Origin of the sequence: Streptomyces sp. NPDC060366, from assembly GCF_042725135.1 — a bacterium.
GTDB lineage: Bacteria > Actinomycetota > Actinomycetes > Streptomycetales > Streptomycetaceae > Streptomyces.
In genome coordinates this window covers 55,753-113,423 of the sequence record NZ_JBHXDC010000006.1, presented here as the reverse complement: position 1 = coordinate 113,423, position 57,671 = coordinate 55,753, and the positions used below count along the sequence as shown (strand labels likewise).

45 protein-coding genes, 1 tRNA gene and 1 pseudogene (2 of these 47 only partly in view) are annotated in these 57,671 nt (G+C 70.6%); 30 read left to right on the top strand and 17 right to left on the bottom strand.

The window, feature by feature from the left end; all coding sequences use genetic code 11:
- Positions 1–389 carry the 3' portion of an Rv3654c family TadE-like protein gene (locus ACFWHU_RS17330; RefSeq protein WP_385798441.1) on the top strand. Its footprint begins 79 nt before the window's first position, so the window shows 389 of its 468 coding nt (coding positions 80–468); its start codon lies off the left edge, out of view; its stop codon occupies positions 387–389.
- Here ACFWHU_RS17330 and ACFWHU_RS17325 read toward each other — a convergent pair.
- Positions 379–2,907, bottom strand: coding sequence for a DEAD/DEAH box helicase (locus tag ACFWHU_RS17325; protein WP_387225451.1), 2,529 nt, complete (start codon positions 2,905–2,907; stop codon positions 379–381). The two genes, ACFWHU_RS17330 and ACFWHU_RS17325, sit on opposite strands and share 11 nt — an antisense overlap.
- An 80-nt stretch (positions 2,908–2,987) precedes the next feature.
- Here ACFWHU_RS17325 and bldG point away from each other — a divergent pair, with 80 nt between their 5' ends.
- The 11 genes from bldG to ACFWHU_RS17270 all read left to right on the top strand — a co-directional run bounded on the left by bldG (position 2,988) and on the right by ACFWHU_RS17270 (position 19,718).
- Positions 2,988–3,341, top strand: a complete 354-nt coding sequence (bldG, locus tag ACFWHU_RS17320; RefSeq protein ID WP_078075833.1) for an anti-sigma factor antagonist BldG — start codon at positions 2,988–2,990, stop codon at positions 3,339–3,341.
- 104 nt (positions 3,342–3,445) lie between these two features.
- Positions 3,446–3,910, top strand: coding sequence for an ATP-binding protein (locus ACFWHU_RS17315; protein ID WP_385798437.1), 465 nt, complete (start codon positions 3,446–3,448; stop codon positions 3,908–3,910).
- Positions 3,911–4,215: 305 nt separating this feature from the next.
- Positions 4,216–6,633, top strand: coding sequence for a sodium-translocating pyrophosphatase (locus ACFWHU_RS17310; RefSeq protein WP_385798435.1), 2,418 nt, complete (start codon positions 4,216–4,218; stop codon positions 6,631–6,633).
- A 246-nt stretch (positions 6,634–6,879) separates the two neighbouring features.
- Positions 6,880–7,491: a small secreted protein gene (locus ACFWHU_RS17305; protein WP_385798433.1), complete on the top strand. Its 612-nt coding sequence runs from the start codon at positions 6,880–6,882 to the stop codon at positions 7,489–7,491.
- A 223-nt stretch (positions 7,492–7,714) separates the two neighbouring features.
- The gene (locus tag ACFWHU_RS17300; RefSeq protein ID WP_387225450.1) at positions 7,715–9,226 is read left to right on the top strand and encodes a methyltransferase; all 1,512 of its coding nucleotides are present in this window, start codon (positions 7,715–7,717) and stop codon (positions 9,224–9,226) included.
- A 375-nt stretch (positions 9,227–9,601) separates the two neighbouring features.
- Positions 9,602–9,799 carry a hypothetical protein gene (locus ACFWHU_RS17295; protein WP_385798430.1) on the top strand — a complete coding sequence of 66 codons (198 nt, stop codon included), beginning with the start codon at positions 9,602–9,604 and terminating at the stop codon, positions 9,797–9,799.
- 419 nt (positions 9,800–10,218) lie between these two features.
- Positions 10,219–13,068 carry a type I DNA topoisomerase gene (topA, locus tag ACFWHU_RS17290; protein WP_387225449.1) on the top strand — a complete coding sequence of 950 codons (2,850 nt, stop codon included), beginning with the start codon at positions 10,219–10,221 and terminating at the stop codon, positions 13,066–13,068.
- Between the two features lie 153 nt (positions 13,069–13,221).
- The gene (tmk, locus tag ACFWHU_RS17285) at positions 13,222–16,572 is read left to right on the top strand and encodes a dTMP kinase (RefSeq protein WP_387225448.1); all 3,351 of its coding nucleotides are present in this window, start codon (positions 13,222–13,224) and stop codon (positions 16,570–16,572) included.
- Positions 16,573–16,735: 163 nt separating this feature from the next.
- Positions 16,736–17,941: a DNA polymerase III subunit delta' gene (locus tag ACFWHU_RS17280; protein ID WP_385798424.1), complete on the top strand. Its 1,206-nt coding sequence runs from the start codon at positions 16,736–16,738 to the stop codon at positions 17,939–17,941.
- A gap of 62 nt (positions 17,942–18,003) precedes the next feature.
- Positions 18,004–19,530 (top strand): alpha/beta hydrolase, encoded by a 1,527-nt coding sequence (locus tag ACFWHU_RS17275; protein WP_387225447.1) that lies wholly within the window; start codon positions 18,004–18,006, stop codon positions 19,528–19,530.
- A gap of 114 nt (positions 19,531–19,644) precedes the next feature.
- Positions 19,645–19,718 (top strand) — tRNA-Thr (locus ACFWHU_RS17270).
- Positions 19,719–19,858: 140 nt separating this feature from the next.
- Here the strand turns inward: ACFWHU_RS17270 and ACFWHU_RS17265 are convergent.
- Genes ACFWHU_RS17265 through ACFWHU_RS17250 form a run of 4 tightly spaced genes read right to left on the bottom strand, consistent with a single transcriptional unit; the run spans position 19,859 to position 23,296 of the window.
- Entirely contained in the window at positions 19,859–20,254 is a 396-nt protein-coding gene (locus tag ACFWHU_RS17265) for a universal stress protein (RefSeq protein ID WP_385798420.1), read from the bottom strand.
- 11 nt (positions 20,255–20,265) lie between these two features.
- On the bottom strand, positions 20,266–21,765 hold the full coding sequence (locus ACFWHU_RS17260) for a tripartite tricarboxylate transporter permease (RefSeq protein ID WP_387225446.1): 1,500 nt from the start codon (positions 21,763–21,765) through the stop codon (positions 20,266–20,268).
- On the bottom strand, positions 21,765–22,298 hold the full coding sequence (locus ACFWHU_RS17255; protein ID WP_381795421.1) for a tripartite tricarboxylate transporter TctB family protein: 534 nt from the start codon (positions 22,296–22,298) through the stop codon (positions 21,765–21,767). Before ACFWHU_RS17255 ends, ACFWHU_RS17260 begins: the two co-directional genes overlap by 1 nt.
- Complete coding sequence (locus tag ACFWHU_RS17250) at positions 22,295–23,296, bottom strand: Bug family tripartite tricarboxylate transporter substrate binding protein (RefSeq protein ID WP_385798414.1); 1,002 nt, start codon at positions 23,294–23,296, stop codon at positions 22,295–22,297. The genes ACFWHU_RS17255 and ACFWHU_RS17250 overlap by 4 nt, the downstream gene beginning before the upstream one ends.
- A gap of 97 nt (positions 23,297–23,393) precedes the next feature.
- On the opposite strand from ACFWHU_RS17250, the gene ACFWHU_RS17245 reads away from it, so the two are divergent.
- The 6 genes from ACFWHU_RS17245 to ACFWHU_RS17220 all read left to right on the top strand — a co-directional run bounded on the left by ACFWHU_RS17245 (position 23,394) and on the right by ACFWHU_RS17220 (position 29,376).
- Positions 23,394–25,040, top strand: a complete 1,647-nt coding sequence (locus ACFWHU_RS17245) for an ATP-binding protein (protein WP_387225445.1) — start codon at positions 23,394–23,396, stop codon at positions 25,038–25,040.
- Positions 25,037–25,711 (top strand): response regulator, encoded by a 675-nt coding sequence (locus ACFWHU_RS17240; protein ID WP_385798410.1) that lies wholly within the window; start codon positions 25,037–25,039, stop codon positions 25,709–25,711. The genes ACFWHU_RS17245 and ACFWHU_RS17240 overlap by 4 nt, the downstream gene beginning before the upstream one ends.
- 245 nt (positions 25,712–25,956) lie before the next feature.
- Entirely contained in the window at positions 25,957–26,925 is a 969-nt protein-coding gene (locus tag ACFWHU_RS17235) for a LysR family transcriptional regulator (RefSeq protein WP_387225444.1), read from the top strand.
- Positions 26,926–26,945: 20 nt separating this feature from the next.
- Positions 26,946–27,488 (top strand): sugar O-acetyltransferase, encoded by a 543-nt coding sequence (locus tag ACFWHU_RS17230; protein WP_385798406.1) that lies wholly within the window; start codon positions 26,946–26,948, stop codon positions 27,486–27,488.
- Between the two features lie 80 nt (positions 27,489–27,568).
- Positions 27,569–28,588, top strand: coding sequence for an ATP-binding cassette domain-containing protein (locus ACFWHU_RS17225; RefSeq protein WP_387225443.1), 1,020 nt, complete (start codon positions 27,569–27,571; stop codon positions 28,586–28,588).
- The gene (locus ACFWHU_RS17220; RefSeq protein ID WP_387225442.1) at positions 28,585–29,376 is read left to right on the top strand and encodes an ABC transporter permease; all 792 of its coding nucleotides are present in this window, start codon (positions 28,585–28,587) and stop codon (positions 29,374–29,376) included. The genes ACFWHU_RS17225 and ACFWHU_RS17220 overlap by 4 nt, the downstream gene beginning before the upstream one ends.
- Here ACFWHU_RS17220 and ACFWHU_RS17215 read toward each other — a convergent pair.
- From ACFWHU_RS17215 to ACFWHU_RS17200, 4 genes are all read right to left on the bottom strand, one after another.
- Positions 29,357–32,545, bottom strand: coding sequence for an ATP-binding protein (locus tag ACFWHU_RS17215; RefSeq protein WP_387225441.1), 3,189 nt, complete (start codon positions 32,543–32,545; stop codon positions 29,357–29,359). The two genes, ACFWHU_RS17220 and ACFWHU_RS17215, sit on opposite strands and share 20 nt — an antisense overlap.
- A gap of 143 nt (positions 32,546–32,688) precedes the next feature.
- The gene (locus ACFWHU_RS17210; protein WP_387225440.1) at positions 32,689–33,096 is read right to left on the bottom strand and encodes a hypothetical protein; all 408 of its coding nucleotides are present in this window, start codon (positions 33,094–33,096) and stop codon (positions 32,689–32,691) included.
- Positions 33,093–33,533, bottom strand: coding sequence for a hypothetical protein (locus tag ACFWHU_RS17205; protein WP_387225439.1), 441 nt, complete (start codon positions 33,531–33,533; stop codon positions 33,093–33,095). Before ACFWHU_RS17205 ends, ACFWHU_RS17210 begins: the two co-directional genes overlap by 4 nt.
- Before the next feature lie 83 nt (positions 33,534–33,616).
- Positions 33,617–34,339: a TetR/AcrR family transcriptional regulator gene (locus tag ACFWHU_RS17200; RefSeq protein WP_387225438.1), complete on the bottom strand. Its 723-nt coding sequence runs from the start codon at positions 34,337–34,339 to the stop codon at positions 33,617–33,619.
- Between the two features lie 97 nt (positions 34,340–34,436).
- Between ACFWHU_RS17200 and ACFWHU_RS17195 the strand changes: the two genes are divergently transcribed.
- Complete coding sequence (locus ACFWHU_RS17195; RefSeq protein ID WP_387225437.1) at positions 34,437–35,369, top strand: zinc-binding dehydrogenase; 933 nt, start codon at positions 34,437–34,439, stop codon at positions 35,367–35,369.
- A 110-nt stretch (positions 35,370–35,479) separates the two neighbouring features.
- Here the strand turns inward: ACFWHU_RS17195 and ACFWHU_RS17190 are convergent, their stop codons facing one another.
- Both ACFWHU_RS17190 and ACFWHU_RS17185 read right to left on the bottom strand, forming a co-directional pair.
- Entirely contained in the window at positions 35,480–37,225 is a 1,746-nt protein-coding gene (locus tag ACFWHU_RS17190) for a lysyl oxidase family protein (protein ID WP_385798394.1), read from the bottom strand.
- 216 nt (positions 37,226–37,441) lie between these two features.
- Positions 37,442–40,138: a polysaccharide lyase family 8 super-sandwich domain-containing protein gene (locus ACFWHU_RS17185; RefSeq protein WP_387225436.1), complete on the bottom strand. Its 2,697-nt coding sequence runs from the start codon at positions 40,136–40,138 to the stop codon at positions 37,442–37,444.
- Positions 40,139–40,344: 206 nt separating this feature from the next.
- Here ACFWHU_RS17185 and ACFWHU_RS17180 point away from each other — a divergent pair, with 206 nt between their 5' ends.
- The 5 genes and pseudogenes from ACFWHU_RS17180 to ACFWHU_RS17160 all read left to right on the top strand — a co-directional run bounded on the left by ACFWHU_RS17180 (position 40,345) and on the right by ACFWHU_RS17160 (position 46,667).
- Positions 40,345–40,869: a PadR family transcriptional regulator gene (locus ACFWHU_RS17180; protein WP_385798390.1), complete on the top strand. Its 525-nt coding sequence runs from the start codon at positions 40,345–40,347 to the stop codon at positions 40,867–40,869.
- Positions 40,866–41,606, top strand: a pseudogene (locus ACFWHU_RS17175) (ABC transporter ATP-binding protein); the annotation flags it as partial. The gene ACFWHU_RS17180 and the pseudogene ACFWHU_RS17175, both read left to right, overlap by 4 nt.
- Positions 41,607–41,734: 128 nt before the next feature.
- Entirely contained in the window at positions 41,735–44,182 is a 2,448-nt protein-coding gene (locus ACFWHU_RS17170) for an FtsX-like permease family protein (RefSeq protein ID WP_387225435.1), read from the top strand.
- A gap of 41 nt (positions 44,183–44,223) precedes the next feature.
- On the top strand, positions 44,224–44,865 hold the full coding sequence (locus ACFWHU_RS17165) for a GNAT family N-acetyltransferase (protein WP_387225434.1): 642 nt from the start codon (positions 44,224–44,226) through the stop codon (positions 44,863–44,865).
- A 254-nt stretch (positions 44,866–45,119) separates the two neighbouring features.
- A complete protein-coding gene (locus ACFWHU_RS17160; RefSeq protein WP_387225433.1) occupies positions 45,120–46,667 on the top strand; it encodes a glycoside hydrolase family 3 protein in 1,548 nt (515 codons plus the stop codon).
- Positions 46,668–46,800: 133 nt separating this feature from the next.
- Here the strand turns inward: ACFWHU_RS17160 and ACFWHU_RS17155 are convergent, their stop codons facing one another.
- Together ACFWHU_RS17155 and ACFWHU_RS17150 are read right to left on the bottom strand one after the other, a co-directional pair.
- Positions 46,801–47,190: a VOC family protein gene (locus ACFWHU_RS17155; protein WP_387225432.1), complete on the bottom strand. Its 390-nt coding sequence runs from the start codon at positions 47,188–47,190 to the stop codon at positions 46,801–46,803.
- Between the two features lie 193 nt (positions 47,191–47,383).
- Complete coding sequence (locus tag ACFWHU_RS17150) at positions 47,384–49,078, bottom strand: bifunctional 3'-5' exonuclease/DNA polymerase (protein WP_385798381.1); 1,695 nt, start codon at positions 49,076–49,078, stop codon at positions 47,384–47,386.
- Positions 49,079–49,248: 170 nt separating this feature from the next.
- Between ACFWHU_RS17150 and ACFWHU_RS17145 the strand changes: the two genes are divergently transcribed.
- The gene (locus tag ACFWHU_RS17145; RefSeq protein ID WP_385798379.1) at positions 49,249–50,163 is read left to right on the top strand and encodes an NADP-dependent oxidoreductase; all 915 of its coding nucleotides are present in this window, start codon (positions 49,249–49,251) and stop codon (positions 50,161–50,163) included.
- Between the two features lie 8 nt (positions 50,164–50,171).
- On the opposite strand, the gene ACFWHU_RS17140 is transcribed toward ACFWHU_RS17145, so the two are convergent.
- Positions 50,172–50,738, bottom strand: a complete 567-nt coding sequence (locus ACFWHU_RS17140) for a sugar O-acetyltransferase (RefSeq protein ID WP_385798377.1) — start codon at positions 50,736–50,738, stop codon at positions 50,172–50,174.
- 220 nt (positions 50,739–50,958) lie between these two features.
- Here ACFWHU_RS17140 and ACFWHU_RS17135 point away from each other — a divergent pair, with 220 nt between their 5' ends.
- Complete coding sequence (locus tag ACFWHU_RS17135; protein ID WP_387225431.1) at positions 50,959–52,230, top strand: DUF2786 domain-containing protein; 1,272 nt, start codon at positions 50,959–50,961, stop codon at positions 52,228–52,230.
- A 91-nt stretch (positions 52,231–52,321) separates the two neighbouring features.
- Here the strand turns inward: ACFWHU_RS17135 and ACFWHU_RS17130 are convergent, their stop codons facing one another.
- Positions 52,322–52,813 carry a hypothetical protein gene (locus tag ACFWHU_RS17130; RefSeq protein ID WP_385798373.1) on the bottom strand — a complete coding sequence of 164 codons (492 nt, stop codon included), beginning with the start codon at positions 52,811–52,813 and terminating at the stop codon, positions 52,322–52,324.
- A 264-nt stretch (positions 52,814–53,077) separates the two neighbouring features.
- Here ACFWHU_RS17130 and ACFWHU_RS17125 point away from each other — a divergent pair, with 264 nt between their 5' ends.
- Positions 53,078–53,314 (top strand): DUF397 domain-containing protein, encoded by a 237-nt coding sequence (locus ACFWHU_RS17125; protein WP_031230206.1) that lies wholly within the window; start codon positions 53,078–53,080, stop codon positions 53,312–53,314.
- Positions 53,315–53,413: 99 nt separating this feature from the next.
- On the opposite strand, the gene ACFWHU_RS17120 is transcribed toward ACFWHU_RS17125, so the two are convergent.
- The gene (locus tag ACFWHU_RS17120; protein ID WP_078075798.1) at positions 53,414–53,908 is read right to left on the bottom strand and encodes an ATP-binding protein; all 495 of its coding nucleotides are present in this window, start codon (positions 53,906–53,908) and stop codon (positions 53,414–53,416) included.
- Positions 53,909–54,245: 337 nt separating this feature from the next.
- Here ACFWHU_RS17120 and ACFWHU_RS17115 point away from each other — a divergent pair, with 337 nt between their 5' ends.
- Together ACFWHU_RS17115 and ACFWHU_RS17110 are read left to right on the top strand one after the other, a co-directional pair.
- Positions 54,246–55,127 (top strand): helix-turn-helix transcriptional regulator, encoded by an 882-nt coding sequence (locus ACFWHU_RS17115; RefSeq protein ID WP_355183349.1) that lies wholly within the window; start codon positions 54,246–54,248, stop codon positions 55,125–55,127.
- A gap of 124 nt (positions 55,128–55,251) precedes the next feature.
- Positions 55,252–56,709, top strand: coding sequence for an aldehyde dehydrogenase family protein (locus tag ACFWHU_RS17110; RefSeq protein WP_385798370.1), 1,458 nt, complete (start codon positions 55,252–55,254; stop codon positions 56,707–56,709).
- Between the two features lie 20 nt (positions 56,710–56,729).
- Here the strand turns inward: ACFWHU_RS17110 and ACFWHU_RS17105 are convergent, their stop codons facing one another.
- Positions 56,730–57,527: a VOC family protein gene (locus ACFWHU_RS17105; RefSeq protein ID WP_387225430.1), complete on the bottom strand. Its 798-nt coding sequence runs from the start codon at positions 57,525–57,527 to the stop codon at positions 56,730–56,732.
- A gap of 40 nt (positions 57,528–57,567) precedes the next feature.
- On the opposite strand from ACFWHU_RS17105, the gene ACFWHU_RS17100 reads away from it, so the two are divergent.
- A protein-coding gene (locus ACFWHU_RS17100; RefSeq protein ID WP_387225429.1) for a PadR family transcriptional regulator crosses the window boundary here: on the top strand, positions 57,568–57,671 show its 5' portion. It continues 538 nt past the right edge of the window; 104 of the gene's 642 nt are visible here — the first part of the coding sequence; its start codon is at positions 57,568–57,570; the stop codon falls past the right edge of the window.

The following is a 57,671-nucleotide window of genomic DNA, read 5'->3' as shown; positions in this document are numbered from 1 at the left end:
TCGCCATGGGCCAGGCGGTGGTGGCCAGGCACCGCGCGGGCTCGGCGGCGGACCTGGCGGCGCTGGCGGCGGCCGGTCACGCGCTGCGCGGGGCGGAGGCCGCCTGCGCGCGGGCGGCCGAGGTGGCCGGGGCGCAGGGAGCCGAGGTGGTGCGGTGCGCGGTGGTCGGCGAGATCGCGGACGTGACCGCGCGGGCGGACTTCGGCCCGTACGCCCCGACGGTCAGGGCCCGCGCGGGCCCGCCGGACGCGCTGCCCGCGCCCATGCCCACGTTGGGGCCCACACCCCCGTCCGCCACGGCACCGTTGCGGATACCGGGGACGCCACCGGCACCTGTACGGCCGGCCCCGGGGCCCGGACCGCCACCGCCCGACACCCTCAGCCCGTGACCTCGGCTCCGGCTCCGGCCTCGGCCGTCCGTGGCCCGGGCAGGTCCGGCGGGTCCGGCGTCCGGGCCGGCGGGGGCGCCGACCTCAGGAGTTCGCCGAGGAGCCGTACGGCCGCGCGCTTGTGCAGGGGTTCGTTGCCGTTGCCGCACTTCGGGGACTGGATGCACGACGGGCAGCCCGCCTCGCACTCGCACGAGGCGATCGCCTCGCGGGTCGCGGTGAGCCATTCGCGCGCGGTGTGGAAGGCGCGTTCGGCGAAGCCCGCGCCGCCGGGGTGGCCGTCGTACACGAAGACCGTCGGCAGCAGGGTGTCCGGGTGGAGCGGTACGGACACGCCGCCGATGTCCCGGCGGTCGCAGGTCGCGAACAGCGGGAGCATCCCGATGGACGCGTGCTCGGCGGCGTGCAGTGCGCCGCCCAACTGCTCGGGATTGACCCGGGCGGCGTCGAGTTGGTCCTCGGTGACCGTCCACCAGACGGCGCGGGTGCGCAGTGTGCGGGGAGGCAGATCGAGTTTGCTCTCGCCCAGGACCTCGCCGGTGATGAGCCGGCGGCGGAGGAAGGAGACGACCTGGTTGGTGACCTCGACGGAGCCGTAACAGAGGCGTCCACCGCCCCACGGAATCTCCGTGTCGGCTTCGAGGACGGAGATGGCGGTGGTGTCGCGCGCGGTGGTGGAGTACGGCGGGGCGGCCTCCTCGACGAGCGCGACCGAGTCCGCCAGATCCAACTGCTTCACGAGATAGGTGCGGCCCTGGTGCAGATGGACGGCGCCGTCGTGCACGGCGGTGTGGGAGGCCGCTTCGTCGACGGTGCCGAGCAGCCTGCCGGTGCCCGCCTCGACGATCTGGACGGGCCGGCCGCCCTCGCCCCGGATGTCGGCGAGATCGGCGGCCCGCTCGCGGCGGGTCCAGTACCAGCCGGTGGTGCGCCGCCGCAGCAGGCCCGCCGTGACGAGCTGCGGCAGCAGCTCGGGCACCGCGGGGCCGAAGAGATCCAGATCGGCCTCGGTGAGCGGTAGTTCGGCGGCGGCCGCGCACAGATGGGGGGCGAGGACGTACGGGTTGTCCGGGTCGAGGACGGTGGACTCGACGGGCTGCTGGAACAGCGCCTCGGGGTGGTGGACGAGGAAGGTGTCCAGCGGGTCGTCCCTGGCGACCAGGATGGCCAGCGCGCCCTGGCCGGCCCGTCCGGCGCGGCCCGCCTGCTGCCACAGGGAGGCGCGGGTGCCCGGATAGCCGGCGATGACGACGGCGTCGAGGCCGGAGACATCGATGCCCAACTCCAGGGCGGTGGTGGCGGCGAGGCCGAGAAGCTCGCCGGAGTGCAGGGCACGCTCCAGGGCGCGGCGCTCCTCGGGGAGATAGCCGCCCCGGTAGGCGGCGACGCGTCTGACGAGGGAGCGGTCGACCTCGGCGAGGCGTTCCTGGGCGATGACCGAGACAAGCTCGGCGCCGCGCCGGGACCGTACGAAAGCCACCGAACGGATGTTCTGGAGGGTCAGGTCGGTGAGGATGTCGGCCGTCTCCGCCGTGGCGGTGCGGCGGACCGGTGCGCCCTTCTCGCCGTGGAGCTCGGTGAGAGGGGGCTCCCAGAGGGCGAAGACGACCTCGCCGCGCGGCGAGGCGTCGTCGGCGACCTCGTGGACGGGCAGACCGGTGAGCCGCCCCGCGGCCGACGCGGGCTCGGCCGCGGTGGCCGAGGCGAGGAGGAAGACGGGGTCGGAGCCGTACCGGGCGCAGACACGTCGCAGACGGCGCAGGACCTGGGCGACATGGGAGCCGAAGACACCGCGGTAGGTGTGGCACTCGTCGATCACGACGTAGCGCAGGGAGCGCAGGAAGGAGGACCAGCGGGGGTGGCCGGGGAGTATCCCGCGGTGCAGCATGTCGGGATTGGTGAGTACGTAGTTGGCGTACTGGCGTACCCATTCGCGCTCTTCGACGGGGGTGTCGCCGTCGTACACGGCCGGGCGCACGCTGTTGCCGAGCGGTGCGGCGAGCGCCTTCACGGCACGGCGCTGGTCGGCGGCGAGCGCCTTCGTCGGGGAGAGGTACAGGGCGGTCGTCCCGCGACCGTTGGGGGCCTCGGAGCCCTCCAGGAGTGTGGTGAGCACCGGCGCGAGGTAGGCGAGGGACTTGCCGGACGCGGTGCCGGTCGCGATCACGACGGATTCGCCGTCCAGGGCGTGCTCGGCGGCGGCGGCCTGGTGGGCCCACGGGTGGTCGACCCCGGCCAGTTGAATGGCGTTGATCACTTCTGGCCGGATGCGATCGGGCCAGACCGCATGACGACCCGCACGTGGGGGCAAGTGCTCCGTATGGGTGATGCGCGCGGCCCGGCCCGCTCCCGCGGTGAGCCGGTCCAGGACCGTACTGGGGGAGGGGCGGGAGTCCCCGCTCTCGGGCGGCCTGCCAGGACCGTGATTCGTGGCCATCGGCACCGAGTCTGTCACTGGCGTGGCGGACAATGGTCCTAAGGCGTCGTGCATGGCTGCCGGTAAGTGATTGAATGCCATCGCGGCTGGCGATACGCCCCCTGGCTCCGTCGGGAGAGACCCGAGGGGCGACCGCTCGATTGCAAGGTGCTGGAGGATCCGTGGACCTGTCCCTGTCGACTCGCAATGTGTCCGGCCCCGGTGGCGACCGTACGGTCGTCGAGGTCGGTGGCGAGATTGATGTGTATACCGCGCCCAAGCTGCGCGAGCAGTTGGTCGAGTTGGTGAACGACGGCAGTTACCACCTGGTCGTCGACATGGAGGGCGTGGACTTCCTGGACTCGACCGGTCTGGGCGTGCTCGTGGGTGGACTCAAGCGTGTGCGTGCCCACGAGGGCTCGCTGCGTCTCGTCTGCAACCAGGAGCGCATTCTCAAGATCTTCCGGATCACTGGCCTGACCAAGGTGTTCCCCATTCACACCACGGTCGAAGAGGCCGTCGCCGCCACCGACTGAGTCGGGCCGGAGGCTTTCGGAAGGAAGGGCGGGGGGCGCCGGGCGTGATGCCCGGGGCACCCGCGCCCCAGTTTTCGCACGCTCGTACGTCTGAGGGGGATCGCATGGCCACCGTTGAACTCCGCTTCAGCGCCCAGCCCGAGCACGTCAGGACGGCCCGTCTGGTGGCGGCTGCCGTGGCGCGCCGGGCCGGTGTCGACGAAGCAGTGTTGGACGAGGTCAGGCTCGCCGTCGGTGAGGCGTGCAGCCGCGCGGTCGGTCTGCACCGCAGCCACGGCATCACCGCGCCCGTGCGGGTCGTGCTGACCGAGGAGGAGAAGGTCTTCTCCATCGAGGTCGGCGACGAGGTGCCCGCCCCGGGCACCACGGCCGCCGCCGAGAACGTGCCGGTCTCCCGCAGGTCCGTCCTCGCGGGCGATCTCTACGAGACGGACTCCGGCGACGGCGAGGACGAGATGGGTCTCGCGGTCATCAGCGGACTCGTCGACGACGTCGAAGTGACGTCCGACGGGACCGGCGGCGTCATCCGGATGAGCTGGCCGACCGCCTCGGCGGTCGCGCTCCCCTGAATACGCGTATGTGTACGGCCCGAGGCGGGCGGCCGGCCCTTCGTGGGCGGTCCGCCTCCGGGGCGGACTCGAGAGCGTGATCCAATTTCTTTGAGGCCCTGCTGAGCAGGGCCTTTTCTATTTCTCCGGGATAATGGATCACCAGTCAATGCGTTGATCCCATTACGCATTCCGGAGCGCTTTTCGGGGCCCGATCATTTGCGGCTCCGCAAGTCAAGGTCAATTACACGCGGCGCACTCTGTTTTGATCAGCTTCCGCTCCCTACAATCCGTCCATCTTGAGCGCTGAGCGTCAAGGAGGACGAATGGCGGGCCACATCGATCCACAACTGTCCGAGCACTCCACTTCTCTCGCTGCCGCGATACTCACGGACGGCAACAGACTGATCGTGATCATCATCGCGGTCATCGCGCTGGCGGCGCTGCTCGTCGCCCAGCGGCTGGTCCGTCAGGTGCTGGCGGCCGACGAGGGCACCGACTCCATGAAGGAGATCGCGGCTGCTGTACAGGAAGGCGCGAATGCCTATCTGGCACGGCAGTTGCGCACCCTCGCTATTTTCGCTGTCGTGGTGTTCTTCCTGTTGTTGTTGCTTCCGGCCGACGGCTGGTCGGAACGCGCGGGACGTTCACTGTTCTTCCTGGTGGGTGCGCTTTTCTCGGCGGCCACCGGATACTTCGGCATGCGCCTTGCCGTACGCAGCAATGTGCGCGTCGCCGCAGCCGCGCGAGAGGCGACCCCGGCGGAGGGCGAACCGGAAAAGGATCTGACAGCCGTCGCGCACAAGGCAATGAAGATCGCTTTCCGTACCGGTGGCGTGGTCGGCATGTTCACGGTGGGCCTCGGCCTGCTGGGCGCCTCCTGCGTGGTCCTCGTCTACGCCGAGGACGCCCCCAAGGTCCTGGAGGGCTTCGGACTCGGTGCCGCGCTGATCGCCATGTTCATGCGTGTCGGCGGCGGCATCTTCACCAAGGCCGCGGACGTCGGCGCCGACCTCGTCGGCAAGGTCGAACAGGGCATCCCCGAGGACGACCCGCGCAACGCGGCGACCATCGCCGACAACGTGGGGGACAACGTCGGCGACTGCGCCGGCATGGCGGCCGACCTCTTCGAGTCGTACGCCGTGACGCTCGTCGCCGCGCTCATCCTCGGCACGGCCGCGTTCGGCAACTTCGGGCTCGGCTTCCCGCTGATCGTCCCCGCGATCGGTGTCATCACGGCGATGATCGGCATCTTCGCCGTCGCGCCGCGGGCCTCCGACCGCAGCGGGATGACCGCGATCAACCGCGGCTTCTTCATCTCCGCGGTGATCTCGCTGGTCCTGGTGGCGGTGGCGGCGTACACGTATCTGCCTTCCACGTACGCGGAGTTGGACGGCGTGACCGCCGACGAGATCACCTCGCACTCCGGTGACCCGAGGACGTTCGCGCTGGTCGCCGTCGCCATCGGCATCGTGCTCGCCGCGCTCATCCAGCAGCTCACGGGTTACTTCACCGAGACCAACCGGCGCCCGGTCCGCGACATCGGCAAATCGGCGCTCACCGGGCCGGCCACCGTCGTCCTGGCCGGTATGGCCATCGGTCTGGAGTCCGCCGTCTACACGGCGCTGCTGATCGGCCTCGGCGTCTACGGGGCGTTCCTCCTCGGCGGCACTTCGATAATGCTCGCGCTCTTCGCGGTGGCGCTGGCCGGCACCGGCCTCCTCACCACCGTCGGCGTCATCGTCGCCATGGACACCTTCGGTCCCGTCTCCGACAACGCCCAGGGCATCGCCGAGATGTCCGGTGACGTCGAGGGCGCGGGCGCGCAGGTGCTCACCGACCTCGACGCCGTGGGCAACACCACGAAGGCCATCACCAAGGGCATCGCCATCGCCACCGCCGTACTGGCGGCGGCGGCGCTCTTCGGCTCGTACCGGGACGCCATCGCCACGGCCGTCTCGGACGTGGGGGCGAGGGCCGACGAGATGGGTCTGAGTCTCGACATCTCCCAGCCCAACAACCTGGTCGGGCTGATCCTCGGCGCCGCGGTCGTGTTCCTCTTCTCGGGGCTCGCGATCAACGCCGTGTCGCGGTCGGCCGGTTCGGTGGTCTACGAGGTGCGGCGGCAGTTCCGCGAGCACCCCGGGATCATGGACTACACGGAGAAGCCCGAGTACGGACGAGTCGTCGACATCTGTACGAAGGACGCGTTGCGCGAGCTGGCCACGCCGGGTCTGCTCGCCGTACTCACCCCGATCGCGGTCGGTTTCTCCCTCGGTGTCGGCGCGCTCGGCTCGTTCCTGGCCGGCGCGATCGGCACCGGCACGCTGATGGCCGTCTTCCTCGCCAACTCCGGCGGGGCGTGGGACAACGCCAAGAAGCTCGTCGAGGACGGCCATCACGGCGGCAAGGGCAGCGACGCCCATGCCGCGACCGTCATCGGCGACACCGTCGGCGACCCCTTCAAGGACACGGCCGGACCGGCGATCAACCCGCTGCTGAAGGTCATGAACCTGGTGGCGCTGCTCATCGCTCCGGCGGTGGTGCAGTTCAGTTACGGCGGCGACGCCAACGCCGGGGTGCGCGCGGTGGTGGCCGTGCTGGCGATCGGCGTGATCGTCGGGGCGGTGTACGTCTCCAAGCGGCGCTCGGTGACCGTCGACGACGGCGGCGAAGGGGGCGACGACGGAGGCGGCTCCGGGGGCGGGACGACCAAGTCACCGGATCCGGCGGTGGCTTCGTAGCCGTCCTGTAGTCGCGTCGTGGCGGAACGTGTCCGCCGCGGTGGCGGCTACGGCAAGTGGCGGGCGGGCGGCGCGCGTTGGCGCGTCGCCCGCCTGCTTTCCGACCTGCGGGCAGTGGCGGAGTGAGGGTTCTCTCCTTAGGTGTAAATGGTTGCATAGGCCTATAGGTCGGACACTCGGCGTGCGGTAGTCGCCCACTTGGCGTGTATGTTCCGGGGCCGAGAGCCTTGGAAGGGACCCAATCCGGTGAACAAGAAGCTCGCTGCCGCACTGTCCGGCGGCTCGGTACTGCTCATGGCGCTGTCGGGGTGCAGCGACGACAGCGACAGCAAGGTGAACGACTGGGCCAAGAAGGTCTGCGACCAGGTCCAGCCGCAGCTGACGAAGATCGCGAACGCCAACACCTCGATCCAGCAGGCGACCTCGGACAGCAGCAAGCCCGCCGACGTCCAGAAGACCGACGCGGCCGCCTTCCAGTCGATCTCGGACGCCTACAAGGCGCTGGGCGCCGCGGTGGACGGAGCGGGTGCCCCGCCCGTCGACGACGGCGAGAAGACCCAGAAGGAGGCCGTCAGCGAGCTCAACGCCACCTCCAAGGCGTACGCCGGACTCAAGGGCGACGTGGACGACCTCGACACCAAGGACCAGGCGAAGTTCGCGGACGGTCTCAAGGGCGTCGCCGACGACCTCGACAAGCTCAGCGCGAGCGGTGACGAGGCGCTGCAGAAGCTCCAGTCCGGTGACGTCGGCGCGGCGATGGCGAAGCAGCCCGGCTGCCAGCGGCCGAAGACCTCGGCGCCCGCCGAGTCCGGATCGGGCGGTTCCTCGGCTGAGTCGTCCGCCGATACCTCCTCCTGAACAGGTCTCTCGAACCGGGCCTCTTGAGGTGGGCTTCTTGAAGTGGGCCTTCTGACCTGACGCGGCCTCTGTTCTGCCGATTCGTCAGAAGAACGCCCCGTCGTACGTAAGCCCAGTCGTACGCATCGCTGCACCGCTCTCGGACGCGTGACCCGCGGCCCGGCACCCCGCCCGGGGAGCCGGGCCGCGGGCGTTTGTCGGTGGCAGCCGCCACAATGGACGGGTGAGTACGACCAGCCTTCCCGCGCCCGACCACTCGCCCCGACTCCGCGACGCCCTGCTCGCCGGCGACTTCACCGTCGACGGCCTGCTGGACCTGCTCGGCGCGCCCGCCTACGCAGCGCTGGCCCGCAGCGAGAGCGTGCCCGCCCTGCGGGCCACCCGCGGCGACACCCGGCTCGAAACGCTCGTCAGACTCTTCCTGCTCCAGCGGCCGGTCCCCGCCGAGCGGGCCCGTGCCGTACTCCCCCTGGGGGAGTGCCTGGCCGACGGCTGGGTCGTGGAGGACGGTCCGGACGGGGCGTACGTCAGCGCCACCGTCGACGTCCGGCCGTACGGCGGCCCGGACGGAGAGGACTGGTTCATCGTCTCCGACCTCGGCTGCGCCGTCGGCGGCGCCTCCGGGGCGAGCGGCCACGGCGAGGGGGTGGTGCTCGGCGTCGGCGGGGCGTCCACGACGCTCGCCGGACTCACGGTCCGTACGCCGGTCGCCAAGGCCCTCGACGTCGGCACCGGATCCGGTATCCAGGCGCTGCACGCGGCGCGGCACGCCACCAGGGTCACGGCCACCGACCTCAACCCGCGTGCGCTGGAGTGCGCCCGGCTGACGCTCGCCCTGTCCGGGGAACCGGCCGCCGAGCTGCGCGAGGGGTCGCTCTTCGAGCCGGTCGACGGCGAGACGTACGACCTGATCGTGTCGAACCCGCCGTTCGTGATCTCTCCCGGCGCCCGGCTCACCTACCGCGACGGCGGTATGGGCGGCGACGACCTCTGCCGCACGCTCGTCCAGGAGACGGGCGACCGTCTCGCCGACGGGGGGTACGCGCACTTCCTCGCCAACTGGCAGCACGTGGACGGCGAGGAGTGGCAGGACCGGCTGCGGTCCTGGGTGCCGCGGGGCTGCGACGCCTGGATCGTGCAGCGCGAGGTGCAGGACGTGACGCGGTACGCGGAGCTGTGGCTTCGCGACAGCGGCGACCACGAGGCGGACCCGGAGACGTACGCCGCGCGGTACGACGCGTGGCTGGACGAGTTCGAGGCACGGAAGACCAGCGCCGTGGGCTTCGGCTGGATCACCCTCAGGAAGTCGGGCTCCGAGCGGCCGTCGGTGCTCGTGGAGGAGTGGCCGCACCCCGTCGAGCAGCCGCTCGGCGAGACCGTACGGGCCCATTTCGAGCGCCAGGACTATCTGCGGGCGCACGACGACGCCGCCCTGCTCACCGCTCATTTCGAGCTGGCCCCCGAGGTCGTCCAGGAACAGGTCGGGCTGCCCGGCGCGGAGGACCCCGAGCATGTGGTGCTCCGTCAGAACCGTGGCATGCGGCGGGCGACGAAGGTGGACACGGTCGCCGCGGGCTTCGCCGGGGTCTGCGACGGCTCGCTGAGCGCCGGACGGATCCTGGACGCGATCGCCCAGCTCATGGGGGAGGATCCGGTGCTGCTGCGCGACCGGACGCCGCAGGCGATCCGGCTGCTGGTGGAGGAGGGCTTCCTGGTGCCGGTGGCAGGTCCTTGACGGGAGCGCCGGCCGGCCCGTGACCGGTCCGTCGGCCGGCCCCTGACCGGATCGGCTGACTGACCGTCCGGCCTGCCGCCGATCCCCGGGCCGATCTTGCCGTGTATGCCCCTGGCGTATTTCGACTCGCCCAGCCGACGGAGACCGTACGGGCGCAGTTGTCGGGCGCCGGGGCGGGAGTCGCACGGCGCGCGCGGGGAGGCGCCTCCCCGCCGATACCCGGCGGACGCCCCACGACCGGCCTCCGGCCTCCGATGGACGCCGCGAGAGTGAACCCCCCGCGCCGTTCACGCGGAATTCGCGCCAATGACGCACCGAGGTGCCAGCCTCTGCCTCCGAAGCCTCTCGGCATCGGGAATCGAACGGGGTACAGGCATGGAGAGCGGGCCGGCGATCTTCGCGGGAGCGGCGTTCGCGCTGTTCGGAGCGGCACTGCTGGTGTGGACAGGAGCGCGCGTTCTGCACCGCGCCCCCGTGGCGCACGGTGTGAGTCCCGCGACATCCATCACGCTGGCGGCCACGGCGGGTGTGTCGTTCCTGGCCCTCGGCGTCTGGTGCTTCGGCCGGATCTGACCCCCGGCCCCTCCGGCACGGCCGGCGCCCCCGTCCGCCCGGCGCGCCCGACGAGTCCCACGCCGCCCGAAGGCCGCCCGATCCCGTCGGGATCCCGCCCGGGGTATGCCCTCCGCCGACCCCCGGGACCTGCGGTGAAGCCGCTCCCACGGGCCTGTGGCCGACCCCGTTCGTACGGCGCCCGGGCACCGTCCCACGCGGCGGGCGACCGGGTCCGGGCGGCAGAAACGTCCTGACTCGGGTTACCGTTCGAGTGGCCGTTGCGGTCTTTCGCCGTTTGACACGGGGGCGGGTTGTACCGTCACACTCCGCAGCGAAGCAGCGTCATAGCGGGGCATGTCCTGCCCCGCGGTGTCGTACTGCCGTACCGCGGTAAGGCGGTACGGGCCATCGAGAGCCGACCGGAGAGAAGAGCGAAGTTGTCCCCGACCAGCGAGACCGGACACGCCGGCCGCCGACTCGTCATCGTCGAGTCGCCTGCCAAGGCGAAGACAATCAAGGGCTATCTCGGCCCGGGATATGTCGTCGAGGCGAGCGTCGGGCACATCCGCGACCTCCCGAGCGGCGCCGCCGAGGTGCCCGAGAAGTACACCGGCGAGGTGCGCCGTCTCGGTGTGGACGTCGAACACGACTTCCAGCCGATCTACGTCGTCAACGCCGACAAGAAGGCCCAGGTCAGAAAGCTCAAGGAGCTGCTGGCCGAGTCCGACGAACTCTTCCTCGCCACCGATGAGGACCGCGAGGGCGAAGCCATCGCGTGGCACCTCCAGGAAGTCCTCAAGCCCAAGGTCCCGGTCCACCGGATGGTCTTCCACGAGATCACCAAGGAAGCGATCAGGGCCGCCGTCGCCAATCCCCGCCAGCTCAACAAGCTGATGGTGGACGCGCAGGAGACCCGCCGGATCCTGGACCGGCTGTACGGCTACGAGGTCTCGCCGGTCCTCTGGAAGAAGGTCATGCGCGGCCTGTCCGCCGGCCGCGTCCAGTCCGTCGCCACCCGGCTCGTCGTCGAGCGCGAACGCGAGCGCATCGCCTTCCGCTCCGCCGAGTACTGGGACCTGACGGGCACCTTCGGCACCGGCCGTACCGGCGACGCCTCCGACCCCTCCGCGCTGAACGCCCGCCTGTCGGCCGTCGACGGCCGCAGAATCGCCCAGGGCCGCGACTTCGGCCCGGACGGTCGGCTCAAGTCCGACCAGGTGCTGCATCTGGACGAGGCCAACGCCCACGCGCTGGCCGCCGCCCTCCAGAACGCGTCGTTCGCCGTCCGCTCGGTCGAGTCGAAGCCGTACCGCCGCTCCCCGTACGCCCCCTTCCGTACGACGACGCTCCAGCAGGAGGCCTCGCGCAAGCTGGGCTTCGGGGCCAAGTCGACGATGCAGGTCGCCCAGAAGCTGTACGAGAACGGCTTCATCACCTACATGCGTACGGACTCCACGACCCTGTCCGCCACCGCCGTCTCGGCGGCGCGGGCGCAGGTCACACAGCTGTACGGGGCGAGCTACCTGCCCGACAAGCCGCGTACGTACGCCGGCAAGGTCAAGAACGCGCAGGAGGCGCACGAGGCGATCCGTCCCTCGGGCGACCGCTTCCGTACGCCCGCCGAGACCGGCCTGACCGGCGACCAGTTCCGGCTCTACGAGCTGATCTGGAAGCGGACCGTCGCTTCCCAGATGAAGGACGCGGTCGGCAACAGCGTCACCGTCAAGATCGCGGGCACGTCCAGCGACGGCCGGGACGCCGAGTTCTCCGCGTCCGGCAAGACGATCACCTTCCACGGCTTCATGAAGGCCTATGTAGAAGGCGCCGACGACCCGAACGCGGAACTCGACGACCGCGAGCGCCGGCTGCCGCAGGTCGCCGAGGGTGACGCGCTCACCGCCGAAGAGATCACCGTCGACGGCCACGCCACCAAGCCGCCGGCCCGCTACACCGAGGCGTCGCTGGTCAAGGAGCTGGAAGAGCGCGAGATCGGCCGTCCTTCGACGTACGCGTCGATCATCGGCACGATCCTCGACCGCGGCTACGTCTTCAAGAAGGGCACGGCGCTCGTCCCGTCGTTCCTGTCCTTCGCCGTGGTGAACCTGCTGGAGACGCACTTCGGCCGGCTCGTGGACTACGACTTCACCGCGCGGATGGAGGACGACCTCGACCGCATCGCGCGGGGCGAGGCCCAGTCCGTGCCGTGGCTCAAGCGGTTCTACTTCGGCACCGGTGACGGCCCCGAGGGCGCGACGGACACCGCGACCGCCGCTGCCGCGGCCGGTAACGGCGACGGCGACCACCTCGGCGGGCTCAAGGAGCTCGTCACGGACCTCGGCGCCATCGACGCCCGCGAGATCTCGTCCTTCCCGATCGGCGACGGCATCATGCTGCGCGTCGGCCGCTACGGCCCCTACGTCGAGCGCGGCGAGAAGGACGCGGAGGGCCACCAGCGCGCCGACGTCCCCGAGGACATGGCGCCCGACGAGCTGACGGTCGAGTACGCGGAGGAGCTGCTTGCCAAGCCCAGCGGCGACTTCGAACTCGGCGTGGACCCGCAGAGCGGGCACCAGATCGTGGCGAGGGACGGCCGCTACGGCCCGTACGTGACCGAGGTCCTGCCCGACGGCACCCCGAAGACCGGGAAGAACGCCGTCAAGCCGCGGACCGCCTCGCTGTTCAAGTCGATGTCGCTCGACACGGTGACGCTGGCTGACGCGCTCAACCTGATGTCGCTGCCGCGCGTCGTCGGTACGGACGCCGAAGGCGTCGAGATCACCGCGCAGAACGGCCGCTACGGCCCGTATCTGAAGAAGGGCACCGACTCGCGGTCGCTGACCGCCGAGGAGCAGCTCTTCGACATCACGCTCGACGAGGCGCTGGCGATCTACGCCCAGCCCAAGCAGCGCGGCCGGGCGGCGGCGAAGCCTCCTTTGAAGGAGCTCGGGACGGACCCGGTGAGCGGGAGCCCGGTGGTCGTGAAGGACGGCCGCTTCGGGGCGTACGTCACGGACGGCGAGACGAACGCGACCCTGCGGACCGACGACAGCGTCGAGGAGATCACGCCGGAGCGCGGCTACGAGCTGCTCGCCGAGAAGCGCGCCAAGGGACCCGCCAAGAAGAAGACGGCGAAGAAGGCCCCGGCGAAGAAGACCACAGCCAAGAAGGCTCCCGCCAAGAAGACGACGGCGGCGAAGAAGACCGCGGCCAAGAAGACGACGACGGCCGCCAAGAAGACCGCCACGAAGAAGTCGAGCGCGTCGTCCGGTACGAAGACGGACGAGTAGGACAGGAGCGGTCCGTACGGCCGCCTTACGGGCCTCCGTACGGAAGCGCGCGCACCGCATGACCGCCGCACAGGAACTCCCCGGAGACCTGTGCGGCGGTCGTATGTTCGGGCGGGCCTCCGAGGACGCGCGGGCTCCGGATAGGCTGGGCGGATGACGCGAGCCGAGCAGCCAACGGTCGTGAGCCCCACCTCCGACTCCGACGCACTTGCCGCAGACTCACGAGAGCGTGCCGTACGAGCCTTGTTGCGCTTCCCCCCGCTTCGGCGGTTGTGGGGCGCACAGCTCGTGGGCAGCATCGGCGATGCACTCGCCCTGCTCGTGCTTCTGCTGCTGTCGTTGCAGGCGGCGGTCGCCGAGGGCTCGTTCGGGACGGGATACCGAGGGGTGGCCTTCGCGGTCGCCGCGGTCTTCGGTGCCCGGATCCTTGCCACAGTGCTCTTCGGAGCCGTACTCCTCGGACCGCTCTCCGCCCTCACCGCACCCGGGACCGGGACGCGGTCGAAGAGCGCGGGGAGTGCCAAGAGCGGCGCTGGGCAGACCACCGAGACGAAGGCCGGTGCGACGGCCGACACCACGACCGGCGCCAAGGGCGGTCCGCTGGACCGCCGCTGGACGATGATCGGGGCCGACGGCGTACGCCTCGTGCTGCTCATCATCGCGCCCCTGTGGCTCGACTGGAGCCCCGACAACGCACTGCCCATCCTTCTCAGTACGGTCTTCGTCGTCGGCGTCGCCGAACGCTTCTGGACAGTGGCCAAGGAGAGCGCGGCGCCCGCCCTGCTCCCCGCCCCGCCGCCGGAAGGCGCCGCCGTACGCCCGCTGCCCGACCACCTCGACGCGCTGCGCCGGCTCTCGCTGCGCACCGGCTTCGTCGCGATCCCGCTGGCCGCCGCCGCCCTGCTCGTCGTCACGCTGATCGGCAACCTGCTGGGCACGGGCATCGAGTGGTTCTCGCTGCACCAGGCGGCCCTCGGCTCGTACGTCGCGGCCGGCCTGTTCGCCGCCTCCGTGTCGACCCTGTTCATGCTGGAGCTGCCCGGCGGCCCCACCCCGCGCCCGCGCTCGCCGCTCGAAGGCCTGCGCCGACCGGAGACCGGCACCGGACCCGACAAGGGCCGTACGGGCGCGGTGCCGCTGCTCGTCGCCGCCTGCGCGGCCGTCGCCGCGGCCATCGCGTCCGCCACCGCCGTCTCCGTACTGCACGCCAAGGACCTGGGCGGCGGGCCGGTCGCCTTCGCCCTCCTGGTGCTCGCTCTGACGGGCGGCACGGGAATCGGCATCCGAGGCGCCGCGAAGGTGCTGCCTGGACTGTCCCGGCGCAGGCTGCTCGCACTGGCGATCGCCGTCACCGGTGTCGCGCTGCTGGCCATGGGACTCGTCCCGGACACGGCGACCGTGCTGTTCGTCGCGGTGCTCGCCGGTGTGTCCGCCGGTGTCGCGGCCAACACCGGCCACGGGCTGATCGACCAGGAGACCGAGGAGTACCGGCGCGGCCGGCAGACCGACCATCTCCAGGCCGTCGTACGTGTCTTCGTGGCGCTCGGCGCCGTGGCGGCGCCCGTCCTGGCCGCCGCGATCGGACCGCACCGGCTGGCCTCCGGAGACTTCGTCTTCGCGCACGGCGGCGCCGCCTTCACACTGATGCTGGTCGGCGCGCTGCTGCTGCCCGTGGCGGCCGTCGTACTCGCCAAGACCGACGACCGGTCGGGCGTACCGCTGCGGCGTGATCTGCGTGACGCGCTGCGCGGCGGCGCCGACCCGGTGCAGACACAGGCGGCGAACGGTTTCTTCCTCGCTGTCGAGGGCGGCGACGGGGCCGGGAAGTCGACCCAGGTCGAGGTGCTGGCGGAGTGGATCCGCGCCAAGGGCCACGAGGTCGTCGTGACCCGCGAGCCCGGCGCGACGCCCGTGGGCAAGCGGCTCCGGTCGATCCTCCTGGACGTGTCGAGCGCCGGTCTGTCCAACCGCGCGGAGGCGCTGCTGTACGCGGCCGACCGTGCGGAGCACGTCGACACGGTCGTGCGCCCCGCCCTGGAGCGCGGCGCGATCGTCATCTCCGACCGCTACATCGACTCCTCCGTGGCCTACCAGGGCGCCGGGCGTGATCTGGCGCCGACCGAGATCGCCCGTATCTCGCGCTGGGCCACGGACGGTCTCGTACCTCATCTGACGGTGCTGCTCGACGTCTCGCCCGAGGCGGCGCGCGAGCGGTTCACGGAGGCACCGGACCGGCTGGAGTCCGAGCCCGTCGAATTCCATCAGCGGGTACGGGACGGCTTCCTCACGCTCGCCGCCTCCGACCCCGGCCGCTACCTGGTCGTGGACGCTGCGCAGGAGCCCGAGGCCGTCACCACCGTCGTACGGCACCGGCTCGACCAGATGCTGCCGCTCTCCGCCGCCGAGGTGAAGGCGCAGGAGGAGGCGCGGAAGGCCGCCGCCGAGGAGGCGCGGCGCCGGGCCGAGGAAGAGGCGGCGCGGAAGGCCGAGGAGGAGCGCCAGGAGCGCGAGCGGCAGGCGCAGCTCGCCAAGCTCCGGGCCGAGGAGGAGGAGCGCAAGCGCCGCGAGCTGGAGGAGGCGCGGCAGCGCGAGGCCGACCGGCAGGCGATGGAGGCGAGGGAGCGGGCCGAGGAGGCGCGCAGGCTCGCCGAGGAGGAGCGCGTACGGCGCGAGGCCGAGGACGCGACGCGGCGCGCGGAGCAGGAGCGGCTGCGGCGGCTCGCCGAGGAGGAGAGCCGGCTCAGGGCCGAGGCGGAGGAGCGTCGGCGCGAGAAGCAGCGCCGGGCCGAGGAGTCGCTGCTGCGGGCCGAGGAGGCGCGCCGGCTGGCGGAGGCCGCCGAGGCGGCCGCGAAGGCCGAACGTGCCGAGTCGGCGAGTGAGTTGACCGTTCCGACACCGGTCGTGAAGCCGTTCGAGGGTACGGCCGGGGAGAAGCGGGTGGTCGCCCCGGACGACGCGACGCAGGAGGTGCCGACGCCGAAGGGTGGCGAACCGGCCGGCGTCGACAACGACGAGACGCGGGTGATCCCGAAGGTTCCGGACCCGGCGGACGGGTCGGGAGCTTCCGAGTCGGGTTCGCAGTCGTCGGGATCGGGATCGGGTTCGGGTTCCGGGTCGGACCGGGCGGTCGACGAGACGGCCGTACTGCCTCCGGTACGGGACGTGCCCGACGTTCGCGAGGGGTCCGAGGCGCGGCCCGAGGCACGTGCGGCGGACGAGACCGCCGTACTGCCGCCCGTACGGGACGCGGATCCGGCCGACCGCGTGCCGCCCGGCTACTTCCGGGAGGGCGCGCAGGAATCGCCGCCCGCGCCGGCCACCTCCGCGGGGGACGACCGGACGCGTGAGATGCCGCAGGTCGACCCGGAGCGGCCGGCACGGCGGCGTTCGGACTGGGCGGAGGAGACCCCGCTGGACGACCTTCCGTCGCTCGCGGACGAACTGCTCGGCCCGCACGACGATGACGACGACAAGGGTGGGGCGCGCGGCGGTCGCGGCCGCTGAGGTGATTCGGGCCCCGGCTGACGGCCGGCGCCCGAATGTCGGTCTCCGCCCAGGTGGGACGGGATTGTCAGACCCTGGCCCCACAATGGATCCCGGAAGTCGGCAGCCGGTCCCGATCCCGGTCCGGATGCCGAAGCACGTAACTCGGAGGCGGTGACGGCGCATGACCGTATGGGACGACCTGGTCGGGCAGGACCGCATCGCCGACACGCTCACCGCGGCCGCCCGTGACGCGGACGCCCGTGTCACGGCCGAGTCCTCGGGCACCGCGCCGCCCGAGGCGACGAAGATGACGCACGCGTGGCTGTTCACCGGCCCGCCGGGCTCCGGCCGCTCCACCGCCGCCAGGGCCTTCGCCGCCGCCCTCCAGTGCACCAGCCCGGACCGCGCGATGGGCGGCACACCGGGCTGCGGGTTCTGCGACGGCTGCCACACGAGCCTGATCGGTACGCACGCGGACGTCGAGGTGGTCCGCACAGACCTGCTCTCCATCGGCGTCAAGGACACGAGGGAGCTGGTCCGCCGGGCCCAGCTCTCCCCGGCGGTCGGACGGTGGCAGGTCATCGTCCTCGAAGACGCCGACCGCCTCACCGAGGGCGCGGGCAACGTCCTGCTCAAGGCCGTCGAGGAGCCCGCGCCCCGCACGGTCTGGCTGCTCTGCGCGCCCTCCCTGGAAGACGTCCTGCCCACGATCCGCTCCCGCTGCCGCCATCTCACGCTCCGTACGCCACCGGTGGACGCCGTCGCGGACGTCCTGATGAGGCGCGACGGCGTCGAGCCGGAGGCCGCCGCCGCGGCGGCGCGCGCCACCCAGGGGCACATCGGCCGCGCCCGCCGTCTCGCCACGGACGAGCGGGCCCGTGCCCGCCGGGCCACCGTCCTCAAGGTCCCGCTGCGCGTCGAGGACATCGGCGGCTGTCTCCGGGCCGCGCAGGAGCTGATCGACGCGGCGGGGGAGGACTCCAAGGAGGTCGCCGAGGGTGTCGACGTCAAGGAGACCGAGGACATGAAGGCCGCCCTCGGTGCCGCGCCGGGCGGCCGGATGCCGCGCGGTACGGCGGGCGTGATGAAGGAGCTGGCGGACCGGCAGAAACGCCGCTCCACACGTACGCAGCGGGACAGCCTCGATCTGGCGCTCACCGATCTGACGGGCTTCTACCGGGACGTGCTGGCGATCCAGTTCCGCTCGCGCACCGGGATCGCCAACGAGGACGTGCGGGACGCGCTCGACCGGATCGCGGGAGCGTCGACGCCGGAGGCCACCCTGCGCCGGATAGAGGCGATCGTGGCCTGCCGCCAGGCGCTCGACCGCAATGTGGCGCCGCTGCTGGCGGTCGAGGCGATGACGGTGTCGCTGCGGGCCGGCTGAGCGCCGTCACCCGTACGAGCGCGGAAAAGAGACACCCGCCGTGCGACGGTTAGGCTCCTCGAATGGACCTCAGGCGCCTCCTTCGTCTCTCCGCCACCGGGCTGGCCGCGGCCGGCCTGCTCGTCTCCGGCTGTACTTCCGGCGATTCGTCGTCGGGCGAGACGTCCCCGGAGTCCGGGGCACCGGCCGCGCTGAAGAAGTACTACGAGCAGAAGCTCGACTGGCGCGGATGCGGCGTGCCCGACTTCCAGTGCGCCACGATGAAGGCGCCGCTCGACTACGACAAGCCGGACGGCACCGAGATCAACCTGGCCGTCGCCCGCAAGAAGGCCACCGGCCCCGGCAAGCGCCTGGGCTCCCTCCAGGTCAATCCGGGCGGCCCCGGAGGCTCGGCCGTCGACTACCTCCAGGGGTACGCGGGCATCGGCTATCCGGCCCCGGTCCGTGCCCGGTACGACATGGTCGCGGTCGACCCGCGCGGAGTCTCCCGCAGCGCACCCGTCGAATGCCTCACCGGCAAGGAGATGGACGCCTTCACCCAGGTCGACCAGACACCCGACGACCAGACCGAGCGGAGCCTCCTGGCGGCCTCCTACAAGAAGCTCGCCCAGGGCTGTGCGAAGCGGTCCGCCGAGATTCTCCCGCACGTCTCCACCGTCGAGGCCGCCCGCGACATGGACATCCTCCGGGCGGTCCTCGGCGACAAGAAGCTGTCGTACGTCGGGGCGTCGTACGGCACCTTCCTCGGCGCCACGTACGCCGAACTCTTCCCCGAACGGGTCGGCCGCCTCGTCCTCGACGGAGCGATGGACCCCTCCCTGCCGGCGGAAGAGATGAACCGCGACCAGACGGCGGGCTTCGAGACCGCCTTCTCGGCGTTCGCGGCGGACTGCGTCAAGCAGGATGACTGCCCGCTGGGCACCGAGTCGGCGGCCGACGCCGCCCAGCGTATGAAGACCTTCTTCAACACCCTCGACACCGAGCCGATCCCGACCGGCGAACCGCGCAAGCTCGGCGAGTCCCTGGCCACCACCGGTGTGATCAACGCCATGTACGACGAGTCCGGCTGGCCCGGTCTCCGCGATTCCCTCACCAGCGCGATGGACGGCGACGGCTCCGGGCTCCTCGCCCTGGCCGACAGCTACTACGAACGCGAGGGCGACGGCTCGTTCACCAACCTCATGTACGCGAACGCGGCCGTGAACTGCCTGGACCTCCCGGCCGCTTTCAAGAGCCCCGCCGACGTCGACGCGGCGGTCCCCTCCTTCCAGCAGGCATCCCCGGTCTTCGGCACGGGCCTCGCCTGGGCCGGCCTGAACTGCGCCTACTGGCCGACCAAGGCGACCGGTACCCCCCACCGCATCGAGGCGAAGGGAGCGCCCCCGATTCTCGTGGTCGGCACCACCCGCGACCCGGCGACCCCGTACAAGTGGGCCCGGTCCCTCGCCGGCCAGCTTTCCTCCGGCGTCCTGCTGACGTACGACGGCGACGGCCACACGGCGTACGGCCGCGGCAGCGACTGCGTCGACACGGCGATCAACACCTACCTCCTCGAAGGCACCCCACCCAAGAACGGCAAGAAGTGCTGACCACCCCCCTCTCCCCACCCACGGGCTGGTGCGGGGCACCCATAAGAACCCTGTAGACTTGGCGCCGCTGCTGATGCGAACCTGACCGTGCGCGGACAGACAACTCTGCAGCTTGCCGCCTTAGCTCAGTTGGCCAGAGCAACGCACTCGTAATGCGTAGGTCTCGGGTTCGAATCCCGAAGGCGGCTCTGTGAAGGCCCCAGAACTCACTCGCCGTGATCTGGGGCTTTTGCTTTTCCGGATACGACGCCGTGCGCGTGCCCTCTGGAACGCGTCTTCCATACGCTGCATCGCGTCCTTCGATGACGCACCTCGAGGCGACGGAATGTCAGGAATCTGCTTTCACCGCGAGGACCGGACACGGCGAATCCAGGAGGATCCGCTGCGCCGAGGACCCCAGGAGGAGCTTGCCGACCGCGCTGCGGTGCCTCAGCCCGATCACCACCAGGGAGATCTCGGACGACCCCGCCAGCTCGACGATCTCCTCGGCGGCATCGCGCCCGCCGACCACCTGGCGTATGTCGAAGTCGACACCCAGCTCGGTCAGATCCCGTCGGACATGGTCGAGGTCTCTCTGCTGTGCGAAACCGCGGTCGACGTACGCGTCGCCTCGCGAGGTATTCATCACCAGCAGGGTCTCGCCCCGGGTGCGCGCCTCGTCGACTCCCGCGCGCAGGGCCGCTTCTCCTTCCGGCGTCGGCACGTATCCCACCAGTACCGTCATGGCTACCCCTTTCAGTTCTGTCGCTCGACGAGCGGACGCACGATGTACCGGCGGACCAGCGGCCAGACCAGTACGAGCACGATCACCGTGTAGATCACATAGGACACCGGTCCGCCCAGCAGACCGGACAGTTCGCCGCCCGACAGCTGAAGAGACCTCCGGCCTTGCAGTTCCGCGCGGGGGCCGAGGATGACGCCGACGATCAGCGGCAGCACCGGCAGTCCGAATCTCCGCATGCCGAAACCGATCAGACCCAGCGTCAGGAGGAGGAACAGGTCCAAGGGCTGGGCATTGACCGCGTAGGCACCCATCGACGCGAAGAACACGATCCCCGCGTACAGATAGGAGCGCGGTATTCGCAGCAGCCTGGCCCAGACCGGCGCGAGCGGCAGATTCAGCAGGAGCAGCAGCAGATTGCCGATGAACAGGCTGGCGATCAGCGCCCAGACGAGCTCCGACTCGCGCTCGAACAGCAGCGGGCCGGGCTGGATGCCGTACGACTGGAATGCCGCGAGCATCACCGCGGCGGTCGCGTTCGTCGGCAGCCCGATGGCGAGCATCGGCACCAGGGTGCCCGCCGCGGACGCGTTGTTCGCCGCCTCCGGGCCGGCAACTCCCTCGATCGCCCCCTTGCCGAACTGCTCGGGGTACTTGGTCAGCTTTCTCTCCGTGGCGTACGACAAGAACGTCGGTATCTCCGCGCCGCCGGCCGGCATGGCCCCGAAGGGAAAGCCGAAGGCGGTGCCGCGCAGCCATGGCTTCCAGGACCGTTTCCAGTCCTCGCGGCCCATCCACGGCACGCCCACGGGGACCACTCCCGCGGATTGACGCCGCAGATGCGCCGCCACCCAGAGGGCCTCGCCGACGGCGAAGATGCCGACGGCGACCACCACCACATCAATGCCGTCGGCGAGCTGGGGAACACCGAAGGTGAGCCGCTGCTGCCCGGAGACCGAGTCGATTCCGACAATGCCGATCACCAGTCCGACGGCCAGCGAGGCGAACCCACGGATGCGCGACGAGCCGAGTACCGCGGTGACCGCGATGAAGGAGAGCAGCATGATCGCGAAGTAGTCCGGTGCGCCGAGGCCGACCGCGAAATCCACCACGAGCGGGGCGACGAGCACCAGCAGCAGAGTGCCGATCGTTCCGGCGACGAAGGATCCGATCGCCGCGGTGGCGAGCGCCTGCGCCGCCCGGCCGGCCTTCGCCATCTTGTTGCCCTCGATGGCTGTGACGACCGAGGACGATTCGCCGGGCGTATTCAGCAGGATCGAGGTGGTCGAACCGCCGTACATGCCTCCGTAGAAGATGCCGGCGAACATGATGAATGCCTGGGTCGGCTCCATTCCGTACGTCACGGGCAGCAGCAGAGCCACCGTCATGGCCGGGCCGATGCCGGGCAGGACCCCGACCGCCGTACCGATGGTGACGCCGATCAGCGCCAGCAGAAGGTTCATCGGGGTGACGACGTGCGCGAACCCCTCGAGCAGATGGTTCAGGTTGTCCATCACAGGATTCCTTGCAGCACGCCGGCCGGGAGATTGACGCCGAGGCCGATCGCGAAGGTGTAGAAGGTGGTCAGCGACAGCGCCACCGCGATCGCCAGATTGCGAACGTAGTGCCGGTTGCCCAGAGCGAAGGCTGTTCCCCAGAACAGGAGGGCCCCGCTGATCACCCAGCCGAGGGGTTCGATCAACACCGCGTTGACGACGAACGCGCCGATCAACAGCAGAACTGTCCGCCAGTCGACCGGATTCGTCAGGTCGACGTCCTCACCGGCCTCCGGTTCGGCGCGACCGCCCCGCGCGACATCGACGGTGTACACCAGGGCGATCACCAGGAGCAGCACGCCGAGGAGCACGGGTACCGTGCGCGGCCCGACCGGGTCGGTGCTGCTCGTCGAGTGCGCGATACCGGTGGCGTCGACGATCACCAACACGCCCAACAGGGCGAGGAACGCGCACACACCGTACTGTGCGCGGTCCCCGCCGGGGGACCGGCGGGAACCCGAGTCGGTGTCCGTGTTGACGTCCAGGCTCATGCCAGACCGAGCTCTGCGAGGATGTCGGCGACAGCCTTGTCCTGGTTCGTCAGGAAGTCGGCGAACGCGTCGCCTGTCATGAAGGCGTCGGTCCAGCCGTGCTTGGTCAGCTCGGCCTCCCACTCCTTGGAGTCGTGCATCGCCGTCAGCGAGTCGACCCAGACCTTCGTGTCGGCGTCGCTGATGCCGGGCGGGGCGACGATTCCGCGCCAGTTGGTGAAGACCATGTCGATACCCGCGGACTTCAGCGTCGGAGCATCCTTGAGGGCTTCGATCGGCTTCTCGCTGGTCACCGCCAGCACCCGCACCTGACCCGCCTCGATCTGGTCGAGGAACTCACCGAAACCGCTGACACCGAAGGCGATCTTGTCGCCGAGGATCGCCGGGAGCAGCTCACCACCGCCGTCGTAACCTATGTAGTTGACCTTCTTCGGTTCGATGCCGACGGCCTTGGCGAGCTGCATCGGAAGCAGGTGGTCCGGTCCGCCGAGCGACGAGCCGCCGCCGACAGCGACGTTCTTGGGGTCGCTCTTCCAGGCCGTGACGAGATCGCCGATCGTCTTGTACGGAGAGTTCTTGGGCACGACGACGGCGCCCGCCTCCTCCACCATCTTGGCGAGCGGCGTGGTCTGCGAGAGCGTCGCCTTCGACTTCGAGGTGTACGCGGCGCCGACGACTCCCAGTCCCATCTGCATGGCGAGCTTGCCGTTGCCCTTTTCGTTCACCGTGCGCTGGAGACCGACCGTGCCGCCGGCGCCCGGAAGGTTGAACACCTGAATTCCGGACGCGATCTTGGCGTCCTCCATCACCTTGGCCGCCGTCCGCGCCGTGGTGTCGTACCCCCCGCCCGGGGTGTTGGGGACCATGATCCGCAGGCTGGTGACGGGCCCGTCGCTCTTGCTCGTCCCCTTCTTCTCCGCGGTGGCACCGCAGGCGCCCACCGCGAGCATGGACATGGCGGCCAGGGCACTGACGACGGTGGCTCTTCGAGTTCTCATGGCTTGTCTCTTTCTCTTCCGGCAGTCGGAGGCCATGATTGTGCGACTCGCCGGATACCACGTCTGTGTTGTGTCGGCATTGAAGATTGAGTTAATTGTGGTCGTCACATTTCGCCGCCATACCCTCGCGGGCGAGCTGTTGGTACTCCAGCTCGCCATCGTCGTCGTGGTGCTGCTGGCGGTCGCCGCCGTCTCGCTGGCCCAGTCGGAAGCGACCTTCGACCGGGTCGAAGGACGCCGTGTCACCGCGCTGGCCGAGCAGCTGGCCGGCAACCCCTTGGTGTCCAGCCAGCTCGGCCGACCGGCGCCGGGCGAGACGCTCGCCCCGCTCGTCCAGGCCACGCGGACCCAGTCCGTCGTCACCTCCGTGACGGTCGCCGACAGCCGCGGCAGGATCGTCAGCTCCACGAATCCCACGCTGATCGGTACACAGCTGTCGCTCGGCCCCGGCGTCGCCGAGGCCCGCGGCTGGTCGGGCGACCTGGTCCTGGACGGTGCCCACCAGATGGTGGCCCAGGTGCCGGTGCTCAAACCGGCTCAACCCGATCTCGGCCGGCATCTCGGCATGGTGATGATCGGTGAGGCGTCACCGACGATCTGGCAGCGGCTGAGTGGCGCGTCGTCGTATCTGCTCGCCTACCTCGGCATCGCGAGCGGGCTCGGCCTGATCGGATCGTGGCTGCTGGCCCGGCGTACCAAACGCCAGACCCTCGGCTTGGAGCCACGCGAGATCGCGGGGCTCGCCGAGCATCGCGAGGCGATGCTGTACGGGATCGCGGAGGGCGTGATCGCCCTCGACCCGCAGTTGCGGCTCACACTGGTGAACGATGTCGGCAGGCGGTTGCTCGACCTGCCCGAGCACTGTGTGGGGATGAGTCTGGCCGACCTCCGGATCGAGGGCCGACTGCACGACGTGCTCGCCGGATCTCCCGGTGACACCGCCGAGCGGCGCGACGAAGTCGTCATACGCCGGGGCCGGGTGCTGGTGATGAACCGGATGACCGTCACCAAGGACGGCCGCAGGCTCGGCTCGGTCACGACCTTGCGGGACCGCACCGAACTGGCGCAGCTGGAACGCGAGATCGGATCATTCCGCAGCTCCGCCGAGCTGCTGCGCGCGCAGGCCCACGAGTTCGCCAATCAGCTGCACACGATCTCCGGGCTGATCCAGATCGGTAAGCACGACGAGGTGGTGCGGTATGTCCGCGCGCTGAGCCGGCACCGCCAGTCGCTGGACCTGACCCTGACCAGACGCGTCCGGGACATGGCTGTCGGCGCTCTGCTGACGGCGAAGTCCTCGCTCGCGGCTGAACGGAAGGTCGTACTGCGCATATCGGAGCACACGGCGCTCGACCGGCTGGCGCCGGAGGACTCGGTGGACGTGGCGACGGTGATCGGCAACCTCGTCGACAACGCCGTCGACGCCGCGGCCGCGGGCGACGACGTTCACGATGCCTGGGTTGAGGTCGAATTGCGGCAGGACGCGTCCAGCGTGGAGATCGTGGTGCGCGACTCGGGCCCCGGCGTGGCGCCCGAGCTCGCCCAGGAAGTCTTCTCACACGGCTTCACGACGAAGGCTGCCCAAGAGGGGGAGCGTGGCATCGGGCTGGCGCTCACCCGGCTCGTCTGCGAGCGCCGCGGCGGCGAGATCGCGGTGACCAACACGCCCGACGGCGCCATGTTCACCGCGAGGATGTCCGTCGGCAACCTGGCCGGCGCGATACCGGAAGGAGCCTCCCGATGATCGACGTACTGGTCGTCGACGACGACTTCATGGTGGCAAGCGTTCACCAGACCTTCGTCGAACGCGTCGATCCCTTCCGGGTCGTCGGCACGGCGAACACCGGCGAGCAGGCGATCACGGCTGTCGGCGAACTGCTCCCCGACCTGGTCCTGCTCGACCTTTATCTTCCGGACATGTTCGGCCTGGACGTCATTCCGCGCCTGCGAAACGCCGGGCACGACTGTGACGTCATGGTGATCAGCGCCTCGCGCGAGGTCGACGCGGTCCGCCGCTCCGTCCGCCAGGGGGTGGTCAACTACCTGCTGAAGCCGTTCGAATTCGACGACCTGCGTCCCCGCCTGGAGCGGTACGCCGCCCAGCGCAACAGCCTGCTCACCACAGTCGTCAGAGGCCAGGCCGACGTGGACCGGGTACTGACCGGGGCCGGCTGGCCGACATCGAGTGTCGCGCTGCCGAAGGGCATGAGCGTGGAGACCGCGGAGCTGATCGAACGCACACTGGGCGGTACCGACGGAACGCTGTCCGCCGCCGAGTGCGCGGCCCGCGCCGGTATCTCCCGGGTCAGCGCCCGCCGTTACCTCGAACACTTCTGCGACACCGGCCGCGCCGAGGTGTCCTTGCGGTATGGAGTCGCCGGCAGGCCCGAGCGCCGCTACGGTTGGCGCACCTGAGTTCGCTCTTGCCGGTCCCGTCGCCATGGAGCCAGTCCCTCCCATTCGTACAGCAGCGAAGGCATGGGGAGCAGTGACAGCAACGCGACGTGAGCCCGGCGCGTCTGTCGCCCCGGTCGCGCCGGTCGCGCCGGTCGCCCCGGTCGCGCCGGTCGCCCCGGTCGCGCCGGTCGCGCCGGAGCGTGGGCGATCAACCGGTCCTCGGCGCGGCACAACGATCAGTTGTGCGTGCCTAAGGTGAACCGGTGGACACCGAGGCACTGCGATCGTTCGTCCGGGCGGCCGGGCTCGGGCAGTTGAGGCGTGCCGCCGATGAGCTGGGCGTGACGCAGCAAGCGGTCTCCAAGCGGATCGCCGCCCTGGAGCGGGAGTTGGAAGTCCGTCTGTTCACCCGTACCGCCCGAGGGGTTGAGCTGACGCTCGACGGTCAGGCGTTTCTCCCCCACGCGCGGAGCATCGTCGCCGGTGTTGAGCGCGCCGTCGACGCGGTCAGGCCGGGCTCCCGCGCCCTTCGGATCGATGTACTCGGTCTGCGAAGCGCGCAGGCCGTCGCTCTGCACGACTACTGGCGGTCGCATCCCGAGACCGACCTCGACGTGGTGACCCTCCGGGTCGACGACCCGCGCGCGGCGGTCGCCGCCGTCGAAGCGGGCGATGTCGACGCCTCGTTCCGTACGGTCACGGCCCCGGAGACGCTGCCGCCCGGCGTGCGGATGATCCGCGCGTTCGACTCCCCGCTGGAACTTCTCGTCGGTCCGAGACATCCGCTCGCCTCCGCACCAAGCCTGACGCCCCTCCAGTTGCGCAAGCACCGGATATGGGTGCCGGGTATCGCGCCCCGGAGCGAATGGGCGGAGTTCTACGATCAGCTCGTCACCGAATTCGACCTGCGCGTCGACGCGGCGGGCCCGCACTTCGGAGACGAAGTACTCCTGGACACCCTCGCGGACTCAGCGGACGTGGCCACCCTTGTCGGGGCACGCGACCGGTACATCTGGCCGGCCAACCACGACCTGCGCCGTATCCCCGTCGTGAATCCGACCCTCGCGTACCCGCTCTCGCTCATCCTCCCCGGAACGAATCCACATCCAGGACTCCGTCGAATCATCACCCACCTGCGGAGCCTGCCAAGGCTCCCTGAGCCTGTCTGGCTGCCGTCCTGGGCGACGGCGCCAGGGCGCGGCGACGGCGAGTCCTGTGCCAGTCACCGGTAAACCAGACAAGGATCGTGGCAATGTCCAGCGACCGTCTCATGCGCATTCACAGCGCCGAGTTCCGAGCCATGGCCGACAGGGTCCTGCGCGCCACCGAGCTGACCTCCCGCCTGAACGTCCTGCCCTTCGACGACGAGGCGGGCAAGGCGGAACTGTTCGAACAGATCCTCGGCAAGCCGCTGCCGCCGAAAGTCACGATCTATCCGCCCTTCTACACGGACCACGGCCACCACCTGGAGCTCGCCGAGCGGGTGTTCATCAACCAGAACTGCACGTTCCTGGACTACGCCGGCATCCGGCTCGGCGAGCGCGTGATGGTGGGACCGAAGGCCACGTTCATCACCGTCGGTCACCCGGTCGATCCCGAGGAGCGGAGAGGGTGGTTGAGCGGCGCGCCCATCGATGTGGCGGAGAACGTGTGGATCGGCGCCGGTGCCACGATCCTTCCCGGCGTCAGCATCGGCCGTGACGCCGTGGTCGCCGCCGGGGCGGTCGTGACCGACGACGTACCGGCGGCGAGCCTGGTGACCGGCAGCAAGGCGACCGTGCACCGGCGGTGGTGACGGGGCCCTGCGGCACGGTTCCAGGGCGCTGAAACCGCTCTGAAACAGCGCTGAATGCGCCCTGCCGCACTCTCTGCGGCATGACAACAACGACTCCGGAATCACTCGCCATAGCGGCCGAAGGGCTGCACAAGTCCTACGGGGACAAGCTCGTCCTCGACGGCATCGACCTGGTGGTGCCGACCGGTACGGTCTTCGCGTTGCTGGGGCCGAACGGTGCCGGGAAGACCACTGCCGTGAAGATCCTGTCGACGCTGATCACCGCGGATGGGGGGCAGGCGCGTGTCGGTGGTCACGATCTCGCCGCGGACCCGCAGTCGGTGCGTGCCGCGATCGGTGTCACGGGGCAGTTCTCCGCGGTCGACGGTCTGATCACCGGTGAGGAGAACATGCTCCTCATGGCGGACCTGCACCATCTCTCCCGTGACGAGGGGCGGCGGGTGACCGCCGAGCTCCTGGAGCGGTTCGACCTGGCCGAGGCCGCGAAGAAGCCCGCCTCCACCTACTCCGGGGGTATGAAGCGGCGTCTGGACATCGCCATGACGCTGGTCGGCAGCCCGCGGATCATCTTCCTCGACGAGCCGACCACCGGCCTCGACCCGCGCAGCCGTCACAACATGTGGGGCATCATCCGCGGCCTGGTCGCCGGCGGCGTCACGGTCCTGCTCACCACCCAGTACCTGGACGAGGCCGACGAACTCGCCGACCGCATCGCGGTGTTGAACGACGGGAAGATCGCCGCCGAAGGCAGTGCGGAGGAGCTGAAGCGGCTCATCCCCGGCGGACACGTACGGCTCCGCTTCACCGACCCGGCCTCCTACCAAGGCGCCGCCGTGTCCCTGCGCGAGGCCACGAGGGACGACGAGGCACTGTCGCTACAGATCCCCAGCGACGGCAGCCAGCGCGAACTGCGCTCCATCCTCGACTGGCTCGACACCGCCGGCATCGAGGCAGACGAACTGACCGTGCACACCCCCGACCTCGACGACGTGTTCTTCGCCCTGACCAGCGCCACCAACTCCACGAGTTCCACCAGCGCCGCCGCCACCGCCGCCACCCTCGGCGTCCCCGGCCAGTCCTCCAAGGAGAACACCCGATGAGCTCTCTCGCCCTCGCCGTACGCGACTCGAACACGATGCTGCGGCGCAATCTCCTGCACGCGCGCCGCTATCCGTCCATGACCCTGAACCTGCTGCTCACGCCGATCATGATGCTGCTGCTCTTCGTCTACATCTTCGGCGACGTGATGAGCGCCGGCATCGGCGGCGGTGGCGCGGACCGCGCCGACTACATCGCCTACATCGTCCCCGGCATCCTGATGATGACCATCGGCAGCACCGTGATCGGGGCCGCGGTCTCCGTCTCCACCGATATGACCGAGGGCATCATCGCCCGCTTCCGCACGATGGCCATCCACCGAGGCTCCGTGATCATCGGTCACGTCGTCGGCAGCGTGCTCCAGTGCGTGATGAGCGTGGTCCTCGTCGGAGCCGTGGCCGTCGCCATCGGCTTCCGCTCCACCGACGCGACGGTCCTGGAGTGGCTCGCGGCGTTCGGTCTGCTCGCGCTCTTCGCCCTGGCGCTCACCTGGATCGCGGTCGGCATGGGCCTGGCCAGCCCGAACGCAGAGGCCGCCGGCAACATGGCCATGCCGCTGATCCTGCTGCCGCTCATCTCCAGCGCCTTCATCCCGGCCGAGACCATGCCGGGCTGGTTCCAGCCGATCGCCGAGTACCAGCCCTTCACCCCCGCCATCGAGACACTGCGCGGCCTGCTCCTCGGCACCGAGATCGGCAACAACGGGTGGCTGGCGATCGTCTGGTGCCTGGCTCTCTCCGCCCTCGGCTACTACTGGTCCAACGAGCAGTTCAACCGCGACCCGAAGTAACGGCCATGACGGCACGGGCCGCCTCCCGCAACTCGTCCCGCCCCAGGGCGGCGTACTCCGACACCGCGTCGGAGTACGCCGCCCCGGCAGCGTTACCGGTGGCCGCGACCGCCTTCCGGGCGCGGTCCGCCGACATCGTCGGCTGGAACTCGCGTGGCGCCCGCAGCCGTTCGGCCAGCGCGATCATCCGTACGGCACCGGCACCGGCACCTTCACCTGCTCCGTCGTCGCCGTCTCCGTCGCCCGACGCGAGCCCCACCATGCCGAGGGCGTGCAACAGCGAGCCGAGCACCGGTAGTTCCATGGGCGAGCCGGACGGACCGGCGAGCAGGGTCCGCAGTCCCCGCCGGAGCCGGTCGACCGGCCGCGCGACCAGTTCGACACGGCCCGCGTGCGCGTGCGCCGTCACCGCCGCCGACTGGATGTGCAGCGCCCACGGGTCGAGCCAGAGGTCGTTGTCGTCGTCCGCCGAGCCGGCCCCGGGCATCCGCTCCAGCGCGCCGCGCCACAGGCCGAGCCCCACCTCCGTCAGCCCGCGGGCGAGGGCGATCTCCGCGCGCCCGCCGAGGCCGGACCGGTAGATGGCGTCCTCCTCCGGTACGTTGTCGCTCTCCGCCTGGCGCAGCCAGTACTCGGCCTCGTCGGGGTCGTCTCGCTGCAGGCACGCCAGGACGAGGCTGGTGCGGATGAAGAGGTAGTCGTGTCCGTCGCCGAGGCGCGGCACCACGTCGAGCGCCGCCCTGAGATGCTCGTACGCCTCCTCGCCGCGCCCCGTCCGCAAGCACAGCTCGCTCAGCCGGGAGTGGCCCATGAGCCGCATGGACGGATTGTCGACCGGGGCCAGTTCGGCGAGTATCCGGCGGGCCGAGACGAGCGCGCGGTCGATGTCGTGCTCGAACTCCCAGACGTAGGTGGCTATGCACTCGGCGACGCCCGCGACCAGCGGCTGCTCGCTCTCGCAGAGCCCTCGCAGCACGGCGTAATCGGGAGGCAGCATCTCGGGGATCGCGCCGAGCACCGCGGCGGTGGCGCGCATCAGCGTGTCCGGCGGGGCCGCGGGCAGTCGCCGGAGGACGACGAGCTGGCGTACGGCGACCGGGCCGTGGCCCATGAACAGGCCCGCCGTGCACAACGTCGCGGCGGAGCGGGTGACTTCGACGTACTGGGGCTCGGGGTAGTAGTGCGACAGCGGCGGGCCGGTCTCCGCGGCGAGCCCGGCGAGGCGGTGGAAGCTGGAGTCGGTGGACCACAGAGCGGCGAGGACGGCGGTGAGCGCGGCGACGGTGGGGCCGTCCGTACGGGCCAGGGCGTGCCGCAGGGCCAGTACGAGGTTGTCCTGCTCGGCCCTGATCCGCTCGCCGGCGGCGAGCGGATCCGCGTCGAAGAACCAGTCGTGGTGCGTGACCCCGAAGTCCCGCGCCCAGGCCAGGAACCGGTCGACGGCCTCCTCGTCCTCGCCCGCCTCCGTACGCCGGGCGGCGCTGAACTCCCTTACGGTCTCCAGCATTCGGAACCGCACACCGGACGGGGTGTCGGCGACGGTGAGCAGCGACTGGTCGGCCAGTTGCTCCAGGAGAAGCAGCGCGTCCTCGCCGAGGACCCGCTCCGCCGCCTCGCCGGAGAAGCCGCCGGGAAAGACGGACAGCAGGCGCAGCGCGGCCCTGGCCTCCTCCGCGAGGAGGTTCCAGCTCCACTCCACGACCGCGTACAGCGTGCGGTGGCGCTCCGGCACGTCCCGCGCCCCGCCGCGCAGCAGCGCGAACCGGTCGCCGAGGCGGCGGGCGATCTCCCGCACCGAGAGCACCCGCACCCGCGCCGCGGCCAACTCCACCGCGAGCGGCAGCCCGTCGAGGTGGCGGCAGAGACCTGCCACCGCGTCAGGCGGCAGCTCCACACCGGGCCGGGCGGCCCGCGCCCGCTGCGTGAACAGCTCGATGGAGGTGTCGAGGCCCAGCTCCGGCAGCGCGTACACCGCTTCCGACGTGAGACCGAGGGGCGCCCTGCTGGTGGCGAGCACCCGCAGGTCCTTCGAGGACGAGACCAGGGCCCGTACGAGATCGGAGGCGCCCCCTACGACCTGCTCGCAGTTGTCCAGGACCAGCAGCGCCGGCCCGGTGCCGAGGACGCCGAGGATGCCGGACACCAGGGCGGCCGGGCCGTGGCCGCTACCGGCGCCGGGCCGCCCCTCGCCCGTACCGAGCGCGGAGGCCACCTCCGCGGCGACGTCGGCGTCCGCGGTGACTCCGGCGAGCGGCACGAAGTACACGACCCGCTGCTCGGCCCGGCGGCTGACGGCGTGTGCGATCCGGGTCTTGCCCAGGCCGCCGGGGCCGACGACGGTGACGGCGCGGGAGGTACGCAACAGCCCCTGGAGGGCCGAGATGTGCTCGTCCCGGCCGAGGAGCGGGTTCGGCTCGTGCGGCACGCCGTGCCTGACCACCGGCGCCTCGCCGAGCAGCAACTCCTGCTGTACGGCCTTGAGTCCGGCGCCCGGATCGGTGCCGAGATCGTCGCGAAGCTCCCGGCGGTACGCCTCGTACCGTGCCAGTGCGGCGGACGGGCCCGTCGTCGCCGCCACGCCGCGCAGCAACTCGGCGAGCACTTCCTCGTCGCGCGGATGCTCCGAGGCGGTCGCGTCCAGCGGACCGGCCGCCTCCGCGTGCCGTCCCAGACGCGCGAGCGCGAGCGCCCGCGCGCGGACGAGGGCCCCGCGCACCGGCTCACGCTCGGTGCGCAGCGCGAACACGGGATCGTCGGTGTCGCCGGCTCCGTCGGGCGTGCCCTCCCACAGCGCGAGCCCGGCCTCGGCCGCGGCGAGGGATCCCGCGTAGTCCCCGGCCCTGGCCCGGTCCGCGCCCGCGGCGGCGTGCAGCAGCAGGGCGGAGGTGTCGACCTGGTCCTCGGCGAGGGTGAGCCGGTATCCGGTCGGCGTGCTCGCGATGAGATCGGCGCCCAGCTGCGCCCGCGCGCGGGACACGAGGACCTGGAGCGCCCGTCCGGGCCGCTCGGGCAACTCGTCCGGCTGCCACAGCCCTTCCACCAGCCGCTCGGTGCTGCAACCCGTACGCAGGTCGCCCGCGAGCAGCGCGAGGAGCCCGCGGAGCCGGGGCGCGGTGACCTCGTGCCCGCGATGGGCGACACGTGGCAGCAGGGTCAGGTCGGTAGTCACCCGTGCAGATTAGCCAAGGCACCATCGGGTGGAACTGCCGCTGCCGCCGCCGGCCCGCTGCGCCTGCCTCTCGTAGAACGCATAGAACCCGTCTCCGAACCTTCGGAATCGAGGTTCGAAGACGGGTTCCGACAAGCGGGCCGTCAGGCGGCGTCGAGGGCCCCGGTGATCTTGCGGGCCATCTCGGCCATGGCGGGGCCGGGTTTGCCGCGGTGGGTCCGGGCGGATGCCTCGACGGCGACGGTGACGGTGCCGCGGAAGTTGTCGGCCTCCGCCGGATCCTGCTCCTTGAGCAGGCTCATGGTCGCGGTCAGGGCCGGCAGCACGCGGTCGGCGAGTTCGGCCGTGGACTTGTGGTTCAGGTCCTTGATCTTCGTCTTCTCGGCGAGCACGTGCCCGACCGGGCCGGTCGCGTTGGCCAGGGCGATGCTGCCTTCGGTCGCGGCCCGGTGGGGCGACCCGGCGGCCCCTGCGGCGCTCATCAGCGTGACGGCGCCGTAAGCGGCGGTCCGAAGGGTGACCTTGTCCTGGGCGGTGAGGGTGATGCTCATGGTGGTGTGCTCCTCAACTCTGTCGCGGCCCCGGATGGGCTCGCGCCGTCCTGCTTCTGACGCAGAGCTTGCGCCCGCCCGCTTTCACGGCGGTCACACCACGGTTTCAGCGGACGGGGGGAGGTTGAGACGCGGCTGATCGCGGATTGAAATCCGGTCTCCGGCCCGCGTGTCACACCGTGGGTGTTCGCGGCGGCCAGTGTCCGGGCCAGGGTGGCGCCCAGACCGCGTACGACCTGCTCGGGACGTGCGGCCCGTGCCCCGACGGCCCAGCGGATCGGGTCGGCGTCGGGGAGCGGGAGGCGGACGAGGAACGTGCGGTCGCCGCCCGCGTTGAAGCGGCGTGCGGGGACGGCCTGTTCGTACTCGGCGTCCAGCTGGGCCAGGGTGACATGCGGCCTGGTTCGGGGAGGGTCGTCATGGCCTAGCCGTTCCACGCGCGAACTCCCCCGGATATCTGTCGAGCCTCGACAGGCTTACTCAGGCGCGCCTCCGGGCCCGGAGGGTGGTGTCCCGACGGTCACACGCCTCGTGGGCTGTGGGCCGCCCGCGGCCGGCGGCGGGGTGTCGCCGGGAAGGTCGGGGTGGCCGCCAGGGCCGTGAAGGCCTGGTGGGTGTGGGTCGACAGGGGCGCCGCGTCGGGGGCGGACGCCCAGGTCGTCAGGGCGCAGTGGAACGCGGCGACGACCATGTCCAGGGCCAGCCGGGGGCGGAGGTCCAGCGGGTCGGGGATGTCGAGGCGGTGGTGCAGGGTGGCCAGCGCCGTGCGGGTGGTGCGGTCGCAGAAGTGAAGGCCGTGCGCGTCCATCGAGGGGGTCCGCTCGGTCAGATTGCGGCTGAGCAGGACGCGGTGGTTCCAGTCGTCGGTGGCCGTCCGTTCCAGGGCCGTGAGCAGGGTGTCCTGGACCAGTTCCAGGACCGGCCGGCCGGTGGATGCCCGGTCGGCGGGGGCGAGGTCGGTCGTTTCGAGTACGTCGAGGAACGTCAGCCACAGGTCCTGCGTCGGGGCCATCGCCACGTCTTCCTTGCTGGTGAAGTAGCGGAAGAACGTGCGCTTGGAGACCTCGACCGAGTCGCAGAGCTCGTCCAGCGTCACCTTGCCGAAGCCGCGCTCGGTGAACAGTTCGAGGGAGGTGTCCACCAGGAGCTGCCGGGTGCGCCGCTTCTTGCGCTCGCGCAGCGAGGGCGCGGGAGGCGACGGTGGCGGAGGTGGAGGTGGTGAGGGTGGTGGCGCGGTGCTCATGACACCACCGTACTGGAGAAGCGAATGCCGCTTGTGCGCTAATGCCACTCAGTGGCACATTGGAGATTCCCGAGGATCCGAGGAAGGGCATCCCTCCATGCGCGCTCTGCTTGTCGACCACTCCACGCCCACCGGCCTGCGGCTCGGCGAGGCCCCCGACCCCGAACCCGCGCCGAACCAGGCCCTCGTCCGGGTGGCCGCGACCTCCCTGAACCACGGCGAGGTCCGCTTCGTCCTGCGGGAGGCGGCCGACGGGGCCGTACTGGGCTGGGACGCCGCCGGAGTCGTCGAACGCGCCGCCGCCGACGGCTCGGGCCCGCCCGCCGGTACGCCGGTGGTGACCCTCGGCCCCGACGGCGCCTGGGCCGAACTCCGCGCGGTCGGCACCGACTTGATCGGTACGGTCCCGGTCGGCGCCGATCTCGGGGCCATCAGCACCGTCCCCGTGGCGGGCGCCAGCGCCCTGCGCGCGCTGCGGCGGATCGGTCCGATCCTCGGCAGGCGGATCCTGGTCACCGCCGCGACGGGCGGCACCGGGCGGTACGCCGTACAGCTCGCGCGGCTCGGCGGTGCGCACGTCATCGCCTCCACCGGCGACCCGGACGCCCACGGGGAGAGTCTGCGGGCGCTCGGCGCGCACGAGGTGGTCGCCGGACCCGCGGGGCTCGACGCGCCCGTCGACGGGGTCGTCGATCTGGTCGGCGGGGATCAACTCGTCGCCGCCTTCGGGATGTTGACGGAGGGCGGGACGCTGGTCTCGGTCGGGCACGTCGCGATCGACGAGGGCGAGCACTTCCCGTACGGCGCGCTGTTCGGCAACGACGGACGGCACGACCGCTCGCTCGTCACCTTCTATCTGCTCGGCTGCACCGGTCTCGCCCCCGACCTCGGCATGCTCGCGGCCAAGGTCGCCGCCGGCGAACTCGACGCGCAGATCTCCTGGCGCGGCGGCTGGGACAAGGTGCCGGAGGCGGTCGAGGCACTTCTCGAACGCCGCCTCCACGGCAAGGCCGTCATCGACCTGCGGTGACGGAAGGCGCCGGAGGGGGCGAGGTGGGGCGAGAGGGGCGCCGGACGGCATCGGCCCCCGGGGCGGAGGATCCCGGGGGCCGATCGAGAGTGACTACCGTACGAACGAGGTCAGTTGGAGTTGACCAGGTCGTGCGCCGGCACCTTCACCGTACGCGCGCCCGGCTTGCCGCCGAGGACGACCTTGCGCAGGGCGCTGTTGTTGTCGAGGCTCGTCTCCTTGAGACGGTTCTCGGGGTTGGCGAGCACCTGGATGTAGTAGGTGCCGTTCGCCAGGTTGGTGATGTCGAAGGACTGGCCCGGCAGGTCCTGCGTGTACGTGTCGCCGGAACCGACGTCCAGCACCTCACGGACGGAGATCGAGTTCTCCTGGCCGCACGCGGTGGACAGGTCGGTGTTGCCCGGGTGCCAGTTGGCGTTCTTCACCGTGTAGTCGACGGCGTCGGTGTTCGCCAGGCAGAACGCCTCCTTGCCGCTGCGCACCGTCTCCTTCTGGTCCGCCTTCAGCAGCCGGTAGCTGGCGAAGTCGGTGAAGTGCCAGTGCTCGTGGCCCGGCCGCGGGTCCCACTCCATGGTGCCGGTCGGGGTGTAGCCGACCTGCTTGCCGTCCGCGTCGTAGAAGTACTGGTAGGCGTCCATCAGCTCCTTGCCGGGGCTGCGGAAGCCGTCCACGACGAGCTGCGCGGGACCGGCGTTCCAGACGTTGGCGCTGAAGGCGAGGTAGTCCTTGCCCTTGACGTCCTCGCCGCCGTCGCTGATCTCGATACCGTAGGCGGGCAGCGAACGCAGGTCGGGCTTCGGCACGTCCGGGACCACCGCCTTGCCGGTCGGGCGCTTCGCGTTGGGCTCCACGGCGGGCGCCTTGCGCGAGCCGTCCGTGCGGCCGGGGCCGTCACCGACGGGAGCCGTCGCGGTCCGCAGCGAGGCCTTCTTCAGCGCCCACGGCAGGGCCGGCGGCGCGGGGATGAGCGGGCCGTGACCCACGTTGTACGAGGGGCCGGCGCCGCTCGTCGGGGCGGCGGGTGCCGCGGAGCGCGTCGCACCGTGGCCGGCGTGCCCGGACATGCCGGCCATGCCCTTCATGTTGGCCATGTCGTGGCCGCTGTGGCCGGACGCCGCGCTCTTGCTGCGCAGCCCGGCACCGCCCTCCTCGTCCTCCCAACTGCGCTCGCGCACAGTCAGGTTGATGATCTGCGGCTTGCTGGAGATGCCGAAGAGGTCGCGGTAGCGCTTGGTCACCGACACCTTGGCCTGGTACTTGCCGGCGGCGAGCTCGACCGGCTCGGAGGAGTAGCCCGCGTACGTGTTGGACGCCCAGCCCTTCTCGACGCCCCACACCGAACCGAGCGTGAACGCGTTCTCCGGGCAGCTCTCCGGGTACTTCGACTTGGCCGACCCGTCGGGGTCGATGCGCCCGGCGGCGTTGTTCGGGCAGTACTTCTCGGTCCTGTTGACCACGACCTTGCGGTTCGTGTCGGTGATGGTGATCTGCGCGAAGCCCGGCAGCCCCGAGAAGTCCTTCACCAGCCCGGCCGGCAGGGCCTTGGTGCTGGTCTTGTCGCCGTCGTGGATGATCTGCTCGGCGACGACCGGGTCCTTGTACGACTTGCGGGTCACCTTGAGTTCGAAGGGAGCGCCCTCGGCCGTGAGGTAGGTACCGAGGTCGAGGTAGACGCCCGGGTCCTCCTTCCACGAGTCGAGTGTCAGCGACTTGGTCGCGGCGATCAGGCTGAGCTTCGGCGTGGTCTGCGCCGCCTCGCCTTCTGGCGCCGCGGCCACGACACCCGCGGTCACGGCGAGCGCCGCGGTGGCGGCCATCACCGAACGCCGGAGCCGGACGTTGTGCGTTCTGGTCATCGTTCCTCGTTTTCCGAGTGTTCCGAATTCTCCGAATGCCTGCGTGGACGGTGGACGAACAGCCGGCGCGAAGTACGGTCTCCGGTCGCGGAACTGTCTCCCCTGTAGTGAGAGGCGGGAGAGGGGGCTGTGGGTTGTCTGTGAACCGGTGCGAACTCAATCGTTGGCCGAAAGTCGCCTTCGGGCGCCGGATCCGGCCGCAATCCCGGCTCCGTCCTACCGCAGCCGTGCCGTCAGGCTGCGCCCGTGAGTCTGGTGGGTGTCGACGTCGATCCGCGTGCCGCCGAGTACCTTGCGGACGCGGACCCCGTCGTCGGACGACACGGCGCGGAGCCAACGGCCGCGCAGGGTGACCGAGACCGTGTTCCGCCGCATCGTCGGGTCGCAGACCGCGACCGAGACCGTGCCGTCGTGCGACGTCCGCAGGATCACCGACGCGGCGCCGTCGATCGACAGACGGTCGGCGCGGTGCGTGCCGGGTGTGAAGGTGTTGACCGCGAGGAGGGACAGTCCGCGGTGTTCGACGGCCTGGACGCGTGTGGTGTTGGCGACGACCGACAACGGTCCGCGCCCTCCGCCGTGCTGCCCTCCGTCCTGCCCGTGCCCGTGTCCGTGGCCCGTGCCGTACGCCTTCAACTGCCGCTCCGTGGCGTTCGGTACGAGGGCGTGCGCCATCGACAGCCGCCGTGCGCCCGCCGGTTGGTCGACGGACAGGGAGAACACCCGCTTGGTGACAGGGGTGTCGGGGTTGGACGTACGTACGACGCGGCGGCTCCTGGTGACGGTGTCGAGCGCGACCGTCGGACGGCTGTCCCCACTCCCGTCCAGGAACACGTACCCGACCGAGACCCCCTGCCCGGAGTCCGCGTAACGCAGCCAGGCCACCGGGCCCGGCGCCGTACCGCCGCCCCCGCCCCCGTCACCGCCGCCCGGCCACGCGGCGCCGTCGCGCAGACGCCCCGTCACCGTGACGGCGTCCGACACCGCGGCGATCCTGCTGTCGAGCGTGGTCGTCACCGCACGGCCCGCCGCGTCACCGACCCCGGCGGCGAGGACGACGATCTCGTCGTCGAGCATGAACCACGACTTGGTGGCGGTGGCGTTGCGGTGGGCGACGAAGTCGTCGGGCAGTTCTCCGGCCTGCTTCGCGGCGTACGCGACGTCGTCGCCCAGCACGAGGCCGACGGCGCCGTACGCGCCGAGGCGGGCGCCCCCGGACAGGGTGTTGGTGCCGCGCGGGAAGTAGACGTACGTGTTCTGCGACTCGGAGGACGAGGTGAAGCCGCGCTCCGGGTTGTCGTACCAAGCGGTGCCGTACAGCTCGGGGATCGTCCGGCGGGTCTCGACGGGCGCGGTGACGCCGGCCAGCCGGTACGGCGACACGGTCGTGTAGTAGTCGACGCCGAAGGACCGGGTCTGGTCCTGGCCCGCGAGGTACAGATAGTGCGCGCCGTCGCCCTGGAACCACGGCATCAGGTTCTCGCCGCTCATGTACTCGTACTTGCTGATCCGGTCGGAGCTGCGGGCCAGCGCGAACGCGTAACCGGGGCGCCGGTGCACGGTCTTGTCCATCGCGTTGAACGCGGTGTGGCTCTCCGCGTCCCCGAGGTCCGCGGCCGGCACGGACGTGTCGGCGAGGATGTCGGCGTAGCGCGCGACGCTGACCGGTGAGACGAAGACGGCAGGGTCGAGCGCCGCCTTCGACGTCTGGCGGACGAACTTCACATAACCCTGGAGGGCCGTGGCGTCGGCGCCGGTGGAGTGTCCCGAGAGGTCGACGACGGCCTCGACGACGACGGCGACGTCCGTGTAGCCGGTCGCCGTCCGTGACACCCCGCGGCCCTTGACGATCTCCATCATCCAGCCCTCGAAGATGAGCGGGGCGAAGCCCTGGGCCACCCAGCCCCGCACCACGGCCACCAGATCGCCGGTGCCGGTGCCGGTGCCTGCGTCTGTGCCGGTGTCGAGGTAATCGGTGCCTTCGAGGATCTTGACGGTCTGCACGGCGCGGGTGAGCAGGACCTTGCCGTACGAGCCGGTGTAGGCGACGGAGTCGTGCTGGATGAAGGAGCCGTCGGCGTAGAAGCCGTCGGTGACGCCGTGTCGCGGGTGGTACGGATCGACCGTCGCGTACACCGTCAGCTGGTCGGCGACCGCCTTGACGACTCGCGCGTCGTCGCCGGTGACCGCGCCCTGGAGGATGCGGTTGGTGGTGATGTCGGCGAGGTTGGCGCCGGTGTGGAAGCGCGAGTCGAGGTCGACGTCGCCGTCCTTGCCGTTACGCAGATAGGCGTCCATCGAGGAGACGTAGGTGGCGGTCAGATCCGGCTTGTACGCGGCGAGTTGGTCCTTCAGCAGGACGAGTGTCCTGCTCACGCTCGCGGAGATGCCGATCTCCCAGTTGAACCAGTTGCCGTAGTAACCCCTCGACTGGTCGCCGTAGTACGTGTCGTGGAGCGCCACCAGGCCGTCGATGACGCGTCGTTGGACGCTCGCGTTGTCCCGGAGGTCCGAGGCGACGGGGCCGGGGGTACGGGTGGCGAGGGCGATCTCGTACAGGTACTGGTACGAGGTGTTGAGGTTCGCGTCGCTCGTGCCGAGGGCGACGCCCTTGAAGAGTTCCCCGGGTCCCGCGCCATCGAGGGCGGTGAGGCGGGTGCGCGCCGTCGAAGTGATGGCGGCGAGTTTGGCGGCCACCTCGGGGCGGGCGTTGGACACGGCGGTGCCGGCGAAGATCGCGACGGTGTTGGCGAGGAGCGCGGCGTGGTTGGCGCCGGGTTCGGCGCCGCCGCCGGCGCTCGCGGCCGTCGTGGCGGTCGGCCTCCCGGCCGCTCGCGCCCGCAGGGGCGCTGCCACGGCGAGCAGGGTGGACGCGGGCAACATCGTCAACAGGGTGCGGCGCGAGAGCTGCAAGGGAATGCTCCAAACTCGGCCAGAAAGCGCTTGCCGCATCCAAACAACCGGGGTTGGGCCTGTCAATGAATCGGCGGGGCCCGCATATCCCGCCGAGCGTGACGGGCAGCGGCCGGGGGAGGGAAAGGGCAGCTCAGGGGTGCTTCGGTGGTTCGTTGCCATATCGCTATACACGGCATGTATACGCCGTGTGTAGAGTGTTCGCCATGTCAATCGGACACACCCTCCTCGGGCTTCTCGAATCAGGCCCTCAGCACGGCTACAACCTGAAGCGCGCCTTCGACGACTCCTTCGGCCACGATCGCCCCCTGCACTACGGGCAGGTCTACTCGACCATGTCCCGGCTGCTGAAGAACGGGCTCGTCGAGGTCGACGGGATGGAAGCCGGCGGGGGGCCCGAGCGGAAGCGGTACGCGATCACCGAAGCCGGCATCACCGATGTCGAGCGCTGGCTCGCGCAGCCGGAGAAGCCGGAGCCGTATCTCCAGTCGACCCTCTACACGAAGGTCGTCATCTCGCTGCTCACCGGCCGCAGCGCCGCGGACCTGCTCGACACGCAGCGGGCCGAGCATCTGCGGCTGATGCGCGTCCTGACCGAGCGCAAGCGGCACGGTGACCTCTCCGACCAGCTCATCTGCGACCACGCGCTGTTCCATCTGGAGGCGGATCTGCGCTGGCTGGAACTGACGGCCGCCCGTCTGGACAGGCTCGCCGAGGAGGTACGCCGATGAGCGCCGCGTCCCCGTCGTCGTCCGGGTCCCCTTCCGCGTCCCGCGCCCCCGGCACTCCGGCGGCGCCCGAAGGCTCGCTGCTCACCGCGTACGACCTGCGCAAGACGTACGGCGCCACGCCCGCCCTCGACGGCGCCTCGTTCTCCATCCACGCCGGTGAGGTCGTCGCCGTCATGGGCCCGTCGGGATCCGGCAAGTCGACGCTGCTGCACTGCCTCGCCGGCATCGTGCCCGCCGATTCCGGGACCATCACCTACCAGGGCCGCGACGTCACGGAGCTGTCCGACGGCGCGCGCAGCACCCTGCGCCGTACGGACTTCGGCTTCGTCTTCCAGTTCGGCCAGCTCGTACCCGAACTGACCTGCCTGGAGAACGTGGCGCTGCCGCTGCGCCTGAGCGGCACCCGCCGCAAGGAGGCGGAGCGGATCGCGCTGGAGTGGATGGAGCGGCTGGAGGTCACCGACGTACGGGCCCAGCGTCCCGGCGAGGTCTCCGGTGGTCAGGGGCAGCGCATCGCCGTCGCCCGCTCGCTCGTCACCTCGCCACGGGTGCTCTTCGCCGACGAGCCGACCGGGGCGCTCGACTCGCTCAACGGCGAGCGCGTGATGGAGCTGCTGACCGATGCCGCCCGGTCGGCGGGCACGGCCGTCGTCCTGGTGACGCACGAGGTGCGGGTCGCCGCGTACTCCGACCGCGAGGTCGTCGTACGGGACGGGAAGACGCGCGACATGGACCACTACCTCGGCGGCGGACAAGGCGCGGGCGGCGGTCAAGGCGCGGGCGGCGGTCAAGGCGCGGGCGGCGGCGGTCGCGGGCCCGGCGGACAAGGCACCGGCGGCGGTCGCGGTCGCGTGGGGCGCGCGGCATGACGCTCCTCGACCGGGAGGCGCCCACGCTCTCCCCGCCGCCCCGGCCGTCCCCGGCCGCCACTCCCACCGGCGTACGCGCCTGGGCGCGCGACCTCGCGCTCGGCATGCGCTTCGCCGTGTCCGGCGGCCGGGAGGGCTGGGCCCGTACGGCGCTGACCGCACTCGGTGTCGGCCTCGGCGTCGCGCTGCTCTTCGCCGCCGCCGCCGTACCGCAGCTTCTCGACACGCGCGAGAGCCGCACCCAGGCGCGCGAGACCACGAACGCGAGTTCGCAGAAGCCCGGCAAGGGCATCACGGACAGCACCTTCCTCTGGGCCGAGGCGAGCACCGAATACCGCGGCGACCCCGTGACCGGGCTGCTGCTGCGCCCGGAGGGGGCCAACGCGCCGACGCCGCCGGGCGTCGCGAAGATCCCCGGCCCCGGCGAGATGGTCGTCTCGCCCGCGCTGCGCGAACTGCTCAAGTCGTCCGAGGGCGCGCTGCTCGCGCAGCGGCTCGACGAACGGATCGTCGGCACGGTCGGGGACGCCGGACTGGTCGACCCGGGCGAACTGCGCTTCTACACCGGCAGTTCGACGCTGACCGTCGAGGGCGTCGGCATCCGATCGGGCGGCTACGGCGTCGACGAGTCCGCCCCACCGTTCGATCCGCTGCTCATGGTGCTGGTCATCCTGATGTGCGTGGTGCTGCTGGTGCCAGTGGCGATCTTCATCGCCACCGCCGTCCGCTTCGGCGGCGACCGCAGGGACCGCAGGCTGGCGGCGCTGCGGCTGGTGGGTGCCGACGCCAGGACGGTGCGCCGTATCGCGGCGGGGGAGACCCTGTTCGGCGCCGTGCTCGGGCTGGCCGTCGGGGCCGTACTGTTCCTGATGCTCCGTCAGATCGTCGGCCACGTGCGGCTCTGGGGGCTCAGCGCCTTCCCCTCCGACGTGACCCCGGTGCCCTCGCTCGCCCTGCTCATCCTGCTCGCGGTGCCGGTCGCCGCCGTTGTGGTCACCCAGTCCGCGCTGAGTTCGGTGGCCATCGAGCCGCTCGGAGTCGTACGGAACACCGGTCTGCGCAAGCGTCGGCTGTGGTGGCGGCTGCTGCTGCCCGTCGTCGGTGTCGCCGTCCTCGCGTCGACCGGGCGCGTGGACGAGATGACGTCGACGGTCGGACCGTTCCCCATCGTGGTGGGCGCCAGTTGTGTGCTGATCGGGCTCGTCGGGCTGCTGCCCTGGCTGGTCGAAGCGGTGGTCGCACGGCTGCGCGGCGGACCGGTGCCCTGGCAACTGGCCACCCGCAGGCTTCAGTTGAGCAGCGGTACGGCGGCGCGCGCGGTGAGCGGCATCACCGTCGCGGTGGCGGGTGCCATCGCCCTCCAGATGATGTTCGGGGCGATGCAGAAGGACTTCCTCCAGATCACCGGACAGGACACCGAGCGGGCCGACTTCTACGTCTCCAGCGACTACGGCGACTCCGTGCTCGCGGAGCGGATGATCCAGGACTTCCGCGAGACCGAGGGGGTCACCAAGGTCATCGGCACGGTCGAGTCCTATGTGGCCGGCACCGGCGCCCCCACGGAGCACGGCTGGCAGCCGATCACGACCCTGACCGTGGGATCCTGCGCCACGCTGAAGGAGATCGCCCGGCTGCCCTCCTGCCGGGACGGGGACGCCTTCGTGGCCCACCTCGACGCCAGGGCGGCCAAGAAGGTCGGCTCGGCCGGGGTGAAGGAGCAGAACGACCGCACCGACGAGGCCGCCGTCCCCGGCAGACCGATCGACCTGACCGGGGGCGACGGGGCGCGGACGGGCAAGCCCGCGCTGTGGACGCTGCCCAAGTCGGCCCGCACGGTGGTGACCTCCCCCGATCCGATGGGCGACCTGCACGACGGAATCCTGGTCACACCGGGAGCCCTCGGCTCCCGCGCCCTGCCGTCGACCACGGTCAGGGCATCGATCAAGGTCGACCCGGAGGTGGCCGACGCGGCGGAGTACGTACGCGGAACGGCGGCGGGCATCGATCCGACGCTGCGGATCAACGCGCTCAACGACCTGGAGCGCGACAAGCAGTACGCGAGCGTCCAGACCGGGCTGCTCGTGGGCGGCACCCTCACGATGATGCTGATCGCGGCGAGCATGCTGGTCTCCCAGATCGAGCAACTGCGCGAGCGGAGAAGGCTGTTGTCGGTCCTGGTGGCCTTCGGTACGCGGCGCCGGACGCTCGTCTGGTCGGTGCTGTGGCAGACGGCCGTGCCGGTCGTGCTGGGCACCGGGCTCGCGATCGCCGGCGGTCTGGTCCTGGGGGACTTCATGCTGGGGATCATCGGGAAGTCGATCGGTGACTGGTGGGTCTTCGTCCCGTACGCGGCGGTCGGCGCCGCGGTGATCATGCTGGTGACGCTGGCGAGCGTGCCGTCGCTGTGGCGGATGATGCGGCCGGACGGGCTGCGTACGGAGTAATTCGGTCGACACCCCGACGGCCGGTTCGGCAGGCTCCGTTCATGGACGCTCATTTCTGGCCTCTGTACGGACTCCGGATCACGACCCCGCGCCTTGAACTGCGGCTCCCGGATCTGGAGAGCCTGTCCGAACTGGCCGCCGTCGCCGCCGCCGGGGTGCACGACGAGGACCGGATGCCGTTCTCCGTCCCGTGGACGGACGCGAGCCCCGACGAACGCGGTCGGGCGACCTTCCAGCATCTGCTCGGCACCGTGGCGGCCTGGACCGTACGGGACTGGACGCTGAGCCTGGCCGTCAGCTGCGAGGGGACGGTCGTCGGGCGCCAGGACCTGGGCGCGGCGGACTTCGCGGTGACCGGCGAGGCGCACACCGGCTCGTGGCTGGGGCAGACGCACCAAGGACGCGGCATCGGTACGGAGATGCGGGCGGCGGCGCTGCATCTGGCGTTCGAGGGCCTGGGTGCGCGGTATCTGACGTCGTCGGCCATGACCGACAACTCGCGGTCGCTGCGGGTGTCGGAGAAGCTCGGCTACCGTCCGGACGGGCTGGCGACGGTGTCGGTACGGGGCGCGGCCCGCACTCAGCTGCGGCTGCGCCTGGACCGTGCGGGATGGGAGGCGCACCGTACCGTCCCGGTCGAACTGCACGGTCTGGAGCCGTCGTTGGCACTCTTCGGGGTCTGAGACTCCCGGCCCCGCGAGCGGGCGAGAGCCGGCCGTACCCGCGAGCCCGGCTCCTGCCCAGCCGCTCCCTCGAAGCCTCACCAAATATTCATGAACGGCCTAATCCACCTGCTTCCGGGTCGAGTGCGTACAACGCGGCAGCCCGATACCTCCTTGACACACCTATTGGTCTGAGCCAACATCCCGATTGGCCTGTACCAAGTTCAAGGGCGGTTCGCTGAGCCGGCCGAGCGATGCGCCTTCGGAGGACCCGCATGGAGCCGAGCAGCCGTCACGACCGACTGACGCGTCTCGCCGAGACCACGCTCCAACCCGGATTCGTGGGCACGACCGTGCCCGACTGGGTCCGTCGCGGGATCGCGGGCGGCGGACTCACCTCCGTCGTCCTGTTCGGTCGGAACATCGTCGACCCCGAGCAGGTCGCGCGCCTCACCGCCGGCCTACGCGCGGAGAACCGCGACCTCATCATCGCCATCGACGAGGAGGCCGGGGACGTCACCCGGCTCGAAGCCTGGACCGGCGCCTCCCGGCCCGGCAACCTCGCGCTCGGCGCCGTGGACGACGTGGATCTGACCGAGTCCGTCGCCCGTGACATCGGGCGCGAACTCCACGCCGCCGGCATCTCCCTCAACTACGCCCCCAGCGCCGACGTCAACTCCAACCCCCTCAACCCCGTCATCGGCGCCCGCTCCTTCGGCGCCCGTACGGATGTCGTCTCCCGGCACACCGCCGCCTGGGTCCGCGGGCTCCAGTCGGCCGGCGTCGCCGCCTGCGCCAAGCACTTCCCCGGCCACGGGGACACCTCGGTCGACTCCCACCACGGACTGCCGCAGGTCTCGGCGAGCGTTGAGGAGATCGCCGCCACCGCGCTGCCGCCGTTCGTCGCCGCGATGGAGGCGGGCGTACGCGTGGTGATGACCGCGCATCTGCTCGCGCCCGCGTACGACCCCGACCTGCCGGCCACGCTGAGCCCCCGCATCCTCGTGGACCTGCTCCGCGGCGAACTGGGCTTCGACGGCCTGGTGGTGACGGACGGCATCGAGATGAGCGCGGTCACCGCCCGCTACGGGATCGACGGGGCCACGGTACGGGCCGTCAAGGGCGGGGCCGACGCGGTGTGCGTCGGGGGCGAGCACGCCGGGGAGGCCACCTTCGACCTGCTCACCGACGCCCTCGTCCGGGCCGTGCTCGACGGCACGCTGCCCGAGGCGCGGATCAGCGAAGCGGCGGCGCGGGTCGCCGAGTTCGCCGCCTGGTCGGGCAGCCGTACGCGCGCCGTGGCCACCGACGACGCCGCGTCCGACATCGGCCTCGTCGCCGCCCGGCGCGCGCTGCGCGTGCTGACCGGACAGAACGGGAACGGCGAGGCCGGCGGGCAGGACCGGAGCTCGGTGCTCCCGCTCGTCGGCGCGCCCCATGTGGTTGAGCTGTCGCCGACGATGAACCTGGCCGTCGACGGACAGACCCCGTGGGGCGTGGCGGCTCCGCTGAGCGATCTGCTGCCCGGGACCACGTCCGTACGGCTGACGGAGGCCGACCTGCGGGAGTCCGGCGATCTGCTGGACCGCAAAGGTCTTGACCCGGCCGCCGAGCGTTCGCTGGTCGTGGTGGTGCGTGACGCGGCGCGGCACGGCTGGATGTCGGCGGCGATGGCGCGGCTGCTGGGAAGCCGGCCCGACGCGGTGGTCGTGGAGATGGGTGTTCCGAACGGTGCGGCGCCCGGCGCCGTCCACCTGGTCACCCACGGCGCGACGCGTGTCTCGGGCGTGGCGGCGGCGGAGTTCCTGGCCGGACGCCGCTGACTCCGTTCGACGCGACGGGCGTTGAGGACTCCGGAAGACTTCGGGTCTCCCGTGGCTCCCCAACGCCCTTGCCTCGGCGACGAGTTGAGACGGGTGTTACATATTCGTGAACGGCCTGGTGACTACTCGGGCGTCACTCGTCCGCGTCCGTCACGACGTTGTCGTACGGCTGAGTGATCACTTCCAGGTAGTGACCCGACGGATCGAGGAAATACACGCCCCGGCCGCCGTAGTTGTGGTTGATCCGGCCCGGAAGCTTGCCGTGCGGATCGCCGAAGAAATCGACTCCCGCGTCCTTGATCCGCCCGAAGATTCCGTCGAAATCGTCCTCGGGCACGAGGAACGCGTAATGCTGCGGGGTGATGGACTTCTCATCGACGGTGGCGAAGTCCAGAGTGACGCCGTTCGCGGTGTCGACCGGAATGAAGGGGCCCCATTCGGTGCCGGTCTCCAGATCCAGGATGTGCGCCAGAAATTCGGCGGAAGCCCGGTTGTCGCGGGCGTGAACGATCGTGTGATTCAACTGTACTGATGACACGGTGGAATGCCTCCAGAGGCATCTCACGGGAACCTCCACGCCTCACCCGGCCGGTGACCGACGCGCGATGCCCACCGGGGATCGTAAATGCTCGGCGAGCGTCGATCCAACCTTTTACCGTCGCCCCCGGTCGTCCCGGGTCGCCCTGTCGATGCGTTGTCCGCCGTCCGGGCCCAGCTCACTTGGCGTCCGAGTACCGCTCCACCGTCGCCGTCGTGAACGGAAACCGCACCGGCGTCCGCCCGAAGGCGATCCGGCCCGCCAGCTCACCGGCCTCACGGATCGCCACCGCCACGTCCGCCGCCTCCTCCCGGGGACAGTGCACGATCACCTCGTCGTGCTGGAAGAAGACCAGCTCGGCCCGCATTCCGGCGATCGCGCTCCGCAGCGCCGCCAGCATCAGCAGCGCCCAGTCGGCCGCGCTGCCCTGCACCACGAAGTTCCGTGTGAAGCGGCCACGCGCGCGTGCGTTCGTCGACGCGTACCCCGGCGTGAACTCGCCGTCGCCGGAAGCCGCTTCGTCGGACTCCTGCGGGATGCCCGCCTCGCCGCCGCCGTCCTCCGAACCGGCAGCCGGCGGACTCGTCCGGCCCAGCCACGTCCGTACGAGCCGGCCCTCCTCGCCCGCCCGCGCCGCGTCGTCGACATAGGCGACGGCCTGCGGGAACCGTCTTCGCAGGGCGGCCAGATTCTTCAGGCCGTCGCCCGACGTCTGGCCGTAGATCGCGCCCAGCAGCGCGAGCTTCGCCTGCGCGCGGTCGCCGGAGAACGCGCGGTCCGACAGCACCTTGTACAGATCGTCGTCATGCCCGGCGACCTCCATCAGTCCCCGGTCGCGCGAGATCGCGGCGAGAACGCGCGGCTCCATCTGGTCGGCGTCCGCCACGACCAGCCGCCAGCCCTCGTCGGCGACGACCGCTCCCCGTATCACGCGCGGGATCTGCAACGCGCCGCCGCCGTTGGTCGTCCAGCGGCCGGAGACCGTACCGCCCGGCAGGTACTCCGGGCGGAAGCGGCCGTCCCGCACCCAGTCCTGGAGCCAGCTCCAGCCGTGCGCCGTCCAGATGCGGTACAGCTTCTTGTACTCGATCAGCGGAGCCACCGCCGGGTGGTCGATCTCCTCCAGCTCCCACCGCCGCGTCGACCTCACCTGGAACCCGGCCCGCGTGAACGCCTTCACCACGTCCGCCGGCAGATCGGGCCGCACGCGCCGCCCGAACGCCTCCGAGACCTGGTCGGCGAGCTCCGCCAGCCGCCGGGGCTCGCCCCCGCCCGCGTACCGCTCGCCCAGCAACTCGTCCAGCAGCGCGCGGTGCACATCCGCCCGCCACGGCAGACCCGCCGCGTGCATCTCGGCCGCCACCAGCATCCCGGCCGACTCCGAGGCCGTCAGCAGCCGCATCCGGCCCGGATCCCCCGCCGCGTCATGCCGGCGCTGCTGCTCCGCGTACACCTCCAGCAGACCCTCGAACGGCACGTCCGTGCCCGCCTGCGGCTCGAAGAGGGAGGACTGCGAACCCGGCTCGGCGGCGCGCTGCGGCGGATCGGGCGGTACCGGCCCCCGCCGCAGCCGCGCCCAGGCGGCGGCGGCCGACCGGGGCTCCCCGAGCCGCCCCTCATGGCCGAGCAGCAGCAGCTCCGCCGCCTCGATGTCGTAACACCGCTCGACCCGGACCCCGGCCGCCAGCAGCCGGGGCGCCAGCTCGGCGGTGGACCGCCACACCCACCGCGTGACCTCGGGCAGCCGCGCCCTGACCGCCTCGACGAGATCGGGCTCGCGCAGCACCGCACCGGCTGGACGCGCGTCCGCGCCCAGCGGCACGAGCCAGGCGCCGCCGCCCTCCGCCGGGGCCAGGGCCCACCGTCCGATCATGCGTCCGAGTCTGGCAGCAGGGTCTGACAACGGGACGGAAGCGGAACTGACCCGGCCGCAACATTCGAGAGGCGGACGTCGCTGTGCACAGCGAACATCGAGAGGACGGTCACGAATCGGAACGACTTGCACGGACCACGGAACACGGGCTCGCAGCTACGGAGGCTTACATGCAGGCGATCGTTTTCGAGGAGTACGGCGGTCCCGAGGTGCTTCAGCTCAAGGACATCGAGCAGCCGCAACCCGGGCCCGGCCAGATCCGCGCGTCCGTCCGGGCGGCCGGGGTCAACCCGGCCGATGTGAAGATCCGTAAGGGCTGGATGGCGGAAATCTTCCCGACGGAGTTCCCCGCCGTTCCCGGCAGCGAGTTCTCCGGAGTCGTGGACGCCGTGGGCGACGGCGTCATCGGACTCTCCGTGGGGGACGAGGTGATCGGCTGGTCCATCGACGGCGCCTACGCGCAGTACACGCTGGCCACCAACGTGGTGCCCAAGCCGGCCGGGCTGAGCTGGGACGTGGCGGCGGCGCTGCCGGTGGCCGGAGAGACGGCCCGGCGGGTGCTCGACGACCTGGCCGTCAAGGAAGGCGACACCCTGCTCGTGCACGGCGCGGCCGGATCGGTCGGATCGATGGCCGTCCAGCTCGCGGTCGCGCGCGGAGCGACGGTCGTCGGCACGGCCTCACCGGCCAACCACGATTACGTACGGCTGCTCGGCGCCACCCCGGTGTCGTACGGCGAGGGCCTCGTCGAGCGCGTCCGCGCCGCCGCGCCCCAGGGCGTGGACGCGGTCTTCGACACGGCGGGCAAGGGCGCGCTGCCGGACTCGATCACCTTGCGCGGCGGCACGACGGACCGTGTCATCACGATCGCCGACCCGACGGCCGCCGAGCACGGAGTGCCGTTCTCCTCGGGCGGCTCGACCCCCGAGGAGAGCCGCGCGGGCCTCACCGAACAGGCCCGGCTGGCCGCGGAAGGCACGCTGCGTGTCCTGGTGGCGCAGACCTACCCGCTGGCCGCGGCGGTCCAGGCCCAGTCCGCGAGCGAGTCGGGACACACGCGCGGCAAGCTGATCATCAAGCCGTGAGCCGATTCTCACTCCAGCTTGCGGATCACCCGCGCCGGATTGCCGACCGCCAGGACCCCGGCCGGCAGGTCCTTCGTGACCACGGATCCCGCGCCCACCACCGTGTTCTCGCCGATCGTCACTCCGGGGCAGACGATCACGCCACCGCCCAGCCAGACGTTGTCGCCGATGGTCACGGGTGACGCCCGCTCCCAGCCCGCCCGGCGGCGCTCGGTGTCCAGTTCGTGGGTCGGCGTGAGCAGTTGGACGTTCGGGCCGATCTGGACGTCGGAGCCCACGGTGATCGGCGCGGGGTCGAGGAAGACCGCGCCGAAGTTGATGAACGTGCGGGCACCGATGCTGATGTAGGCGCCGAAGTCGCAGTTGAACGGCGGCCGGATGCGGACGCCCTCACCCACCGAGCCCAGCAGCTCGCCCAGGATCCACTCGCGGCCGTCCGCGTCGGGCATCCCCTCCCCGCCCGTCCCGTTGTACGCGGCGCACAGGCCGGCCCGCCGCCGGGAAGCCTCCACCAGCTCCTCGTCGTCCGGCAGATACCACTCGCCGGCCAGCATCAGCCGCTTGTTCTCGCCCATGTGCGTCCGTGTCCTCTCGTAGGGGTTCCACCACGGTAGGCCGGTACGCCGGATCGCGTGGCGGGACCTCCCATCCTGTGGACAGACGGAAGACCGTGCAGGTCGTGCAGTAGTTCGATATGCACAGCCTGTGGATAACCTGCCTTCTGGGACCATGGACGGCGGTCCGTCGTCACGACGGTCAGGGCGGGACGATCAAGGGGTAAGGGGAGACGGTTCCATGCCGACTGCGCCAGGTACGGTCGACGGCGCGTTCGCCGCCGCGCTCTACGCCGACCCGGCGGCGGACGGCGGCAGAGGGCTGGACACCGGTGCCTCACTGCTCGCCGCCGACCCCGCGGCCGACACCGAACTGCGCGGACGGGGCGAACAGTTCCTGCGCCGGGCCTGGGAGCGGGGCTGGCAGCCCGCCGACGTCCTGCGGCTCGTACGCCGCGACCTCGACGAGACACACACCCGGCTGGTCGCTGAACTGATCACGGCGGAGGCGGTCCGGTACGAGCGGGTGGCCCCGCGCTGGAGCGCCCAGCTCACGGAGATCGCGGCGGACCTCGAAGCCGACCGCGGGGCCGGGACCGCTCCCCGGTCCGCCGATCGCTTCTCGTACGCGACCACCGCGCTGGAGCTCTACCGGCTGCTCGTCAGGCTCCCGGCGATCGAAGCCGTGGGACCCGTGCCAGGTACCCCCGTCCATCTCCCGGCGGCCGACGGCGAGCCGCGCATGCTCACCCGGATCCGCGCCCTGCTCGCCAAGGCGGAGGGCACCGACTTCCCCGAGGAGGCCGAGGCGCTGAGCGCCAAGGCCCAGGAGCTGATGGCCCGGTACAGCATCGACGAGGCCCTGCTCGCCGACCGCGCCCACCGCGGCGACGTACCGGCCGCCTGCCGGATCGGTGTGGACGCGCCGTACGAGACGGCGAAGGCGATCCTGCTCGACGCCGTCGCGTCCGCCAACCGCTGTCAGTCGGTGTGGAACAGCGGTTTCGGTTTCTCCACCGTGGTCGGTTTTGAGCCGGATCTGGAGGTGGTGGAGCTGCTGTACACGTCTCTGCTCGTACAGGGAACCGCGGCGATGACCCGTGCGGAGGCCGCCCAGCGGGCATCGGGCCGCAGACGGACCAAGACGTTCCGGCAGTCGTTCCTCATGGCCTACGCCCACCGGATCGGGGAACGGCTCGCGGCCGCGGCGGAGCAGGTGACGGCCGACGCGGCGGGCGCGGACGCCGCAGGTGGCGGCGACGCCACGCGAACGGCCGACGGGGGAGGGCGGCTGCTGCCCGTCCTGGCGGCACGGGACCTGGCGGTCGCCGACCGCGCGGAGCGGATGTTCCCCGAGACGGTACGGACGAGGGTGCGCGGTGTGACCGACGGCGAGGGCTGGGCGCACGGCACGGCGGCGGCGGACCGGGCCCGCGTGCCCGGTGACGGGCGGGCCGGCGGCCGTGGGAACAGCGGAGGCGACCCGCACCGCCGGCTCCGGCCCGGAGCCTGACCGCGTCACTCCTGCACAGCATCGCCTCATAAAGAGGCCGCCGGATTCATCGGAATGCGGCGGCCTCTTTATGAGGAGAAAGCGGTCTCCATCAGGGCACGGGAATGTCCGTCGGCAGTCCCTCGGGGAGCTTGCCCGGTTCGGTCTTGGCGAGGCTGTCCTTCGTGCCGCCCTCCCACGAAAGCACCAGTGTCTTCCCGTCGTTGGAGTCGATCGACCCCATCGTGCGGTCGGTGTTCCCGTCGGCGCACTTGAGCGACAGCATCGGCTCGCCGCCCATCTCCTCGACGTCGCCCTGGCAGATGTGCTCGTCGGCGATGAGTGCGGCCTTGCCCTCCTTGACGGACAGCGCGACGGCCTTGCCCTCCGTCATCCCGGCCCAGGTGCCTTCCAGGCTGTCGGCCGTTGCTCCGTCGGCCGGCGTGGATTCGCCGCCGCCGGCGCCCGGTTCGCTCGGGGCCGGTGTGCTGGTGCCCTTGTCCTTGGCGGAGTCGTCACCGCTGTCACTACCGCCACAGCCGGTGAGAGTGAGCGCGACGACCAGTCCGGCCGCGACGACGCCGGTTCGTACGATCTTATGCACGGCAAAGTCCCCCTTCAGTTCCAAGACCGCGCCAAGCTACCAGGACGCCCTCCGCCCACCCCGCCGTCGAGTTCCGGACGAGTACCTGAACACTTGGCACCGAAAGGGCTTTCCGTGCGTCTCATCCAATGGGGCGTTCTGATCGTGAGTCTGTAGTCAAGGGAACACCCCGCGTGCACGTGCATCTGCTCATGCATTGGCATGTGAACACAGCTATGATCCGAGCTAGTTGACACCTGCACCATGCAACTCGGGGAGCGTCCTGTGCACCACGCGTACAACGGCATGGCGGCCACCGAGCTTCACGGAGTCGTCTGGCAGAAGAGCAGGCACAGTAATTCGCAGGGTTCCTGCGTGGAGTTCGCCAAACTGCCCGGCGGGGGTGTGGCGGTGCGGAATTCACGCCACCCGGAAGGACCCGCCCTCGTGTACACCCGGGCCGAGATCGTGGCCATGCTGGCGGGTGTGAAGGACGGGGAATTCGATCATCTGACGGCCTGAGACCAGAGCCTGTCCTTTTTGATCAGGCCCTGGTCTTCAAGGGTTCCGAGGTCCGCTCCAAGGTGCCCGGGGCCCTCGGAGTCGTCGAGTCGCCCGTCGTCATTCGGCCCGTAGCCGGAACAGCGCCCAGACCACCTTGCCGTGCAGCGACCCGGCGAGCGGGTGCCAGCCCCACGTATCGCTGAACGAGTCCACGAGGAACAGCCCCCTGCCGGACTCCGCGGCGAAATCCTCGTCCGACTCGCGGGCTGTCGGACCCGCGTAGCTGGGATCGCGCACCGCGCACACCAACCGGGTCGTCCAGCGCATCAGATGCAGCCGTACGGGCGGTTCCTGAGGCTCGCGCGGAGTGTCCGAAGGCAGTGCGTGCCGCAGGGCGTTGGTGACGAGTTCGGAGACCACCAGCGCGACGTCGTCGAACCGGTCGTCAAGTTCCCACTGACAGAGCGTCGTACGAGTGAACTGTCGCGCCCCCCGGACCGCTTCGTAGCGGGCGGGCAGAGCGCACGACGCGGAGCTGGAAACGGCTGCGGGATCGATCGGCGGAAGCCCCTGCCTTAACGGCTCGAGCACGGTCGATCCATTCGTCCCCATGCGAGGCACTCCCCGGGATTCGCGGCCGTAGCGATACTGCGGTGGTACAGCGTCACAACACGTCAAACACGAACGAGCACGCAGGTGCGGCGAGGACCATGGTTCCCAATGCGCAGAGCAGATGCAAGGGCAGATGCACGTGCACGCGCCCGACTTCGCCCAAGATGTGGCGTTCCGGATTATTTCTTCTCTCGACCACTTTCTCCCTCTTCCCAAAGGCTTCCCATTTCTGTAATCGAATGAGTACGGGCTGATGCGTTTGATGGCACAATCCGGCTCTCAGGGTTCGGGGGTACTCCGAGGGTGTCGAGGGAAAAATAGTGGGAGATGGACCGTAATGGGGAGGGTTGGAGACGTGACCGCAGTCGAACCGGGCGGATCCGTGGTGCGGCGCATACTGCTGGGCTCGCAGCTGAGACGGCTGCGTGAGTCCCGCGGCATCACGCGTGAGGCGGCCGGTTACTCGATCCGCGCGTCCGAGTCCAAGATCAGTCGTATGGAGTTGGGGCGGGTGAGTTTCAAGTCCAGGGACATCGAGGACCTGTTGACGCTCTACGGAGTCGCCGACGAGATGGAGAGAGGGTCCCTGATCGGTCTCGCCCGCGAGGCCAACGTCGCCGGCTGGTGGCAGAGCTTCGGTGACGTACTCCCCGGCTGGTTCCAGACGTACATCGGACTCGAAGGTGCCGCCTCGCTGATCCGTATCTACGAAGTCCAGTTCGTGCACGGCCTGTTGCAGACCGAGGCGTACGCGCACGCCGTGGTCAAGCGCGGCATGCCCAACGCCCCCCAGGCCGAGATCGACCGCCGCGTCGCACTGCGCCAGGAGCGCCAGAAGGTGCTCGTCTCCGAGCGCGCCCCGCGATTCCACGCGGTGCTGGACGAGGCGGCGCTGCGCAGACCGTACGGCGACCGGGCCGTGATGCGCGGTCAGCTGGCGCATCTCATCGAGGTCTCCGAACACCCGACGGTCACGCTCCAGGTGATGCCCTTCAGCTTCGGCGGACACGCGGGCGAGAGCGGCGCCTTCACGATGCTGCGCTTCCCCGAGTCCGATCTCTCCGACCTCGTCTACCTGGAACAGCTCACGAGCGCGCTGTACCTCGACAAGCGGGAGGAAGTCACCCAGTACGAACGGGTGATGACGCGGCTGCACGAGGACAGCCTCGGGCCGGCCGAGAGCCGTGACCTGCTGCGGGGTCTGCTGCAACTCTCCTGAACGTCCGTGACCGGGCCGAAGCCGTGTGAATGACGGCATCGGACGTTCTCGAAGCCCCTTAACTCTGACTCCAGGTAAGTATGATGACGTGACATCAGTTTCCTGTTCTGAGGTTAGGGATCACATGTCCTTCTTCGCCGAACTCGACCAGCAGTACATCGACGGCGAGTGGCGGCCCGGCAGTGGCTCGTGGGACATCATCGATTTCAACCCCTACAACGGGGAGAAACTGGCGTCGATCGCGGTGGCGACGGCCGACGAGGTCGACCAGGCGTACCAGGCCGCCGAGCGCGCACAGGTGACATGGGCGGACACCAACCCGTACACCAGGCGAGGCGTCTTCGAGCGTGCCCTGCGCATCGTCGAGGACCGCGAGGACGAGATCACCGAGGCGATCATCGCCGAGCTGGGCGGTACGCGCCTGAAGGCGGCGTTCGAGCTGCGACTCGCCAAGGAACTCCTGCGCGAGGCCGTACAGCTCACGCTGCGCCCCGAAGGCCGCATCCTTCCCTCACCCGTGGACGGCACGGAGAACCGCGTGCAGCGCGCTCCCGTCGGTGTCATCGGGGTCATCAGCCCCTTCAACTTCCCCTTCCTGCTGTCGCTCAAGTCGGTCGCCCCGGCGCTGGCGCTCGGCAACGCCGTCGTACTGAAGCCGCACCAGAACACGCCGATCTGCGGCGGATCCCTGGTGGCCAAGGTGTTCGAGGACGCGGGCCTGCCGGCCGGACTGCTGAACGTCGTCATCACCGACATCGCCGAGATCGACGACGCGCTGATCGAGCACCCGGTGCCGAAGGTCATCTCCTTCAGCGGCTCCGACCGGGTGGGACAGCACGTCGCCGTCGTCTGCGCCAAGAACTTCAAGCGCTCCGTACTGGACCTCGGCGGGAACAGCGCGCTGATCGTCCTCGCGGACGCCGATGTCGACTACGCGGTCGAAGCGGCGGTTTTCAGCCGTTACGCGTACCAGGGCCCCGTCTGTATGGCGGCGAACCGCATCCTGCTGGCCCGCGCGGTCGAGGAGGAATTCACCGAGAAGTTCGTCGCGAAGGTCAAGACGCTGACCGTGGGCGACCCGGCCGATCCGAAGACGGTCATAGGTCCGCTCATCAGCTCCCAGCAGGCCGACGCCGTCGGCGCGCTGGTCGACGAGACCATCGAGGCCGGCGCGACCGCGCTGGTGCGCGGCACCGTCGACGGCAACCTCGTCTCCCCGACCGTGCTGACCGGTCTGGCCGCCGACTCACCCGTGCTGACGCAGGAGATACTCGGCCCGGTCGCGATCCTGCTGCCGTTCGACGGCGTGGACGAGGCGGTCAGGATCGCCAACGACACGCGGTGCGGGCTCAGTGGCGCCATACACACCGGTGACGTCGAGCGGGGCGTGCGGGTGGCGCGGCGGATCAACACCGGCATGATCCACATCAACGACGGCACGGGGCACACCGAACCGATCGTGCCGTTCGGCGGCGAGAAGCACTCCGGGGCCGAGTGGCTGAACGCCGAGTCGATGGTCGACGCCTTCACGACCCAGAAGTGGATCTCGGTTCAGTACGGGCGCTCACGCTTCCCGTTCTGATCCGGCGGGCGGAGCCGCGATCACCGGACCCGGTCCTGGTCCCGGTCCTGGTCCCGGTCCTCGCCCTGGAGTGACTCCAGCAGCTCCGCGGCCCGCTCCGTGTCGTCACCGACCTCCGTGCGCTCCGCCGCCGTCAGCTCGACGGCGGCGGCCCTGTCGAGGAAGCCGCGTGCCTCCTCGGTGTCGTTCAGACGCTGGGCGACATCGCCCCGCAGTACCAGCAGCCGGTAGAGCTGTACGGCGGTCGGCGACGCGCCCTCCTTACGGATGTCGCCCTCGCCTTCGCCAGCTTCGGGGGTGTCCCGGAGCGCACGGTCGAGGATCTTCACGGCGGCTCCGAGGTCCTGTTTCGAGTCGGCGAACACCACCGCCAGGTGCAGGGCGCGCGCGAACGGCTCCTTCGGGGCGGGTTGATGGTGTCCGTCGCTCTCGGCGTCGTTCGGCTGTCCGATCCGGATGGTGTTGCCGGCCGGGTCCGTCATGAGGAACTGCCGCACGCCGTACGACATGTCCTTCACCGGCCCGATCCGGGGCAGCCCACGGGTCGGGATCCTCCCGTACGCCGACTTGAGCCCCGTGCGGAAGGCGTCGTGCAGCCCGTCGACGTCGTCGGTCAGCACGTAGCAGCCGCTGATCGACTCGGTGGGGTCGTACTTCTTCATACCGAAGAACTGCAGTTCCACGTCGCCGCGCTCGACCACCGCGTACGCGTAGGGACTCTTCTGTATGAAGGTGACCTCGAAGCCGAGTGCCGAGTAGAAATCGACTACCGGTTGGATGGTCTGGCAGGGGAGGAGCGGGATGGTCTTCTCTGTCATGTCGAGTAGTCTAGTCAAAGTTGAATAGAAGGGTACGGCGATGTCAGCGATCCGGCTGCTGGTGCTCGGCGCGGTGCGTCAGCACGGCCGCGCGCACGGCTATCAGATCCGCAACGACCTGGAGTTCTGGGGTGCGCACGAGTG

Bases quoted from the DNA above. Each gene is read 5' to 3' on its own strand.
- ACFWHU_RS17325 (WP_387225451.1), bottom strand. From the start codon at position 2,907: ATGGCATTCAATCACTTACCGGCAGCCATGCACGACGCCTTAGGACCA.
- ACFWHU_RS17315 (WP_385798437.1), top strand. From the start codon at position 3,446: ATGGCCACCGTTGAACTCCGCTTCAGCGCCCAGCCCGAGCACGTCAGG.
- ACFWHU_RS17310 (WP_385798435.1), top strand. From the start codon at position 4,216: ATGGCGGGCCACATCGATCCACAACTGTCCGAGCACTCCACTTCTCTC.
- ACFWHU_RS17295 (WP_385798430.1), top strand. From the start codon at position 9,602: ATGGAGAGCGGGCCGGCGATCTTCGCGGGAGCGGCGTTCGCGCTGTTC.
- tmk (WP_387225448.1), top strand. From the start codon at position 13,222: ATGACGCGAGCCGAGCAGCCAACGGTCGTGAGCCCCACCTCCGACTCC.
- ACFWHU_RS17280 (WP_385798424.1), top strand. From the start codon at position 16,736: ATGACCGTATGGGACGACCTGGTCGGGCAGGACCGCATCGCCGACACG.
- ACFWHU_RS17275 (WP_387225447.1), top strand. From the start codon at position 18,004: ATGGACCTCAGGCGCCTCCTTCGTCTCTCCGCCACCGGGCTGGCCGCG.
- ACFWHU_RS17265 (WP_385798420.1), bottom strand. From the start codon at position 20,254: ATGACGGTACTGGTGGGATACGTGCCGACGCCGGAAGGAGAAGCGGCC.
- ACFWHU_RS17260 (WP_387225446.1), bottom strand. From the start codon at position 21,765: ATGGACAACCTGAACCATCTGCTCGAGGGGTTCGCGCACGTCGTCACC.
- ACFWHU_RS17255 (WP_381795421.1), bottom strand. From the start codon at position 22,298: ATGAGCCTGGACGTCAACACGGACACCGACTCGGGTTCCCGCCGGTCC.
- ACFWHU_RS17250 (WP_385798414.1), bottom strand. From the start codon at position 23,296: ATGAGAACTCGAAGAGCCACCGTCGTCAGTGCCCTGGCCGCCATGTCC.
- ACFWHU_RS17240 (WP_385798410.1), top strand. From the start codon at position 25,037: ATGATCGACGTACTGGTCGTCGACGACGACTTCATGGTGGCAAGCGTT.
- ACFWHU_RS17230 (WP_385798406.1), top strand. From the start codon at position 26,946: ATGTCCAGCGACCGTCTCATGCGCATTCACAGCGCCGAGTTCCGAGCC.
- ACFWHU_RS17225 (WP_387225443.1), top strand. From the start codon at position 27,569: ATGACAACAACGACTCCGGAATCACTCGCCATAGCGGCCGAAGGGCTG.
- ACFWHU_RS17220 (WP_387225442.1), top strand. From the start codon at position 28,585: ATGAGCTCTCTCGCCCTCGCCGTACGCGACTCGAACACGATGCTGCGG.
- ACFWHU_RS17210 (WP_387225440.1), bottom strand. From the start codon at position 33,096: ATGAGCATCACCCTCACCGCCCAGGACAAGGTCACCCTTCGGACCGCC.
- ACFWHU_RS17200 (WP_387225438.1), bottom strand. From the start codon at position 34,339: ATGAGCACCGCGCCACCACCCTCACCACCTCCACCTCCGCCACCGTCG.
- ACFWHU_RS17195 (WP_387225437.1), top strand. From the start codon at position 34,437: ATGCGCGCTCTGCTTGTCGACCACTCCACGCCCACCGGCCTGCGGCTC.
- ACFWHU_RS17190 (WP_385798394.1), bottom strand. From the start codon at position 37,225: ATGACCAGAACGCACAACGTCCGGCTCCGGCGTTCGGTGATGGCCGCC.
- ACFWHU_RS17180 (WP_385798390.1), top strand. From the start codon at position 40,345: ATGTCAATCGGACACACCCTCCTCGGGCTTCTCGAATCAGGCCCTCAG.
- ACFWHU_RS17170 (WP_387225435.1), top strand. From the start codon at position 41,735: ATGACGCTCCTCGACCGGGAGGCGCCCACGCTCTCCCCGCCGCCCCGG.
- ACFWHU_RS17165 (WP_387225434.1), top strand. From the start codon at position 44,224: ATGGACGCTCATTTCTGGCCTCTGTACGGACTCCGGATCACGACCCCG.
- ACFWHU_RS17160 (WP_387225433.1), top strand. From the start codon at position 45,120: ATGGAGCCGAGCAGCCGTCACGACCGACTGACGCGTCTCGCCGAGACC.
- ACFWHU_RS17150 (WP_385798381.1), bottom strand. From the start codon at position 49,078: ATGATCGGACGGTGGGCCCTGGCCCCGGCGGAGGGCGGCGGCGCCTGG.
- ACFWHU_RS17145 (WP_385798379.1), top strand. From the start codon at position 49,249: ATGCAGGCGATCGTTTTCGAGGAGTACGGCGGTCCCGAGGTGCTTCAG.
- ACFWHU_RS17140 (WP_385798377.1), bottom strand. From the start codon at position 50,738: ATGGGCGAGAACAAGCGGCTGATGCTGGCCGGCGAGTGGTATCTGCCG.
- ACFWHU_RS17135 (WP_387225431.1), top strand. From the start codon at position 50,959: ATGCCGACTGCGCCAGGTACGGTCGACGGCGCGTTCGCCGCCGCGCTC.
- ACFWHU_RS17120 (WP_078075798.1), bottom strand. From the start codon at position 53,908: ATGGGGACGAATGGATCGACCGTGCTCGAGCCGTTAAGGCAGGGGCTT.
- ACFWHU_RS17115 (WP_355183349.1), top strand. From the start codon at position 54,246: ATGGGGAGGGTTGGAGACGTGACCGCAGTCGAACCGGGCGGATCCGTG.
- ACFWHU_RS17110 (WP_385798370.1), top strand. From the start codon at position 55,252: ATGTCCTTCTTCGCCGAACTCGACCAGCAGTACATCGACGGCGAGTGG.
- ACFWHU_RS17105 (WP_387225430.1), bottom strand. From the start codon at position 57,527: ATGACAGAGAAGACCATCCCGCTCCTCCCCTGCCAGACCATCCAACCG.